This window comes from Collinsella sp. AM24-1, from assembly GCF_003470325.1.
In the GTDB taxonomy this organism is placed as follows: domain Bacteria; phylum Actinomycetota; class Coriobacteriia; order Coriobacteriales; family Coriobacteriaceae; genus Collinsella.
In genome coordinates this window covers 1-57,671 of sequence record NZ_QRHM01000009.1, presented here as the reverse complement: position 1 = coordinate 57,671, position 57,671 = coordinate 1, and the positions used below count along the sequence as shown (strand labels likewise).

The window sequence follows — 57,671 nt, the reverse complement described above, 5'->3', positions numbered from 1 at the left end:
ATAGCACGGGTACCGAGATGAGAACCGGAATAACAGTCGTTGTGTAATCGTTGACCGGCGCGGGAAGCAGACCATACACGAAAGTCATCGCTGCCCCCGTCGTCGATGCGGCATCGACGAGCTTAAGCAGATCGGGCGCAATCAATACGCCGCCCAGCATCATGCCCAGCTGCTCCGAGCAACCGAGCTGGCGGGCGGCCGCCCAACCAAGATAAATGGGCAAAAAGTAGTAGCCGGCGTTATAGAGCCAACTGTAGAACAGGCGATAGATTTCGGAATCGGCAGACCACAGGTCCAGCATGCCTTCGCCCATAATGACGGCGGCGGTGCGGAACAACGCCGCGCAAACAATAAACGGCAGCGCCGACATCATGCTTTTGGACAGATAGTCCACCACGGCCATGGCGTTTGATGAAACCGTCGTTGTAAACGAGGTGTTAGAAACTTGTGACATGGAACGCCTTTCCCAATGTGACATGCGGGCTGTCCCTTTGTCACATCGTGCGGTACTGACCGATTGCGCGGTACTTTTCGTAGCGGAGGTTTGTGAGGGTCGCGTCGTCGAGCTGCCCAAGCGTATCGAAGGCATCAAATGCCGAGGACATGACGACACCGGCGATCTCCTCATGCGACAGGCCCCTATCGTCAACAATGCCGTCGATGATGCCGAGCGCCAACAGATCGGGGGCCGTGAGCTTAAGCGCCTCAGCGGCCTCATTCGCGCGCTCGGTATCCTTCCACAGGATCGACGCACAGGCCTCGGGGCTCACGACCGAATAGGCCGAGCTCGAGAGCATCAGGATGCGGTCGGCCACGGACAGCGCCAGCGCGCCACCAGAGCCGCCCTCGCCTGTCACCACCGAGACAATCGGCGTCTTAAGGCCGCTCATCTCCATGAGATTCTGGGCAATCGCCTCGCCCTGGCCGCGCTCCTCGGCACCGATGCCGCAAAACGCGCCCGAAGTATCAACCAGGCACAGAACCGGCCGACCAAATTTCTCGGCTTGGTGCATCAGGCGACGTGCCTTGCGGTAGCCCTCGGGATGCGCCATGCCAAAGTTGCGACGCATGCGCTCTTTGGTCGTGGTACCGCGCTCGATGGCGATAACCGTCACGGGTCGCCCGTCTTTCCAGCCGATGCCGCCCACCACGGCAGCATCGTCGCCAAAGTAGCGGTCGCCGTGCAGCTCTACGAATCCGTCGAGACCCAACGAGATCATCTCGCCTGCCGTGGCGCGGTTCGCCGAGCGAGTCTGTTTGACGATTTCGAGCGCGCTTTTTGGTGCGGCCGAGCGCTTAAACAAGTGTCCCAGCTTTTTGTCGCGACGACCCGTATGCACGATCTCATGCGGTGCCCCCAGGCCGGGCGCGTGCCCTTCGTGCAGCGCCAGCAGCTCGCCTACCGTGAGCGCAATCTCACCACGCGGAACAACGGCATCGCAAAAGCCGTGCTCCAGCAAAAACTCGGAACGCTGGAATCCCTTGGGCAGACGCTTGTGCATGTTCTGCTCGATCACGCGCGGGCCGGCAAATGCCGTCAGGGCATCGGGCTCGGCCAGGATAATGTCGCCCTCCATGGCAAAGCTCGCGGTTACACCTCCGGTCGTGGGATCGGTGAGCACCGTGATATACAGGCCGCCCGCCTCGCTGTGGCGCCTAACCGCCGCAGAAATCTTGGCCATCTGCATGAGCGAGGTCACGCCCTCCTGCATGCGGGCGCCGCCCGATACGGTAAAGCCAACGACCGGCAGCCCCAACTCGGCCGCGCGCTCAAAGACACGACAGATCTTCTCGCCCACCACGGAACCCATCGAGCCCATCATAAAGTTGGCATCCATAAAGAAGAGCGCCGTATCGCAACCGCAGATTTTGCCCCTGCCGCACACAACGGCATCGCGCTCGCCCGAACGCTCGACCGCGCCCTTGAGCTTGTCGGCATAACCGGGAAACGAGAGGAAGTCCTCCGACGCCAGATTAGCATCCCATTCCTCAAACGTGCCCTCGTCGACCGTCATGCGCATGCGCGCGCGACCGCTCACGCGAAAGTGTTTGCCGCAACGAGGACAGACCTCGAGGTTGTCGTGCAGGCGTGCCTCATCGATCACACGGCGGCACTCCGGGCACTTGATAAACACGTGGCGCGCGGGAAACTCGGCGCACGACTCGGTCATCGGCCCCTCGAGGACGTTGACCGTCTTCGCTTTTCTATTCATCAGCATAGAGATGCCCCATCAGATCGATGTGGTACATGCCCGACAAGAACTCATCGTTTGCCAGCACGTCGAGCTGCAGTTCGCTGTTTTCGCTCACGCCTTCAATCACGAGCTCGCCCAGGGCCGAGCGCATCTTACGAATAGCGCCGTCACGCGTGGGCGCACACACGATGAGCTTGCCGAGCATGGAGTCGTAGTACGGCGGAACTTTCGCTCCGGTAAACATGGCGGAATCCCAGCGCACGCGCGGACCACCCGGCACACGCAACGCGGTGACCGTTCCACATGACGGTAGAAAGTCCGGCGTTTCGGCATTGATGCGGCACTCCATGGCGTGGTTGCGGACCGGTACGTCCTCCTGCTCAAAGGGCAGAGGCTGGCCGGCAGCCACGCGCAGCTGCCACTTAACCAGGTCGGTATCGGTCACAAACTCCGTAACCGGATGCTCCACCTGCAAGCGCGTGTTCATTTCCATAAAGTAGAAATTGCCGTCATCTGAGTACAAAAACTCGATGGTGCCAGCGCCCTCATAGCCAACGGCACGAGCCAGGTCGCGCGCGGCCTTGTGCATGCGCGCGCGAATATCATCGCGTCCGTCGAGGCACGGCGCGGGGCTCTCCTCGATCAGCTTTTGGTTGCGGCGCTGCACCGAGCACTCGCGCTCGCCGAGCGAAAACACATGGCCCTGCTTATCGGCCATAATCTGTACCTCAACGTGATGCGCCGGCGCAACGAGCTTCTCCATGTAGCACTCGCCGTCGCCAAAAACGGCCTCACCCTCGGCACGCGCCTCGATGAACGCCTTTGCCGCATCTTCCACGCGCTCGACCTTGCGAATACCGCGACCGCCGCCGCCCGCGCGCGCCTTAATAAGCACGGGGCAGCCGATGCGCTCGGCCTCGGCCGTTGCTTCCTCGGGGCTTTTGAGCAAATCGCAGCCCGGCACGATGGGCACGCCCGCAGCAGCGGCCGTTCGGCGTGCGGCGTCCTTGTCGCCCATGCTGTCGATCACCTCGGCCGAAGGACCGACAAACGCCAGACCGAACTTGTCGCAGTCGCGCACGAAGCTCGCCTTCTCGGAAAAGAAGCCATAGCCGGGATGAATTGCCTTAGCTCCCGACTTTACGGCACAGGTGAGCACGGCATCGTCGTTGAGGTAGCTCTCGGCAAGACGCGGGCCGCCGATGCAATACGCCTCGTCGGCAAGCTGCACGTGTAGCGCGTCCGCATCGGCCGTGGAATAAACGGCGACGGTCTTGATGCCCATATCGCGGCACGCGCGGATAACACGGACCGCGACTTCGCCGCGGTTGGCGATGAGCACTTTGTCGAACATGAAGCCTTCCTTAACTTTCGTGCACGAGTGCAAAAGACATATCGGCGCGGCAGCAAACCTCACCGTTGACGCTCGCGGTACCCGTCGCAAAGCGGAACGGCCCGCGCGCACGCGTGATGGAGCACACCAGATCCACCGTGTCGCCCGGGCGCACCGGACGCTTAAAGCGCACCTTGTCCAGACTCGTGTAGAACGGCGTCGCGCCGCGCGCCTCCTCATCGCCCATCAGCAGCACGCAGCAGTTCTGGGCGAGCATCTCGCACTGAATCACGCCGGGGACGACCGGGTTTCCCGGAAAATGCCCCTGCAAAAAGTACTCGTCGCCTGTAATCGTGATCTTGCCGTGGGCCTCGTCGCCCACCAGCTCGGCTTCGTCGAGCAAAAGCATCGGCTCGCGATGCGGTAACAGCTTCTTGAGCTCTTCTTTGTTCATGGATATCACCTATCCGATCCTCATGAGGCAGCTGCCAAACTCCACGAGGTCGCCGTCGGCCACGCAGATCTCGAGCACCTCACCGTCTGCCTCGGCCGTCACCTCGTTGAGAACCTTCATGGCCTCGATGATGCAGAGGGTCTCGCCGGCCTTGACCTTGGAGCCCACGCGCACAAATGGCTCGTCGCCCGGCGCAGGGGCAGCATAGAAGACGCCCACCATGGGAGCAGTCACCTCGGTGCCCTTGGGCTCCGGCGCGGCGGCAGGTGTCTGCGTGGCGGGTTCCGGTGCGGCAGGCGCGACTGTGGGAGCTGCAACTTGAGCGGCCATGGCGCTCGGCATAGGCATGGGCACGGCAACCGGCTGCGCCACACTCGCGCGCTCGAGTTCGACCGCGGTGCCATCGGGCTCCTCAACGCGTACGCGCGTGAGGCCGCGGTCCTCCATCACATCGGCTATCTCGGCAAGTCTTTTGGAATCCATGCTCTAGCTCCTCGTATATCTACGCAGCGCGATGGCGGCGTTGTGCCCGCCAAAGCCCAGGTTGGTCGAAAGCGCCCAGGTAAGGTCGGCGCGAACCGCGCGATTGGGCGTGTAATCAAGATCGCAGGCGGGATCGGGCGTGTGGTAGTTAATGGTCGGCGGCACCACGCCCTGCTCGAGTGCCATGGCGCAGGCCATGACCTCAATGGCCCCCGTGGCACCGATCATGTGCCCGGTCATCGACTTGGTCGACGAGACATGTGCGGCGCGCGCTGCGTCCTCGCCGAGCGCTCGCTTAATGCCCGCCGTCTCGGACGAATCATTAAGCTTGGTCGAGGTGCCGTGGGCATTGATGTAGAGGCCCTCGGAAGGCTTGACGTCGCCCTCGGCCACCGCCAGCGATATCGCGCGGGCAATGCCGGCAGCCTCGGGATCGGGACTCGTGATGTGATAAGCATCATCGGTGTTGCCGTAGCCCACGACCTCGGCATAAATGTGCGCACCGCGTGCCTGCGCATGTTCCATGCTCTCGAGTACCAGCACGCAAGCGCCCTCGCCCATCACAAAGCCGTCGCGGTCTGCATCGAACGGGCGGCAAGCCGTCGCAGGATCGGGGTTGGTGGTCAATGCGCGGCAGGACGTAAAGCCTGCAACGGCATCGGGGATAATGGCCGCCTCGGCGCCGCCCGCGAGGATCGCGTCGGCATAGCCGTGCTTGATGGCGCGGAACGCCTCGCCCACCGCATGGGCCGAGGTCGCGCAAGCAGTCACGACTGGCAGGGTCGGTCCCTTTGCCTTGTGGCGGATCGCGATATTGCCCGAAGCCATGTTGGGGATCATCATCGCAATCATATAGGGCGATGCGCGGCGAGGTCCACGATCGGCGATCGTGTGGACGTTGTCGACGAGCGTCGTCATGCCGCCCACGCCCGAGCCCACGTAGACGCCCAGACGCTCACGATCGATGGCGCCTTCGACATCAAAGCCCGCATCGTGCATTGCCTCGTCCGAAGCCGCCATCGCAAACTGAACGCAGGGGTCGAGATGCTTGGCGTCACGCTTGCCAAAGTACTCGTTGCCGTCAAAGCCCTTGACTTCGGCCGCCACCTTGACGGTAAACGCATCGGTATCGAAGTGCGTGATCGGGCCGATGCCACAGGTCCCGGCGCACATGGCCGCCCAGGTGGCAAGCGCGGTGTTGCCGAGCGGCGATACGGCACCGATGCCGGTGATTGCAACTCTCTGTTCCATCATGGTCTCCTCATCCAAGCCGTTCTTCGGCCCTGGTTTCTACATCGCCATTCCGCCGTCGACGCGCACGACCTCGCCCGTAATGTAAGCAGCCGCATCGCTCGCTAAAAAGCGCACCACGCCGGCCACTTCCTCGGGACGTGCCATGCGCTTAAGGGGAATCTGTTCCTCGGTTGCCGTACGCACCTTCTCCGAGAGCTTTGCCGTCATATCGGTCTCGACAAACCCGGGGGCGACCGCGTTCGCTCGTACGCCACGAGGCGCAAGCTCGCGCGCCACCGCCTTGGTAAGCCCTATCACGCCCGCCTTGGAAGCAGCGTAGTTGGCTTGCCCGGCATTGCCCATCAGGCCCACGACCGAGCTCATGTTGACGACGCAACCGCCGCGCTGGCGCATAAAGGTCTTGGTGAGCGCGCGCGTCATATTGAATGTTCCCTTGAGATTGACATCGAGCACGCGATCGAATGCGTCATCGCCCATGCGCATGAGCAGGCCATCGCGGGTGATGCCGGCGTTGTTGACGAGCGCCCAAATGGAACCAAAGTCGTTGAGGACCGCTTCCACGCACGCGTTGACGGCAGCGGGATCGGCCACGTCGCATTGATATGCGCGTGCCGTGGCGCCAACCGCCTCACAGGCTTCGCACGTCTCGCACGCCGCATCGACGCTGCCGGCATAGACGACGGCGATATCAAAGCCGTCCTCCGCCAGACCGACAGCGCAGGCGCGGCCGATACCCCGCGAGCCGCCCGTGACCAGTGCCACACGACGTGAGTCGTTGCGCTCGAGCGCGCCGTTGTTCAAGTTGCCCATGTCATTCCTTTCGGGTTACAGCCCTGTGGACTATGCGAGCTCGTCGGCAATAGCTGCGACCTGCTCGGCCGTTTCGCACGAATACACGCGAACGTCGCTCAGCGTACGCTTGGCCAGGCCCGACAGCGTTTTGCCAGGGCCGACCTCAATAAACGTGTCGATGCCCTGATTCTGCAGAGCATGCAGCGTGTCGACCCAACGAACGGCATGACTCACCTGATTGGCCAAGACATCCGATGCCGCTCGCGGGTCCGCCGGATAGGGCGCCGCCGTCATGTTTGCCATGACCGGAATCAGCAGCGGTGACGGCGCGTGGCCGGCTTGGATATACGTCGCCAGCCCCTCAGTCGCCTCGGCCATATAGGGGCTATGAAATGCGCCCGACACCGCGACTTTCATAGCGCGGCCGCCAGCCTCTTTTACTAGGACGTCGAGCTCCTGCAGCGCATCGGGCGCTCCGGCAACAACCGTCTGCTGCGGACTGTTGTAGTTGACCGGCCAGCAGTCCTCGCCGGCCTGTTTTGCCAGGTTCTCGACTTGCGCCGCATCGAGCTTGATGACGGCGCGCATGCCGCCCGGATGGCGCTCGGCAGCCGCGGCCATCAGCGCCGCGCGCTCGCACACGAGCTCAAAGCCCGCTCGCGTATCGAACGCCCCCGCAAAGGTGAGCGCGGCGACCTCGCCAAGCGAAAAACCCGCACAGGCGGCAGGTACCACGCCGCGCTCACGCAGGGCGGCAGCCGCTGCCAGATCGTGAACGAACACGCACGGCTGCGTGTTCTCGGTCTGCGAGAGTTCCTCCTTGGAGGCGCTTCGGCACTGCTCACTGGTCCCCGGGCGCACCTCGTCGGCAATGGCGAACACCTCGGCGGCCGCCGGCGATGCCTCGATCAGGTCGACGCCCATCGCGGGGTGCTGGGCGCCCTGCCCGGCAAACAGAAACGCTACGCCACCCATGCGCACGCACCCTTCAGGACGCGCTCGGCACCATCGACCAGATCGTCAACGATTTCTCGTGCGCTCTGGCGCTCGCTAACCATGCCGGCAATCTGTCCACACAAAAACGAGCCCTCTTCGTAATTGCCGTCCTTGGCGGCCTTGCGAAGGGCGCCCGTGCCCATGGCCCCGAGCTCCTCGACGCTTACGCCCGCCGCCTCGCTCTTGGCGTAGGCGTTGGTGAAGGGGCTCTTGAGGGCACGCACCGGGTGTCCCGTCGAGCGGCCGGTCGCACGCGTCGAGGTGTCGTTGGCCTTCAGGACCATCTCCTTGTACTGCTCCGATACGGTGCACTCATCTGCGATCAGAAAGCGCGTACCCACCTGCACGCCGGCGGCGCCCAGCATAAAGGCGGCCGCCACGCCGCGGCCATCGGCGATACCGCCAGCCGCAACCACGGGAATATCGACCGCATCGACAACCTGCGGCACCAGTGCCATCGTCGAGGTCTCGCCAATATGGCCGCCTGATTCGGTACCCTCGGCAACCACGGCAGTGGCTCCACGACGCGCCACGAGACGCGCCAGCGCCACCGAAGCAACGACCGGGATGACCTTGATGCCCGCCTCGTTCCACGCCTTCATGTACTTGGTGGGATTGCCGGCACCCGTCACGACGACCGGCACCCGCTCGTCAATCACGACCCGCGCGACCTCGTCGGCAAACGGGCTCATGAGCATGACGTTGACGCCAAAGGGCTTATCCGTCCTGGCGCGCAGCTCATGAATCTGGTCGCGCAGCCAGTTGGCGTCGGCGTTCATGGCCGCGATAATCCCTAAGCCGCCCGCCTCGGACACTGCGGACGCCAGCGAGGCGTCGGCGATCCAGGCCATACCGCCCTGGAACACGGGCTTTTCGATGCCGAGCAGATCGCAGAGAGGAGTCTTGAGCATCTCTACTTCTCCAATGCCGCCTCGACCGTATCGGCGAACTCGCCGACCGTCTTGGGGTTCTCCTCGGTATCGAGCTGGATGCCAAACTCGTCCTCAACGGCGACGAGGATCTCGACGGTGCCCAGACTGTCGAGACCAATCTCCTCGAGCGTGGACTCGGGCTTCATCTCGACGTCGTCAAGACCGGCGGTCTCGCGGATAACATCGCAAACGCGCTCGAAGGTCTTCTGATCTGCCATGGTGGTTCTCCTTTGTTTGTGCCCTAGGGGCGTTTTTATTTCCTATGTGCGACTACTTCCAACGAAGTAGATAGCCACCTATATCCAGACCGGCGCCAAATCCAACGAGGGCGATGGTGTCGCCCGTGTGAAGTGCACCGGCGTTTGCCAGCCGGTCGAGGGCAAGCGGAATGCATGCGCTCGAAATGTTGCCGGTCTCGCGCAGCGTTCGAACCACGCGCTTGTCTGGCACACCGAGGCGCTTGACCGCCTGACTCAGGATTCGTTCGTTAGCCTGATGGAATACAAAATGGTCGATGTCCTCGACCGAAATGCCCGCATCGCTCGCAAGCTTATGGACCGTGTCGCAAATCGCGTTGACGCCGAACTTGAACACGCGGCGGCCATTCATGGACAGCACGCTCTCGCTATCTGCGGAGGCCTTAAACGGCGAGGTGCCGACCAGACCGGGAACGCACAACGTCTCGACGTCGGGCGCCGTCGAAAGCTCAACGGCAAGGGGGCTGTCTCCCCCAGCCTCAATCACCGCGGCGCCTGCCCCATCGCCAAAGAGCACACAGGTGGCGCGGTCGGTCCAGTCGAGCGCGCGCGTCATCTGCTCGGCGGCAACGACAAGCACATGCTTGGCTCGTCCTCGGGCGATATAGCCCTCGGCAACATCGAGCGCAAATACGAAGCCGGCGCAGGCAGCCGAGACATCGAAGGCAGGGCACGTCGCGCCCAGTCGCTCAGCAACGGCACACGCCTCGGCGGGAACAAGGTGGTCACCCGTCGTCGTCGAGCAGACGATCAGATCCAACTGGCTCGCGTCGATTCCGGACACCTGAAGTGCCCGCTCGCTCGCCGCTACGGCAAGGTCGTCAAGTGACTCGGTAGTGCAGACGTGGCGACTCTTAATACCTGTGCGGGTAAAAATCCACTCATCCGAGGTATCGAGGAACTCGGACAGCTCGTCATTGGAAACACTGCGCTTGGGAAGCGCCGAGCCTGTTCCAAGAATCGTGAAACCCATCACTAACCTCCTTTGAGTTGTTGATGCGTTTACATCGACCAAGAGAGGATAGCGCATTTCAGTCGTTGTTAACGTGTTAACATTAAATTGTCCAAATGCGACAAAGGCTTCACATTGTGTCTCTCTCGACACCATTGCGTTATTCACTTATTCATTAAGGAGGTAGCAGCCGTTATGGATGCCAAATTAACGATAGTCGACGTAACCGGATCGACCAACGATGACCTGCTCGAAGCAGGAAAACAGGGAGCGCCGCACGGAACAGGACTTGCCGCCCGGGCTCAGACAGCAGGACGCGGCCGGCGCGGCCACAAGTGGGATTCAACCGCCGGCAACCTATTGCTTTCGATTGTCCTGCGTCCATGCGTTAATCCTGCGAAGTACTCTGGTCTTGCTGCCGTCAGCGGCCTAGCGGTGCTCGAGGCGCTCGAAAAACAGGGTCTTGCAAACGAGATTGGCCTCAAATGGCCCAACGACCTGGTCGCGCGTGGACGCAAACTCGGCGGCATTCTGGTCGAGGCCGCACGCGATAACGAAGGCAAACCTTTCGCCGTCTGTGGCATTGGTGTCAATGTGAACTATGCGCCCCAAGAGGTGCCCGATGGCGGCCTGCCGGCAATCGGTCTCTCGGACCTTAACGAGAACGTTCCAGCTGTCGACATGCTCCTCGATGAGGTCTATCACGCAGTTATAGACGCTATAGATGCCTGGGCAGAACGCCTCAACGCCATGGAAGAAAACACCGGACCGCTCGCGCCCGTCCACGGCGAATATGTCGCTCACCTCAATTGGATTGGAAAGCACGTTATCGCCCGCTCCCCTGCCGGTGACGAGCTGGCGCGAGGCATCTTTAAAACGGTCGATGGCTTTGGTCGTGCGTGCATCGAAACAGAAGACGGCTTGCGATCCTTCCATTTTGAGGAAGCGTCATTGCGCCCCTTGAGTGAGTAGGTTGCCACAGCCAGCCGCTCGGCAGCCTTACCCGGCGATCCAAACCCATCATGCAAAACAAAAGGGCCCCGCTACCGTAACGGCAGCGGGGCCCTTTAAGCTATGAGCGATATCGCTTAGAGCTTGATGTCGATGTCGACGCCAGCGGGGAGGTCGAGACGCATAAGCGAATCAACGGTGCCCGAGGTGGGGTCGAGGATGTCGATGAGGCGCTTGTGGGTGCGCATCTCGAACTGCTCACGGGAGTCCTTGTTCACGTGCGGCGAGCGGATAACCGTGTACAGGTTGCGCTCGGTGGGCAGGGGGACAGGACCGGAAACGCGAGCACCGGTCTTCTGAGCGGTCTCGACGATGAGCTTCGCGGACTGATCGACGACCTCGTGATCATAGCCCTTGAGGCGAATGCGGATCTTCTGGGTAGCCAACTTAAACCTCCAAAGAGTGCGAGAGATGTTCTCGCGGATTACGTAACAGGGAGCTCGAACTTAGGCGTTCTTGCTCATGACCTCGTCCACGATGGACTTGGGCGCGGGCTCATAAGAGTCGAACTGCATCGTGTAGGATGCACGGCCCTGGGTCTGGGAGCGAAGGTCGGTAGCGTAACCGAACATCTCGCCCAGCGGCACCTTGGCACGGATGAGCTTGCTGTTCTTGCGATCCTCCATGCCCTCGATCTTGCCGCGGCGACCGGAGAGGTTGCCCATAACGTCGCCCATGTACTGCTCGGGGGTCTCGACCTCGACAGCCATGATCGGCTCGAGCAGCTGCGGGTCGGACTTCTTGAGGGCGTCCTTGATAGCCATGGAACCGGCGATCTTGAAGGCGGCCTCGGAGGAGTCGACCTCGTGGTAAGAACCGTCGAACAGGGTGACCTTAACGTCGAGGACCGGGAAGCCGGCGATAACACCGGTGTTCAGGGCTTCCTGGATGCCCTTGTCGATGGACGGGATGTACTCCTTGGGCACGACGCCGCCGACGATAGCGTTGACGAACTCGTAGCCGAAGCCCTCCTCCATCTTCTCGAGCTTGATGACGGCGTGGCCGTACTGACCGCGACCACCGGACTGACGGACGAACTTGCCCTCAGCCTTCTCGACGTCGTGACCAGCGGTCTCGCGGTAGGCAACCTGGGGCTTACCGACGTTAGCGTCAACCTTGAACTCGCGGAGCAGACGGTCGACGATGATCTCGAGGTGCAGCTCGCCCATGCCGGCGATGATGGTCTGGCCGGTCTCGTGGTTGGTGGACACCTGGAAGGTCGGGTCCTCCTCGGCGAGCTTGGTCAGAGCCAGGGACATCTTGTCCTGCTCGGCCTTGGTCTTGGGCTCGATGGCAACGTCAATAACGGGCTTAGCGAACTCGATCTTCTCGAGGACGATCTCCTTGCCCTCGGCGCACAGGGTGTCACCGGTGGTGGAGTTCTTGAAGCCGACGCAAGCGACGATGTCGCCGGCGGCAGCGTCGTCACGGTCGATACGCTCGGCGGCGTTCATCTCGAGGATGCGGCCGAGGCGCTCGCGCTGACCATTGGAAGCGTTGACCACGTAGGAGCCAGACTCGGCGCGGCCGGAGTAAACGCGGACGTAGGTGAGCTTACCGACGAACGGGTCGGTCATGATCTTGAAGACCAGGCCGGAGAAGGGCTCGTCGAAGGAAGGATGACGCTGGATCTCCTCGCCGGTGTCCGGATCGGTACCGGTGACGGCCTCAACGTCGAGCGGGCTGGGCAGGTAGTCGACGACAGCGTCGAGCAGCTCCTGGACGCCCTTGTTCTTGTAGGCGGAGCCCACGAAGACGAGGTTGAGCTCGTTGGCCAGAACGCCCTTACGCAGAGCAGCCTTGAGCTCCTCGACGGTGAAGTCCTCCTCCATGAGGATCTTCTCCATGAGCTCGTCGTCAAAGCTGGCAGCAGCGTCGAGGAGCTCCTCGCGCTTGGTGGCAGCGATGTCGGCAAACTCAGCCGGGATCTCGTCCATCGGCTCGGGGTAGGTCATGCCCTTCTCGTCGGCCTTGAAGTCCCATGCAGTCATGGTGACCAGGTCGATGACGCCCCAGAAGTTGTCCTCGGCGCCCATCGGGACCTGAGCGGCCACGGCGTTGGCGTCGAGACGATCCTTCATGGTCTCGATAGCGTTGAAGAAGTCAGCGCCCACGCGGTCATACTTGTTGATGAAGGCGATGCGGGGAACGTTGAAGGTAGAAGCCTGACGCCAAACGGTCTCAGACTGGGGCTGAACGCCGGCAACGGCGTCGAAGACGGCGACAGCGCCATCGAGGACGCGCAGGCAGCGCTCGACCTCGGCGGTGAAGTCAACGTGGCCCGGGGTGTCGATGATCTGGATGCGGTAGTCCTTACCGTCCTTGTTCCAGAAGCACGTGGTAGCAGCGGAGGTAATGGTTACGCCGCGCTCCTGCTCCTGAACCATCCAGTCCATGGTGGCAGCGCCCTCATGGACCTCACCGATCTTGTGGGTCTTACCGGTGTAGTAAAGAATACGCTCGGTCGTGGTGGTCTTACCGGCATCGATGTGAGCCATGATGCCGATGTTACGGGTATCGGAAAGCTTGTACTTAGGCTTAGCCATGTTAGTTCCTTACCTTAACTTACCAACGATAGTGAGAGAACGCGCGGTTGGCCTCGGCCATCTTGAAGACGTCCTCACGCTTCTTGACGGAAGCGCCCAGGCCGTTGGAGGCGTCGAGGATCTCGTTGGCGAGACGCTCGGCCATGGTCTTCTCCTTGCGAGCGCGGGAGAAGTTGACGATCCAGCGGATACCCAGAGCGGTGGAACGACGGGAGTTGACCTCCATCGGGACCTGATAGGTAGCGCCACCGACACGCTTGGGCTTAACCTCGAGCGTGGGCTTGACGTTGTCCATAGCCTTCTTGAAGGTAGCGAGAGCGTCGCCACCCTCGGACTTCTCGGCAACGATCTCGAAAGCGGTGTAAACGATGCGCTCAGCGGTGGCCTTCTTGCCGTCAAGAAGGACCTTGTTGATGAGCTGAGTCACCAGGCGGTTGTTGTAAACGGCGTCAGGCTGAACCTCACGACGATTAGCTGCTGCACGACGCGGCATGTGAAATCTCCTTAAGTGTCTACCGTGCGGCGCTCAAGACGGCACACGGCGAAAGTATCAAAACGTTATCTGGCTTATTTAGCCTTGGGGCGCTTAGCACCGTACTTGGAACGGGCCTGCATACGGTTCTGGACCGGAGCAGCGTCGTAGGCGCCACGGATGACGTGATAACGGACACCAGGGAGGTCACGGACACGACCGCCGCGGACGAGCACGATGGAGTGCTCCTGCAGGTTGTGGCCCTCACCCGGGATGTAAGCAGTAACTTCGATGCCGTTGACAAGGCGAACACGGGCAACCTTACGAAGAGCCGAGTTCGGCTTCTTGGGGCTCGTGGTGAAGACGCGGGTGCACACGCCGCGCTTCTGGGAGTTGTGCTGCAGAGCAGCGTTCTTGGACTTCTTGGGCACGGAACGACGGCCCTGGCGAACCAGCTGGTTAATAGTAGGCAAAGCGTACTCCTTCTCGAATGATTCCAGCTTTCTGTAAAGTGCAACGGCTTGAATCGAGGGGTCAGCATCCCCCTACGAAACACGCAGTTCGATAGGATACGTGCCGTTAGCTGTGTCGTCAACAGACCACGCCGCCGGGCGTATCCCAAAATAGCTATATTTCCGCAAAGCCTCCATAAAAGGAATCCCCGCCTGTGCGCAAGTGCCCATTCCAGCCGTCCATGTAACACAAAAATGGCCGCTTCCTCTAGCAGGAAGCGGCCTCAAGCCTTACGAGTAGACGATGGTAAAGGGTACTTCTGTTTCGGTCTCTCCTGTTGATGTGTACCTCGCGCCCTCGAGGGTTACCGAGACCACTTGATCGACATCAATCAACTTCGTTGGCACCCAAATGTTCTCTCCGCTATTGCGTGCCATCGAAACATAGAAATTGTACGCCCCTGCGTCGTCATCTTCGATAATCTGCTCTGACCCATCCTTGTAGGTGACGGTCAGTTTATGATCAACTGCTTCATAGCCCAGATCATCGATGTGCGTCTGGATGGAAAACGGGCTAATCTCGAGAGGCGAGTCATCGGAGCGGAGTTCTTTTGTATCGACGTGCGCTCCGACGTTAAACTCTGGCGTCGATACCTCGATCACCTTCGCATCCTCACCTTTGCCCTCCGTCCAACTGATATTCCAGGTGACCGCATGTCGTAAATCTCGATCGCGATTCCAAGATGCAAAGTACATCGTGCCGTTAATGACCGTGTCGCTTGATGTGTCTTTATCAATGGTGCAGCGTGTATCAGCCCATTCCTCGCCGAAGTTCATGCTGGGTGTACTGACGCCCCCTTCTTCTTCACCATAGAGAACAAGTTCGCCAAGCTCTGCCGCCGGCTTGTAGTAGTTAACGCCATTCGGATTGGACAATGTAAACGTCACAGCACCGCAACCGTTCTCGTCGATTGCCATCTCATGAATGTCGAGCGTATAGCCGTTGCCCTCGACGGACAGATTGACCTTCTGGACTGCACCCTCCAGGCTTTGGGGCGCGATACCATCACCAAACTCTCTGGTGTAGGTATATTTCGTCCCCGACGAGCCGCCATTTGTCCAGGTAACGGACTCTCCGTTGCCATGGTTTCCCCAGGCAGAGGCAAAATAACTGGAATTGACAACAGCGTAGGCGACCCCTCCGGTCGCCAGCACTCCGGCAAGACATCCGATTACGGCAACATACAGAGGCTTCGCGTGACCCTTTCGGCGAAGCGGCTCACCAGCAGCGGCATAAAGAACACGGTCAGCAAGATCGCTATCGGCTTGGACGGACTCGAAGGCCTGCTTGATTTGGTTGGATTTCACGGTCGCCCTCCTCTAGGATGAACTTGAGTTTCGATCTGCCGCGAGCTAAACGCGTTCGAACGGTCGCGGCTGGTACGTGCAACAACTCGGCAATCTCTGAAGTCGAAAAGCCCAGATAGTAATAGAGCACGATGGGGATACGGAATCGTTCCGGAAGCCGCATGACGTCTAATAGGACGGCCTTGGTCTCATCCTGCGCCGTCGAAAGCGAATCGGCCAGGTTCTCAATATCCTCCACGCGTCTCCACGGCTTTCGAAAGAGAGATTTGCATTCATTGATCGTGACCCGGATAAGCCATCGACGAAGATGTTCCCAGCTTTCAAATTGCGCATCGCTTTTGAGTAACTTCAGAAAGACGTCTTGAGCGACATCGTCGGCGTCGGCGCGATCACGCAGGTACGTCAACGCGATCCGAAACACGACATCCCGGTGGTCTTCGACCGCCTGTCTAAATGCTTGTTCTTCCATAATCACCTCCCGGTGACGTTAATAGTTCTCGATGAGGCCCTCACCATAGATACGCTCTGACCGGACGAAATGTTTCAAATTCAAGCAGGAAAAACCTACCAAAATAAACCTGTCCCTTTTTTGGCAAGGGATCAACGGAACGCAACAGGTTGAGCATACGCAAGCGAGCGGCCCCCAGAGCGTACAAGGTGGCATGAAAAAGGCAGGGCATTGACCTTTTGGTCATGCCCTGCCTTTTGAATGACAGATTGTAGCTCTGGGGGCCGCGCAGCGACGGAGGTCGCCGCCGTTCGTTAGAACGGCGGAACTAATTACTCCTCGTCGTTGTCCTTGGCCTCTTCGGCGTCGTCGGTGTCCACGAGCTGGTTGAGCAGCTCGTCGAGGGAAGCCATGTCCTCGTTGATGGCACCGTTGGCGGGAGCCTTCTTGTCGTCGATCGGGGCGCCCAGGAGCTCCTCCTCGTCGTCGGCGTGATGCGTCGGAGCGGAGGTGCCCAGCAGGATGTCGTCCGGACCGTCGGGGCTAAAGACCATCTGCAGCAGCTGCGAGAGGTCTTCCTCGTCGGCAACGTCGTCGTTGTTCTCGAGGATGTAGAGCAGGTCGTGGGCCTCCAGACCGTCACGGAGCTCCTCGATCGCCTTGGCACCGATGCCATCGATGCGCAGCAGATCCTCCTCGGACTTGCCAACCAGGTCGCCGACCGTCTCGATGCCGACCTCGCTGAACTTGTTGGTCCAGCGCTGCGACACGCCCAGGTCGTCGAACAGGTACAGGCGAGCCTTCTCGGCGGAGATGGTGTGACCGTTACGGGTGAACGAACCGTCAGCACCACCAAACTCGTCGTAGCCGGCCCAGTCGAGCTGCTGCGGGAGCTGCTCGTCCAGGTCCTTGAGCTCCACAGGAGCCCACTCGGGCAGCGACTTGGCGTTGGGCGAAGCCGGACCGTCGATGTCAACATAGCCGTCGGCCGTACGATACGTCAGCTTGGCGTTGGCGTACGGCTTGAGGCCGGTACCAGCCGGGATCTTCTTACCGACGATGACGTTGGACTTAAGGTCGAGCAGGTGGTCGACCTTGCCCTCGATGGCAGCCTCGGTAAGGACGCCAGCGGTGCGGATAAACGAAGCGCTCGACAGCCAGGAGTCGATGTTGGACGCGACCTTGAGCGTACCCAGGATGACGGGCTCGGCCACGGGAGCCTGACCGCCCAGACGGGCAACGCGCTCGACCTCGTCGGCGAACTCGTAGCGGTCGACGTACTGACCAAGCAGGTACTTGGAGTCACCGGGGTTGGTGATCTGAACGCGACGCAGCATCTGACGTGCGAGCACCTCGATGTGCTTGTCGTTCAGGTCGACGCCCTGGCTGGTGTAGACGTCCTTGACGCTCTCGACGAAGGTGTGCATCGTCGACTCGATGTCGGTCAGCTTGCGCAGGTTGCGGAAGTTGACGAAGCCCTTGGTGATCTGGTCGCCGGCGCGAACCTCGCAGCCGTCCTCGATCTCGGGCATGAAGCGCACCGAAGCGGGAACGCGGCGCTCATCGAGGACACGGGTGTGATCCTCGGAGTCGGTGAGCGTCAGCACGTACTCGGACTTCTCGGGCTTAATCGAGAGGTGACCGGAGTACGGAGCCAGCTCGGCCTCGCGACCCAGGATCTTCTCGTTGACGTTGCCGACGATATCGAACATACGGCTGACCGTAGGCAGACCCTGCGTAATATCGTCGACGCCAGCGACGCCGCCGGAGTGAATGGTACGCATCGTAAGCTGCGTACCGGGCTCGCCGATGGACTGGGCGGCAATAATGCCGACCGCGGTACCGATGGCGACCGGACGACGGGTGGAAAGATCCCAGCCGTAGCACTTCTGGCACACGCCGTACTTGGAGCGGCAGGTGAGCAGCGCGCGAAGCTTGACCTTCTTAAGGCCGGCATCGACCATCTTCTGGATGTCGGCGACCTTCTCGATGTAGCCGTCCTGCTCAAAGAGCACGGTGCCATCGGGGGCCACGACGTCCTCGATGAAGCAACGGCCGACGAGGTCGGTGTTGAGGTCGGTGGTGCCGGGGATGATGAGGTTGTAGGTGACGCCCTCGTGCGTACCGCAGTCCTCCTCGCGGACGATGACGTCCTGGGCCACGTCGACCAGACGACGGGTCAGGTAACCAGAGTCCGAGGTGTGGGATGCGGTATCGACCAGGCCCTTACGGGCGCCGTAGGTCGAAATGAAGTACTCGAGCGGCAGCAGGCCCTCGCGGAAGTTCGCCTTAATGGGAAGGTCGATCGTCTCGCCGGACATGTCTGCCATCAGGCCACGCATGCCGCCGAGCTGACGCAGCTGGGTCTTAGAACCACGGGCGCCGGAGTCGGCCATCATGTAGAGCGGGTTCTCCTCGTCGAACAAGTCGAGCATGAGCGCTGCGACCTTATCGGTACAAGCGGTCCACTCGTTAACGACTTCGATGTGGCGCTCCGTCTCGTTGATGAAGCCCTCCTCGAAGTACTCGTTGATCTGGTCGACGTTGGCCTGGGCGCGATCGAGCAGCTCCTGCTTCTCGGCAGGGATGAGAGCGTCCCACACCGAGATGGTGAGGCCGGCGCGGGTAGCGTAGTGGAAGCCGGAGTACTTGATGGCGTCGAGGATCGGACCGACCTTGGCCTCGGGGTAACGATCGCAGCAGTCCGCAACCAGCTTGGCCACGTCGCCCTTGACCATCTTGTAGTTCATGAACTCATAGTCTTCGGGCAGGCACTGGCGGTTGAAGATGATGCGGCCGATAGAGGTCTCGAAGCGCGCGGTCTTGTTGCCGGTGACGTCGTAGTCGACAAACTCGTTCTTGCCGTTCTTGACGCGGAAGATACGGGTGCCGTCCTCGTTGATGACATTGGCGTCGGCAGCGGACACGCGGACCTGAATCTTGGCCTGCATGTCGACCTCGGAGCGGCAGTCATAGGCGTGCAGCGCGTCGTCGAAGCTGGCGAACACGTGGTTCTCGCCCGGCAGACCGTCGCGGACCTGGGTCAGGTAGTACACACCGATGATCATGTCCTGCGAGGGGATGTTAACCGGCTTGCCGGATGCCGGCGAGCGCAGGTTGTTCGCAGAGAGCATAAGCACGCGAGCCTCGGCCTGAGCCTGGCTGGACAGCGGCACATGGACAGACATCTGGTCGCCGTCGAAGTCGGCGTTGAAGGGCGAGCAGACCAGCGGATGCAGGTGGATAGCCTTGCCCTCGACCAGCACCGGCTCAAAGGCCTGGATGGACAGACGGTGCAGGGTCGGTGCACGGTTGAGCAGCACGACGCGGCCGTCGATGACCTCTTCGAGGATATCCCACACAAAGGTGGCACCGCGGTCGATAGCGCGCTTGGCGCCCTTGATGTTCTCGACCTTGCCGAGCTCGACCAGGCGCTTCATGACGAAGGGCTTGAAGAGCTCCAGCGCCATGGTCTTGGGCAGACCGCACTGGTGCAGCAGCAGCTTGGGGTCGGTAACGATAACCGAACGGCCGGAGTAGTCGACACGCTTGCCCAGCAGGTTCTGACGGAAACGACCCTGCTTGCCCTTGAGGGCCTCGGCGAGCGACTTGAGCGGGCGACCGCCACGGCCAGAGACCGGGCGACCACGGCGGCCGTTGTCGAACAGGGCGTCCACAGACTCCTGGAGCATGCGCTTCTCGTTGTTCACGATGATCGCAGGGGCGTCCAGGTCGAGCAGGCGCTTGAGTCGGTTGTTACGGTTGATCACGCGACGATACAGGTCGTTGAGGTCGGACGCGGCAAAGCGACCGCCGTCGAGCTGGACCATCGGGCGCAGATCGGGCGGAATGACCGGGATGACATCCAGGATCATGTTCGCGGGGCTGTTGCCACCCTTCAGGAAGGCGTCAACGACCTCGAGGCGCTTGACGGCCTTCTCGCGCTTCTGCTTCTGGGAATCCTCGTCGGCAATGATGGCCTTGAGCTTCTCGGCCTCGGAAGGAAGGTCGATGGCAGCGAGCAGGTCGCGGACGGCCTCGGCACCCATGCCACCCTTGAAGTACATGGAGTAGTAGCGGGTCATCTCGCGGAACAGCGGCTCATCGGAGATGAGGTCGCGCTCGGTGAGCTTCATGAAGGCGTTGAAGGCGTCCGTGCGGAGCTGCTTCTCGTCCTTGCACTCTTCCTCGATGTCGACGATGCCAGAGGCGATCTCCTCGGGGGTCAGCGGCTCCTCGTCGGAGAACTCGTCAAAGTTCTCGGGGTCGCCCTGCTCCTTGAGGGACTCGATCTGGCGGGCGCACTCGGCATCGATCTCTTCCAGATCGGCGGCGAGCTCCTCGCGCAGGTCGTCAGCGTCGGCCTCGCGAGCCTCGTAGTCAACCTCGGTGATGATGTAGCTGGCAAAGTACAGAACCTTCTCGAGGTCCTTGGACTTGATGTCGAGCATACGGCTCATCGGGAAGCTCGTGGGGCTCTTGAAGTACCAGATGTGGGACACGGGAGCGGCGAGCTCGATGTGGCCCATGCGGTCGCGACGCACCTTGGCCGAGGTGACCTCGACGCCGCAGCGCTCGCAGACGATGCCCTTAAAGCGGATGCCCTTGTACTTGCCGCAGGAGCACTCCCAGTCCTTGGCGGGACCGAAGATCTTCTCGCAGAACAGGCCGTCCTTCTCGGGCTTGAGGGTACGGTAATTGATGGTCTCCGGCTTCTTGACCTCACCGTGCGACCAGGAACGGATCTGGTCGGCGGAGGCAAGGGAGATCTTTACCGAGTCAAAATCAGTAGCTTCGAAATCTGCCACAGTCAACTACTCCTTATCAGTGGTCGTGGCGGCGACAGCCTCGGGTGCCTCGGCGGTCTCGGCATCCTCGGCCTCGACGTCGGTGTCAACGCCGGCGAGCGCAGCCAGGTCGTCGAGAGCAGAGGTCTCCTCGGCGGTCACAGGGGCGGAGGCGTCCTCGTCGGCATCGTGCATGGGCTCGATGTCCAGCGCGAGGGAGCGGATCTCCTTGACGAGAACCTTGAAGGACTCGGGGATACCCGGGACAGGAACGTTCTCGCCCTTGACGATGGACTCGTAGGTCTTGACGCGGCCCACGGTATCGTCGGACTTGACGGTCAGGATCTCCTGCAGGACGTTGGAAGCGCCGTAAGCGTACAGTGCCCAAACTTCCATCTCGCCGAAGCGCTGGCCGCCGAACTGGGCCTTGCCGCCCAGAGGCTGCTGGGTAACCAGGCTGTAAGGGCCAGTCGAACGGGCGTGGATCTTGTCGTCGACCATGTGGCCGAGCTTGAGGATGTAGGACGTACCCACGGTAATGGGCTCGCGGAACTCCTCGCCGGTACGGCCGTCGAACAGACGGGTCTTGCCGCGCTCGTCAAGCTGGGTGACGAACTCGGGGCGCATGTGATCGCCAAAGGCAGCGGTGGCCTTGTTGAGCATGTTCTTGTTGGCACGACGGATGACCTCGGCGATCTCGTCCTCCTTGGCGCCGTCGAAGACGGGCGTCGCGGTGAAGAACGGACCGGGGACGTACTTGTCGGAGTCGGCCTGCTCGGTATCCCAACCGCAGGCAGCAGCCCAGCCAAGGTGGCACTCGAGCAGCTGGCCGACGTTCATACGCGAAGGAACGCCCAGCGGGTTGAGGATAACGTCGATCGGGGTACCGTCAGCCATGTAGGGCATGTCCTCGACCGGCAGAACGTTACAGATAACACCCTTGTTGCCGTGGCGGCCGGCGATCTTATCGCCCTGCTGGATCTTACGACGCTGGGCGACGTAGACGCGCACCTGCTCGTTGACGCCGGGGGCCAGGTCGTCGCCGTTCTCGCGGCTAAAGCGGACGACGTCGATGACGCGGCCGTAAGCGCCGTGAGGCATCTTAAGGGAGGTGTCACGGACATCGTGGGCCTTGGCACCGAAGATGGCGCGCAGCAGGCGCTCCTCGGCGGTCAGAGCGCTCTCGCCCTTAGGCGTGACCTTACCGACCAGGATGTCGCCAGGGCCGACCTCGGCGCCGATGCGGATGATGCCGTCCTCGTCGAGGTTGGCAAGCATGTCCTCGGAGAGGTTCGGGATCTCGCGGGTGATCTCCTCGGGGCCGAGCTTGGTGTCGCGGGCGTCGATCTCGTGACGGGTGATGTTGATGGTCGTCAGCAGGTCCTCGGCCACCAGGCGCTCGGACACGACGATACCGTCCTCGTAGTTAAAGCCTTCCCACGGCATGTAGGCCACGGTGAGGTTCTGGCCCAGTGCGAGCTCGCCGTGATCGGTCGAAGGACCGTCGGCCAGGGGCTCGCCCTGCTCAACGGTGTCACCGACGCGCACGAGCGGACGGTGGTTGATGCAGGTGGACTGGTTGGAGCGCTGGTACTTGGCCAGGTGATACTCGTCCATGCCGCCGGCATGCTTGACGATGATCTTGGCGGCGTCGGCAAAGATGACCTCGCCGGCGTTCTTGGCCAGGGTGACCTCGCCGGAGTCCAGAGCGGCGCGACGCTCCATGCCGGTACCGACATAGGGAGCGGCGGGGTGAACCAGCGGCACGGCCTGACGCTGCATGTTAGCGCCCATCAGCGTACGCTTGGCGTCGTCGTGCTCAAGGAACGGAATCAGCGTGGCTGCGACGGACAGCATCTGACGCGGCGAGACATCCATGTAGTCGACGTCCTCGACAGGCACGTCGGCGGGAGCGCCGAAGGAGCCGTCGAAGTCGCGGGTACGGGCGATCACGGTGTGCGGACGGACGATCTTGCCCTCGGCATCGGTCGTGATGAACTCGTTGGTCTTGGGATCGAGCGGCGTGTTGGCCGGCGCGATGACGTGCTTCTCTTCCTCGTCAGCGGTCATCCAGTCGATCTGGTCGGTGGCAACGCCGTTCTCGACGCGACGGAACGGGGCCTCGATGAAGCCATACTCGTTGACGCGGGCGTAGAGGGCGAGCGAGCCGATCAGGCCGATGTTGGGGCCTTCGGGGGTCTCGATCGGGCACATGCGGCTGTAGTGCGAGTTGTGAACGTCGCGGACGGCCGTCGGCACGTTGGTGCGGCGGCTGGAGCCGGACTTGTGGCCGGCAAGACCACCAGGGCCGAGTGCGGACAGACGGCGCTTGTGGGTCAGACCGGTCAGGGGGTTCGCCTGGTCCATGAACTGCGAGAGCTGCGAGGAACCGAAGAACTCCTTGATGGAGGCCACGATCGGGCGGATGTTGATGAGCGACTGCGGGGTGATCTCGTCGATGTCCTGGGAGCTCATGCGCTCACGGACGACGCGCTCCATACGGCTCATGCCGATACGGAACTGGTTGGCGACGAGCTCGCCAACGGTGCGGATACGGCGGTTGCCAAAGTGGTCGATGTCGTCGACCTTGAAGCCCTGCTCGCCGGCAGCGAGGGACAGCAGGTAGCGCAGCGTCGCGACGATATCCTCGTCGGTGAGCACCGTGACCTCTTCATCGGTGGTGAGGTTGAGCTTCTTGTTGACCTTGTAACGACCGACGCGGGCCAGATCGTAGCGCTGCGGGTTAAAGAGCAGGCCCTCGAGCAGGCTGCGGGAAGCGTCCACGGTGGGAGGCTCGCCCGGGCGCAGGCGACGGTAGATCTCGATGAGGGCGTCCTCGCGGGTAAGGGCGGTGTCGCGCTCCAGGGTGCGCTTGATCACATCGGAGTTGCCGAGCAGCTCGATGATGTCGTCGTTGGTGACGGCGATGCCAAGGGCGCGCAGGAACATCGTGGCGCTCTGCTTGCGCTTACGGTCGATGGAGACCATGAGCTGGTCGCGCTTGTCGACCTCAAACTCAAGCCAGGCACCGCGGGACGGGATGATCTGGGCCTTGTAGATCTGCTTGCCCGAATCCATCTCGGAGCTGTAGTACACGCCCGGGGAGCGGACGAGCTGCGAGACGACGATACGCTCGGTACCGTTGATGATGAAGGTGCCCTGATCGGTCATCATGGGGAAGTCTCCCATGAAAACGAGCTGCTCCTTGATCTCGCCGGTCTCCTTGTTGGTGAGACGGACGTCGGTCAGAAGCGGAGCCTGATAGGTCATATCCTTCTCGCGGCACTCCTCGACGGTGTGCGCGGGGTCGCCGAACTGATGCTCGCCGAAGGTAACCTCGAGAACATGGTTCTGGCTCTGGATGGGGCTGGATTCCTTGAACGCCTCACGAAGGCCCTCGTCCTTAAAACGCTCAAAGGATTCCCTTTGAACAGAGATAAGGTTGGGGAGCTCCATGGCCTCCGGGATTTTCCCGAAGCTGACGCGCTTGCGCTCAGTGGCAGTGTATGCGTAGGTCACCAGGTTTTTCCTCCTTCACGGAAATGCTCGGTGGGTTGGCGAGGCATAGCTTCGCCAGTTATCGCAACCTAATAGTTTATCAGGTACCGACCGTTGGGCAAGAAAAGCCTTGACGCGATTGAGTTTTTGGAGTAGCAAAGTTTTTCGGCAGAAAATATGCAGGTAGATGTATGTGTATCGAACATCTGTTCATATATTTTCTGTGAACAGAGGGCCGGCAATCGCAGCTCTTATAAAAAACGGGCGCGAACCGAGGTCCACGCCCGTAAATGTCGATGCCCGAAGGCTTACTTGCGCATCAATCCGCCGCGCTCGTCGATAGCGTCCCAGAAGGCATCGGCAAAGCGGGGGTCGCTTGCAGCCATGAGGGCGTTGGTGGCCATCCAGCCAGAGGGAGTGCCGGTGTCGTAGCCCGACAGCGGGTCGATGACGACCGCATACATGGCCTCGCGGTCGAGCGAACGGGCCATGGCGTCGGTGAGCTGGATCTCGCCGCCCTTGCCGGCCTGCTGATCTGCCAGCAGGTCCATGACCAGCGGGCTCAGCAGGTAACGACCGACGATGTACAGGTTGGACGGAGCCGCCTCGGGAGCGGGCTTCTCGACCAGACCGCCGATGCGCCAGACAGCGCCCGGCTCGGCATCGGCAACGCTCTCGGCGCCCTCGAGCGAACCGACGCGCTCGCCGGCGATAACGCCGTAGCGGCTGACTTCCTCGGGCGAGCAAGCAGCGACGGCGATAACCGAAGCGCCACCGTGCTCCTTGGAAACGGCGAGCATCTTGTCGCAGATGTCGCGGTTAGGCACAACGTAGTCGCCCAGAAGAACCAGGAAGTTCTCCCCTGCCACGGCGTCGGCAGCAGAGCGGATAGCATGGCCGAGGCCCTTGGGCTCGTACTGATAACGGAAGTCGACCGGCATACCGCCAGCGTGGGCAACGGCATCGGCATAGGCGTTCTTGCCGCGCTCGCGCAGCAGGTTCTCGAGCGAGCGATCGGGCTGGAAGTAGCTCAGCAGCTCGGGCTTACCGGGAGAGGTAACGATGATGGCATCGTCGACCTCCTCGGGCTCGAGCGCCTCCTCAACGACGTACTGGATGACCGGCTTGTCGAGCACCGGCAGCATCTCTTTGGGCGTACACTTGGTGCCAGGCAGAAAACGCGTGCCAAGACCGGCGGCGGGGATGATTGCCTTCATGTTATTCAAGGATCCTTTCGCAGGCGCAGGATGCGCCCTGTGCGTGCGGCACGGCGGCCGCAGACCAAATTGCGATACCGGTTTATCTTACCGCCGTTAATTAACGTTAATGCAGGCAAGCGCCATTCTTCAGCAGGTCAACGCAAATTATTGCTCGAATGGTGCAATTTTATCGCCCAACGGTAGCGACCCCAAAGCACCGCAAGCGACAGCAATTTGCATGCCGAGCCAGCAAAATAGAGGGGTCATAACAAAAAAGACGGGGCTCGCAATGCGAACCCCGTCTGCAAAGAAATCTGGCGAGAAAGCCTGATTACTTGAGGGTGACAGCAGCGCCAGCAGCCTCGAGCTTCTCCTTGGCAGCCTCGGCGTCCTCCTTCTTGGCACCCTCGAGAACAGCCTTGGGGGCGCCCTCGACGACCTCCTTGGCCTCCTTCAGGCCAAGGTTGGTGAGCTCACGGACGGCCTTGATGACCTGGATCTTGTTGTCGCCGAAGCCCTCGAGCACGACGTCAAACTCGGTCTTCTCCTCGGCCTCAGCAGCGCCAGCAGCGGGAGCGGCGACAACGGCGGCAGGAGCAGCGGCGGAAACACCGAAGGTGTCCTCGATAGCCTTAACGAGCTCGGAAGCCTCGAGAAGGGTCATTTCCTTAAGAGCATCGATGATCTCATCGGTGGTAAGCTTAGCCATTTCTAAGTCCTTTCGGTTTCCGTGTCTGTGCACGGAGATCAGTTAAAACACGGCGCGAATGCGCCAGGGGTGCGGCGTTGCCGCCGCAGGTGAAAACAGCGACTAGGCTGCCTTCTGCTCGGAGACCTGCTGGATCGAACGAGCGAGACCAGAGGAAACGCCGTTGACGCAGACAGCGATGTCGCGAGCGAAACCGGAGATGAGACCGGCGATCTGGCCGAGAAGCTGATCCTTGGTGGGCAGCTCGGCGATAGCCTTAACATCATCAGCGGAAACGGCCTTGCCGTCGGAGATACCGCCCTTGATCTCAAGGACGCCCTTGGACTTAGCAGAGAAGTCCTTAAGGGCCTTAGCGGCCTCGACCGGCTCGGACTCGTAGAACACATAAGCGACGGGGCCGGCGAGGATCTCGTCGAGCTCGGGCTGCTCCTGGTTCTTGAGAGCGATCTTGACCAGGTTGTTCTTGTAGACCTTCATCTCGGCGCCGCACTCGCGAAGCTGATGACGCAGCTCCTGAGCCTGCTTAACCGTCAGACCGTTGTAGTTGACGACGAACAGACCGGCGTTCTCGGCGATACGGGACTCGATCTCTGCAACCTTGTCGATTTTGTACTGCTGGGGCATGAATTACACCTCCTCGAATTCTTTCCGGGCACGGTCCGCCACAAGGACGTGACGGGGGCATGTCCAAAAAGAAAGCCCCCGCGCTGCATGAGCGACGGGGGCGAGAAGACATATCTACTCGACCACCTCGGCTGGCGGGATATCCCATTAAGCTCGCGGGCGATGCCCGTTTGCACCGGCTGTCTCTGGCAGCGGATTCGTGCGTGAACCGAAAGTATTATGGCGGGGACCCCGGCGTCGGTCAACGGGAAACCGGGCTGCACACAATTCCACCATCCGGCCGCGCCGCCGAAGGCCAGGCGCAAGGTTTTCGCTCGGTCAGGTCCTGGGCTCGCACGAAGAGCACATTAAGTGCTCTTCGGCTCGTGCGGAATCTACGAAAACCTTGCGCCTGGCCTTCGGCGGCGCGGCCTGCGGTGACTTTGGGGCAGCCCGGTTTCCCGTTGGCCGGCACCCCCACTCATAAGCCTTAAGTCGGTGGGCTGATGATTTTGGGTCCCGTTGGGCTACAGAGTTGAAACGAAGGTGGACAGGCGGCGGAGACCTTCGTCCAAATCCTTGTCGGAGACGCAGTAGCTGAGGCGGATGTGGCCTTCGGTGCCGAAGCAGTCGCCCGGGACTAGGGCTACGTTGGCCTCTTTGATGGCTTTGATGCAGAAGTCTTCGCTGGTTAGGCCGAACTTTTTGATGCTCGGGAAAGTGTAGAAGGCTCCTGCGGGCTCTACTACGTCGAGGCCCATGGCGTTTAAGGCTGCGAGTACGCGTTCGCGGCGGGCTCGGTAGACTTTGAGCATGGGGGTTGGGTCGACGGTCAGGGCTCGGGCTGCGGCGTCCATTTCGAAGGAGACAGCACTCGATACTAAGTATTGGTGAGCCTTTGCGATCTCGGCGATGACGGGGGCTGCCGCTGCGAGCCAGCCCAAGCGCCAGCCGGTCATGGCCCAGGGCTTGGAGAAGCTCTCGATGACGACCGTCTGCTCACGCAGCTCCGGGTGACGCTGGGCAAAGCGCTCGTAGCCATCCACATAAACCAGGCGGTTGTATACGTCGTCGCAGACCACGTAGATGCCCGCCTGCTCCGCCACGTGCGCCACGGCGTCGAGCGAAGCCGCGTTGAGGATGCAGCCCGTGGGGTTGTTGGGCGAGCAGATGACGATGGCTTTGGTCGCCGGCGTCACGCAAGCACGAAGTGCGTCTTCGTCAATCTGAAATTGCGCAGGCTCCGTATCCAAAAAGACCGCCTTGGCATGGTTGGCCACGACGATGCTCTCGTACAGGCCAAAGGCCGGCGTGGGGATAATGACCTCGTCGCCGGGGTTGAGCATAGCCATGAATGTTGCCGACAGGGCCTCGGTCGCGCCGTCGGTTAGGATGACCTCGTCGGCCGAAAACGCCAGGCCCGCGTCATCCATATATTTGGACAGCGCCTCGCGCAGGGCGGGGCGACCGTTGTTGGGCGGATAGTGCGTGTCACCGCGGTCCAGCGCGGCGGTCACCTCGGCGCTAATCACATCGGGCGTGGGAAAATCGGGCTCGCCGAGCGCAAGCGCGATGCACCCCGGGCGCTGGGCGGCGAGCGCGTTGATCCGGCGGATACCGGAGGGCTTGAGCGTGGCAAGCGAGGTATTCATGGGCAGTCGCATGGCGTTCCTTTCGTAAGGGTTGCACTAGGATAGCGCGGCGGGGCGCCGCCAGACGGTGTAACCTAAACGGAAACGAGCCGGAAAGGAGATGGCATGGAGACGACCGCGCGCGGCGACTTACCAAAAACACTGCACACCATTGCGTATATCAGTATTCCCAATAGCGCCGATCTTGATTTTTTGCTCTGGGACCTGCAGGATGCCATCGCCGCCTATGCTCAACTTTCCGGCACCGCACTCCCCCGCCCGGTCGACTTGAAGGCAAATGACGCCGGCAGCGTTGCCGATGGCATCGTGCTGGCCATTGAAGATGTGGCTGACGATGAGACGTTGACTGCTATCGAGCAGGCGCTTGAGCGCTTTGGCGGTACGGGAACGCGCGTCTATGCCGCGATTCGAGCCGCACAAGAGGGCACTGAGCAGGCGCGTGGGACCGCCGTTCGCCTGCACAAGGCATGTGAGCGCCATGACCAATTGTGGTGTGGCGGCGTTGCCATCTGCGCCGGCAGCGGCATCGCAGCGCTTCGCCATTCCCCGCGCATGGGACTCTTGCGGCGACCGTTTTCGGAGGCCATGGACAAGCTCGTGGGCGCCGTGCGCATGGGCTGCTCCGTCGAGCATGCACAGCGACTTGGCGGCGGCAATGCCGCCAACGTCGACGCCGACGGCATGGTTTGCGCCGAGCCAGCCGTGCCCGCGCCGATCTGGCGAGGCGTTCTGAAACGTCTGGGCGCCCACGCTCAAACAAAAATCTAAATTAAATAACAGCCCAGTCAACGGCTTCGTGCCAACGCTCGACAAGACGCTCCAGTCGCCAGGCGGCATTGGCAGGACTTGTCGAGGGCAGGACGACGGCGGGCAACCCCGTCCGATCTTGCAAGTAGCGTTTGTAGAGTCGCCCTGCCGTACCGCCGTTACAGACAACGACCTCGATCGGCGCGGCATCGGTAATGCGCTCGATATGTGCCGGCACAACGTTGCGAATGCTCGCGTCGCTCGAGCCCTTAATGTCGCAGCCCTCGATTGCATCCCACAGGGCCACGCCGCCGTTCAGCAGCATGGCCCGCTTGGCGGCAATGGAGGCATCGAGCGTCGCGGGCTCACCGCTTGCCAAAGGATCGCCCTCGTTGGGCGGCACAGGCACACCGAGGCACGCAGCCATCACACGCCAAAAGCGATTCTGAGGGTTGCCGTAATAAAAGGCATTTGCACGCGAGAGCACCGAGGGAAACGACCCCAGCACCAAAACGCGCGAGCGCTGGTCGAACACAGGCTCAAACCCATGCTCAATATGTTGATAGCCCTCGTCAGACACAGGCATGGCCTAGGCCCTCAACAGATAGCGCACCTCGTAGGGTGCAAGCTCAAGGGCACCCGTCAGCTCGACCGTGGGCGCATCGTCGGCAAGCAGGTCGACAAAGGACCCGTTGAGCTCGCCGGCGCCAAAGGCGTAAGGCTCGCCCACGGCGTTCACCGCCACGAGCACCGTCGCGTCATCACAGGCGCGCTCGAACAGCAGCTGCTTGTTCTGGATCACCACGTTGCGATAGGCACCATAGTTGAGGGCACGGGCCGCCGCGTCGTCTGCCGAGCGCAGGTGCGCGAGCTGCTTGATGAAGGCCGTCAGCTCGTTGGGCGCAGGCTCATCGAGCGCAGGTCGCAGCGCCCAGTCGCCATCGGGGCCACCCTTTTCGCCAGGAATCCCCCACTCGCTGCCATAGTAGACGCACAGAATGCCCGGCATGCCAAAGAGCATGCCATAAGCGGGGCGCAGACAGGACTTGTCGGTAAGGATGCTCGCCAGGCGCGGCACATCGTGGTTGTCGACAAACGACAGCAGATGCTTGCCGCGATAAATGCACCACGGGTCACCGCCAAACTGGCGATGCAGCGAGTGGGCGATCTCGAACATGTTGACCGAGTTAAAGCTGGAGTACAGGCCCTTGTAGCACTCGTAGTTGGTGCAGGAGTCAAGCATCTCGTCATTGACGATCTGGTTGTAGTCGCCGTGGAGCGTCTCACCAATCAGCACAAAATCGGGCTTGAGCTCACGGGTAAAAGTATGCAGGCGGCGCATAAAATCGCGATCGAGCATATAGGCGACGTCCAAGCGCAGGCCGTCGATGCCAAAGCCCTCGGCCCAGCGACGCACGGACTCAAGCAGGTAATCGACCACGGCGGGGTTTTGCAAGTTGAGCTTCACAAGCTCAAAATGGCCTTCCCAGCCCTCGTACCAAAAGCCGTCGCCATAGCAGGAGTCGCCGTCAAAGCTAATGTGAAACCAGTCCTTGTAGGGCGAGTCCCACTTGCGCTCCTGAACATCGCGGAAGGCCCAAAAACCGCGACCGACATGGTTGAAGACGGCATCAAGCACCACACGGATGCCATGGGCATGCAGTGTCTCGCACACGGCGGCAAAGTCGGCATCCCCACCCAGGCGACGGTCGATATGGCGCAGGCTGCGCGTGTCGTAACCGTGACTGTCGGATTCGAGCGGCGGGTTAATGAGCACAGCACCGATGCCGAGCTCTTGCAGGTAGTCGGCCCATTGGGCAATCTTCATTATGGGCGCATCGGGGTTGGGCGCAGCGTTGGCAGCCTGGGCGAGTTCATCCTCGGCAACAGGGGCGGCGTTTTCGCGCGGAGCTCCGCAAAAGCCCAGCGGATAGATCTGATAGAACGTCGTCTCGTATGCCCACATAGCAACCTCCCGGCAATCTTTCACGCAACGCCATCCATTGTATGCCCGCCGCGCATCCCCTCCCCCAAAATAAGTTGCGGTGAAATAGGGACTGTTGAGACCAATAAACCGGGCAAACAGTCTCTATTCCACCGCAACTGATGAGGGAACGTGATTAGGCGACGGGCTTTGCGCGGCGTATGACCGGGAACAGCACCGTAATGGCGAGGATGACGCCCACGACGGTAATCGCCCCGCCCGCAAAGCCAATCCAAGCGATACCGGGACCCGAAACCACGGCGCCGCCGATTGCGGTGCCCGTGCCGATGCCGAGGTTAAACAGGCCCGAGAAGATCGACATGGCGACGGCCGACGAATCCGCCGGTGTGTACTTGATGAGCTCGGCCTGGAACGCCACGTTAAAGGCTGTGGAGCAGCAGCCCCATAGCGCGCAGACGGCAAGCACTGCTACGAGCGACGATGCGACCGGACCCACGAGCAGCAGAGCCACCGGCACGCCGGAGAGCGTGATAGCCAAGAACGGGAAGCGATGCCCATCGAACAGGCGGCCAAACAGCCAGCTTCCGAGCAGACCAGAGCAGCCAAACGCCGTCAGCGTCATGGTAATAGCGCTTGCGTCGACGTGCGCGACCTGCGCCAGGAACGGCTCGATATAGCTGTAACCCGCATAATAGCCGGTCGCCATAAAGACCGTGACCGCGTAGAGCGCAATCAGGAACGGGTTCTTGAGCAGCTCGGGCAGCTGTTTGACGGTAAAGCGCTCGCCCGCCGGCATGGCCGGGAACACCGCGGCCTGGTAGACAACCGCGACAGCCGAGAGGGCCCCGACCGCGGCGAATGTCATGCGCCAGCCCACGGCCAGTCCGATGGCGCGGCCGATCGGCAGGCCAAAGATCTGCGCGATGGACGAGCCCGTGGCGATCATGCTGATGGCGAGCGCCCCGTGGCGCGTGTCAACCAGACGCGACGCCATGATCGAGGCGACCGACCAGAACACGGCATGCGCGCAGGCGACCACCAGACGCGCGCAAACCAAAATAGGATAGGTGGGCGCCACAGCGGACAGGAACTGGCCGAGCGAAAACACGGCCAAAACGCCCAACAGCATCCGCTTGAACTCAAAGCGCGAGGCAAACACCATAAGCGGCAGCGACAGCAGCATGACGCCCCAGGCATAGACCGAAATCATGATGCCTGCCTGGGCCTCGGTGAGCGAGAACGACGCGGCGATATCAGTCAGAAGGCCGATGGGCATGAACTCTGATGTGTTGAACACGAACGAACAGCAGGCGAGCCCGATAAGCGGGAGCCACTGCTTGAGCGAGATGCCATCTTGTCTTGCCTGGGTCATGTAGGAAACCTCTCCGATTGTCTTGGGCGGTGGGCGATTATATAGCAACGGCCCCGCATCCGTCAGTACAGATGCGGGACCGCAATCAACTCAATACACAGGGGTTGCGCCGTCAATAAATAGCTAAGCCAACCCCAACAATATGCCCGCCGAATGCACGACAAACGCCACGATCCAGGCGACCGTCACCTGAAACGCGAACACGGCAACGGCATAGCGTCCGCCCAGCTCGCTCTTGACGGCACCGATGGCCGCCACGCAGGGCGGGTACAGCAGCGTAAAGACCAGGAACACGTAAGCGGTAAACGGCGAAAACATGGTCGACAGTGCCGCGGGCGAGGTCGCGCCCAAAAGCACCGTGAGGGTCGAGATGACACTCTCCTTGGCGATAAGGCCGGTGACGAGCGCCGTGGATGCTCGCCAATCGCCAAACCCAAGCGGCGCCAGCGCCGGCGCGATGATGCTGCCGAGACCCGCAAGCAGGCTTTGCGACTGATCGGCGACCACATTAAAGCGAATGTCGAACGTCTGAAGGAACCAGATGACCACGGTAGCGGCAAAGATAATGGTAAAGGCCTTGGTAATAAAGTCCTTGGCCTTATCCCATGCCAGCATCACCGTCGTCTTGACGCTCGGCAGACGGTAATTGGGAAGCTCCATGATAAACGGCACCGGGTCGCCCTTAAATGCCGTGCGGTTGAGCACCAAAGCCGCGATGCAACCGATCGCAATGCCAATCAGATAGAGCGAGACCATGGCGGGAACCGTCGCCTGTGGGAAAAACGCCCCGCACAGCAGACCGTAGACCGGCAACTTGGCCGAGCAGCTCATGAACGGCGTGAGCATGACCGTCATCTTGCGGTCGTGCTCGGATGGGAGCGTACGGGTCGACATGATAGCCGGCACGGTGCAGCCAAAACCGACGAGCATGGGGACGAAGCTGCGGCCCGAAAGGCCAAAGCGACGCAGTACCTTATCCATGACAAAGGCCACGCGTGCCATGTATCCGGAGTCTTCCAGAATGGAAAGGAACAAAAAGAGCACGACGATAATCGGCAGGAAGGTCAGCACGCTGCCCACGCCCGTAAGCACGCCGTCGACAGCCAGCGAGCGCACTACGTCGTTGGTGCCGAACGCCTTGAGGCCCGCATCGGCCGAGGCGATGATGGCAGCGATGCCGTCCTCCATGAGTCCCTGCAACGCCGCGCCGATCACGCCAAACGTCAGCCAAAAGACGAGGCCCATGATCACCAGGAACGCCGGAATGGCCGTGTAGCGACCCGTCAGGATGCGGTCGATCTTGACGGAGCGCACGTGCTCGCGGCTCTCGTGCGGCTTGACGACGCAGTGCCCGCACACGTCGCCGATAAAGCCGAAGCGCATGTCAGCCAGCGCAGATAGACGGTCGGTGCCGGCCTCGCCCTCCATTTGGCTAATGATGTGCTCGATGGCGTCGAGCTCGTTGCGGTCCAGGTGAAGCGCCTCGGTTACCAGCTCGTCGCCCTCAACCAGCTTGGTCGCCGCAAAACGCACGGGAATGTGCGCCGTCGCGGCATGGTCCTCGATAAGGTTGGCGATGCCGTGAATGCAGCGATGCAGCGCGCCGCCGTCCGGACCATCGGGCGCGCAGAAGTCCAGGCGACCGGGGCGCTCGCGGAACCGCGCCACGTGCAAGGCATGATCCACCAACTCGCCAATGCCCTCGTTGCGGGCAGCACTAATGGGAACAACAGGCACGCCCAACAGGCTCTCGAGCAGGTTGACGTCCACGGCGCCGCCGTTGGCCGTCACCTCGTCCATCATGTTGAGCGCGATGACCATGGGTCGATCGAGCTCCACAAGCTGCAGCGTCAGGTACAGGTTACGCTCGATGTTGGTGGCGTCGATGATATCGATGATGGCGTCGGGGTGCTCGTCCAGGATAAACTGGCGGCTTACGATCTCCTCGCCCGTGTACGGCGACAGAGAATAAATGCCGGGCAGGTCGGTAACGCTTGCCTCGGGGTGGTTGCGGATGGTGCCATCTTTGCGGTCGACCGTCACGCCAGGAAAGTTACCGACATGCTGGTTGGAGCCCGTCAGCTGGTTGAACAGCGTGGTCTTGCCGCAGTTTTGGTTGCCGGCGAGGGCAAAATGCAGCGGTGCGCCCTCGGGCACGGCCGTCTTTGCCGCGCGGGGCGAATACGTCCCCTCGCCCAGGGCCGGATGCTCCGTCGTGCCGATTGCGGCGTTAGCGCGCGGACCCGTATCGGTGTCGTGAATGCCCACGAGCTCTATGCGAGCAGCATCGTCCTTGCGCAGCGTCAACTCGTAGCCACGCAGGCGAATCTCGAGCGGGTCGCCCATGGGGGCGTACTTCATCATGGTGACTTCGGTGCCCGGCGTTAGGCCCATGTCCAAAATATGCTGTCGGAGTGCCTGATCGTCCGATGCCACCGATGCGACAACGGCGTCCTTTCCAATCTCGAGTGTATCGAGCTTCACGCGCTCATCCTTTCGTTAGACGCGGTCAACCGTTTACCGGGGCTAACCAACTCGTAACGACAAATGATAGCGCTCTGGACTTTTTTATAAAGTCAAATACCGATGTTTACCTGCGCAAACTTTATGCGGTGCGCCCCGAAAGCTCTTTGCGCATACCGCTCAGCGAGATCGAAACGGAACCCGACCGCGCGGTAGCAGTGAGTCGATCACCCTCGACCGACCCCGTGCATGTAAAGGGCGCCTTGCCCATCAAGACGTGGGAGATAGTACCCGAGAGTTCAAAGAAATCGCCCTCAGCGCGGGCACTCGAGAGAGCGATATTGAGACCCCTGACGTTTAGTACTGCCCTGAGCGCGCCGTTCGCCCCATGTGAAAACGTCACCTCGCCGCGTTTACTCCCCACCGGCGTCTGGGCTGAAACCACATACGTACCCTCAAGCATGGCTCCTCCTCTGAGCAGGCTTTTTGAAATGGGTAAATAGTCTACTTTTACATATGGCGCTCCAGGAAGCGGAAGGCTAGTCGAATCCAAGGACGGACAGCCACCTGCTTGTCCTCGTTGTCGACCGCGGTGTTGGCGTTGCCGAGCGAAAGGCCGTGACCGCCCTGGTCAAAGACGTGCATCTCGCATGCAACACCCTCCTCGGCCATGCGCTGCGCAAACGGGTAAACCTGCGCGATCGGCGCCGTCTTGTCGTCGGACACGCCCCACACAAAGGTCGGGGGCATCTGACGCGAAACATGCGTGGTGGGGCAGATGTCGGCCAGGTGCTCGTCGGTCGCCTCACCGCCCGTCACCATCGACAGATAGTCGTTGAGCAAATCGCGCCCCGTCTTGCCACCCGTCTTGGGAACGCGCAGGTCGATGCGCGGGTCGCGCGTCTGCATGTCGCGCACATAGGCAAAGTCGAGCAGCGGATAGCCCAGCACCACGGCATCGGGACGAATGTCGTCCGGACGCGACCCGGCAAGCGCCGCGAAGGGACCAGTCTTCCATTGCGTTGCCAGCGAAGCGCAGATCATGCCGCCTGCCGAGAAGCCCACGACGCACACGCGCTTGGGATCGACATGCCACTCGTCGGCGTTGGCGCGAACCGTGGCGACCATCTTGGCAAGGTCTGCCTGCGGGTGAGGAAAGCTCACGTCGCCCGTGCCACTTGTCACATAGTTGAGCACAAAGGCCTGGTAGCCGCGGTCCAAAAACGCAAACGCCACGGGATCCTGCTCATGCGGAGCGATATGCGTAAACGCACCTCCGCCGCAGATAATCACGGCAGGGCGGCGGCCATTCGGCTTATCGGGCAGCGGCTCGGCACCCAAATACGTAAACGTCGCCGGATACTCCTCGGTCGGCTCCTCGCCCCACAGCGCATGGTTCTCGACAATCATATGTGCTCCCTTCGCGCAGATTATGCGCCCTTGTTTTTCGCGTCTAAGCGTACCCCACTTGAGCCCGTGGCGAAGAAACACTCCAGCAATAAGTTTCCCTTCAACTGATATATCACATAATCCCAGTTCAGAGGTATCGTTGAGCAGCGTAAAATAGGGGCGTTGACCAAGCCGCGAAACACATATGAAACGTTTCCGGCAAACCAAGCGCGCGATATGCGCCTATTTAAGTTGGAGGCAACTATGGGTCTGCTCGATTCGCTTAAGTCCACCTTCACCTCGACGGGCGAGGCATCCGTTCCGCCCGCAGCAAGCTTCGCCACCCGCGAAGGCGTCATCTACGCCCCCGTCAACGGCGTGCTCGTCAATCTGAGTGAGGTTCCCGACGAGACCATCGCCTCGGGCATGCTCGGCCAGGGCTACGGCATCGAGCCCATTACCGGCACCATCTATGCGCCCGCCAACGGCCGCATCGGCGCCACCACCGTCACCAACCACTCCATCGGCATGATCACCGAGGACGGTCTTCGCGTGTTCATCCATGTTGGCCTGGGCACCGTGGAAATGAACGGCAAAGGTTTTGCCCGCTTTGTCGAGATGGGTGACACGGTCAAGGCAGGCCAGCCGCTCATCAGTTTCGACCGCGAGGCCATCAAGGCCGCCGGTCACGAGGACATCGTGACCGTCATCATCTCTGAGCTCGACCGCCTCAAGAGCATCGACCACGTCGGCGAGTCTGGCACGCTTATCGGCGGCAACCCGCTCGTCAAGCTTGGCGACCCGCTGCTGGTAGCCAAGACCAAGTAGCCAGGTCCCGCGCACACAGCCAAAAGGCACCTCGTCAAGCGCCCGCGACCATTTGGCCGCGGGCGCTTTTCGTTTGAAAAACCATCCCGCCAATGCCTTATCTGTATAGCCCAAATGAGCCGAGCTGCTAGAATATCGAACTGTATGGATAACTATCATTCAACCGTTATGGGAGGATACGTGAACCGCACCAAAATCGCGCAGCTCTATGCCGATGCCGAGTCGCTCGGTGGCCAGACCGTCACCGTTGCCGGCTGGGTCAAGTCCGTCCGCGACATGAAGAACTTTGGCTTCGTTACACTCAACGACGGCAGCTGCTTCCGCGACCTGCAGGTCGTCATGAACCGCGAGGCGCTCGACAACTACGACGAGATCGCCCATCAAAACGTCTCGGCCGCCCTCATCTGCACCGGCACCGTCAAGCTGACCCCCGATGCGCCCCAGCCCTTCGAGCTTTCTGCCACCTCCATCGAGGTCGAGGGCGTCAGCGCCCCGGATTACCCGCTGCAGAAAAAGCGTGCCACCGTCGAGTTCCTGCGCACCCAGCAGCACCTGCGCCCGCGCACCAACCTGTTCCGCGCCGTGTTCCGTATCCGCTCTGTCGCGGCCGCCGCTATCCACCGCTTCTTCCAGGAGCAGGGCTTTGTCTACGTCAACACCCCCATCATCACCACGAGTGACTGCGAGGGCGCCGGCGAGATGTTCCGCGTGACCACGCTCGACCCCAAAAATCCGCCCCTCACCGAGTCCGGCGAGGTCGACTGGAGCCAGGACTTCTTTGGCAAGCATGCGAGCCTCACCGTGTCCGGCCAGCTCAATGCCGAGAACTTTGCCATGGCCTTTGGCGACGTGTACACCTTTGGCCCCACCTTCCGCGCCGAAAACTCCAACACCACGCGCCACGCCGCCGAGTTTTGGATGATTGAGCCCGAGATGGCATTTGCCGACCTCAACGACTACATGGATAACGCCGAGGCCATGCTCAAGTACGTCCTTAAAGACGTTATGGCCACCTGCCCCGACGAGCTCAACATGCTCAACAAGTTTGTGGACAAGGGTCTGCTCGAGCGCCTGGACCATGTCGCCAACTCCGACTTTGCCCGCGTCACCTATACCGAGGCCGTCGAGATCCTGGAGCAGGCCGTCGCTGCGGGTCACAAGTTTGACTATCCCGTGAGCTGGGGCATCGACCTGCAAACCGAGCACGAGCGTTTCCTGACCGAAGAGCACTTTAAGCGCCCGACCTTCGTAACCGACTACCCGGCCGAGATCAAGGCGTTCTACATGCGCATGAACGAGGACGGCAAGACCGTCGCCGCCGCCGACTGCCTGGTTCCCGGTATCGGCGAGATTATCGGCGGCTCCCAGCGCGAGGAGCGCCTGGATCTGCTCGAGACCCGCATCAAGGACCTGGGTATGAATCCCGAGCAGTACAAGTACTACCTTGACCTGCGCCGCTACGGTTCCTGCAAGCACGCCGGCTACGGTCTGGGCTTCGAGCGCTTGGTGATGTACCTCACCGGCGTGGGCAATATCCGCGACGTCCTGCCGCACCCTCGTACCGTGGGTAACGCCGACTTCTAATCGCCATAGCGCCACCAAACGCGTTCCAGTGCATCACGCCAGCGCCTCTCGGCAAGCCGAGGGGCGCTTTTTTCAACAGCATCCGTCAAGCTTTTGGCAAGGTTTTGGTCAGTTAGGCAGGGTTGTTGAAAACTCGACCCGCCGTTTGCCGGCAACCATCGACCGTCCAAGGCGTCACGCGTCCTTGGCCAGGCTTCGCGCCCTAGGCTCTGATCTGCCATCACCAAAAACGGAAAGGACGTGGGCGCTATGACCGAAGCCGTTGTTGAAAACTACGAGACCACGACCAGGGGCTCCGCCTCGATGGCAGCCTATCGCGCCGTACGCATCCTGCAGCTCTTGAGCGAGAACACCGGCGAGGACAAGGCACTGCTTTCCGACGAGCTGGTCGAGCTCCTCGCCCATCCCGACGACCCCGCCCGCATGCCCATCTCGGCGGCACGCCGCAGCATCTATACCTCAATATCTGCACTTCGTCACGCCGGATACGAAATCGACTATAAACGCGGCGTGGGCTATCGGCTCCTCACCCGCCCGCTTGCTGACGAAGAGATCATACGGCTCCACGGCATGGTCATGCGCAACCGATCGACGCCCATAGCCATTCGAAAGAGCATGGCGCAGCACCTGGTCGCCATGGCGAGCGCCGATGTTCGCGACTATCTCGATATGCCCGAACCTGCTCCAAGCGCAGGCGACAAATCCACCAAGGCCACACGCACGCCCGTCAAGCGCATCGATGCCTGCGAGCTCATCGAGCAGGCCATCGACCACGGAACCACGGTGAGTTTTGATATTTCGAGTGTCACGGCACGCGGAGAGGTCGAAGTGGCGCGGATGACACTCCGGCCCTTTGCCATCAAGCAACGAGACGGCATCTCGTATTTGCTGGGAACGGTCTATGACGCGCGAGGCGCCGACGACACGCTGCGTACCGTTGAGATCGGCCGCATGAGAAACGTCACCACACGTCTCCTCGACGGCAAGAAGCTCTTCGCCGCCCTGGACGAGGACGACGCCGCCTCCGCCGCATAAGACCCTCCGCCGCCCATTCGACTACCCGTACCGCCCATCCGATTCTGTATTAAAAAACCCGCCAGGCTGTTGTAAAAATGGACATCAGCGCTACTATAGTTCCACTTGCACTTTGTCCCAGTGCAGTGTTTCCAGCCATTTTTATACTGGGGGTAATGATATGAAGGACATCACCATCAGCCGCAGGAGCCTTCTGGTCTCCGCCGGTCTGCTCGCGCTCGCCCCGCTCGCCGGATGCGGCGGCAACTCTGGTTCCGGCTCTGCTGCCGCCGGTTCCGACTACACCATCGGCGTTCTGCAACTCACCGAGCACTCCGCACTCGATGCCGCCAACGACGGCTTTGTCAAGGCCATCAAGGAGAGCGGCCTTAAGGTCAAGATCGACCAGAAGAACGCCCAGAACGACCAGTCCACGTGTAAGTCCATTGCCGACAAGTTTGTGGGCGACAACGTCAACCTGATTTATGCCATCGCCACGCCCGCCGCGCAGGCTGCCGCCGGCGCCACGGCCGATATCCCCATCGTGGGCTGTGCCATCACCGACTACGCCGCCTCCGGCCTGGTCCAGGACAACGACAAGCCCGGCACCAACGTCACGGGCGCTTCCGACCTCACCCCAGTCGCCGAGCAGCTCGAGATGATGCAGAAGGTCCTGCCCGACGTTAAAAAGGTCGGCCTGCTCTACTGCACCGCCGAGTCCAACTCCGACGTCCAGATCAAAGCCGCCAAGAAGGAGCTCAACAAGCTGGGCCTCGAGTACACCGATTTCACCGTCTCGAGCTCCAACGAGATCCAGTCCGTCGTCGAGTCCGCCGTGGGCAAGGTCGACGCGCTCTACTCCCCCACCGACAACACCATCGCCGCGGGCGCTTCGCAGGTCGGTCAGATCTGCAAGGAGAACAAGCTCCCCTTCGTGACTGGCGAGGAGGGTATGTGCATGGCCGGCGGCCTGTTCACCCTCTCCATCAACTATGAGGACCTGGGCTACGCCGCGGGCGAGATGGCCGTTAAGATCCTGAAGGGCGAGGCCAAGCCCGAAGACATGCCGATCAAGCACCTCTCGAGCAAGAACCTGGTCGTCGTCAAGAACGACGAGATGGCCGAGGCGTTGGGCATCGACCTTTCCGCCCTGGACGAGTAGCACCATGCGCCGTAACGCATCTAGGGTTCGTTCTCGCCCATAGCTGCGTTATTCAATATCTGAGCCATTGGGGCGAACGTCATAGACCGGCGTTCGCCCTGCTTGTTTCAGATATAACAAAACGTTTGCCTGCCGTTCTTATATTCATTGTTACCGCTATTATGGAACATCACGTGTCCACCCTATCCTAGGAGGTATGAAGCATGCTCATTGCATTGCAGGGCGCCGTTTCGCAGGGCGTCCTCTGGGGCATTATGGTGCTTGGCGTGTTTATCACGTTCCGCCTGCTCGACATCCCCGATATGACCTGCGACGGCAGCTTTGCCCTCGGCGGCTGCGTCTGCGCCGTACTCATCGTCAATAACAACGTCGACCCGCTGCTCGCCGTGCTGGCCGGTATGTGCGCCGGCGCCATCGCGGGCGCCGTCACGGGCATTCTGACCACCGTCTTTGAGATTCCCGCGATCCTCGCCGGAATCCTCACCCAGATCAGCCTGTGGTCCATCAACCTACGCATCATGGGCAAGTCCAATACGCCCATTCTTGCCAAGGGCACCGTGTTCTCGGCCGTCAGCAATATGACCGGTCTGCCGCAGTCCACCGTTGCCATCATCTTGGGCATCCTGCTCGCCGTGGCTATCGTTGCCATCCTGTATTGGTTCTTTGGCACCGAGATCGGCTCGGCGCTGCGCGCCACCGGCAACAACGAGTACATGATCCGCGCCCTGGGCGTCAACACCAACTCCACCAAGATGATCGCCCTCGTGCTCTCCAACGCCCTCATCGGCCTTTCGGGCGCGCTCATCTGCCAGAGCCAGAAGTATGCCGACATTGGTATGGGCACCGGTGCCATCGTTATCGGTCTTGCCGCCATTGTTATCGGTGAGGTGCTCGGCCGTCTGCTGCCCGGCGGCCTCACGCAGTTTAGCGTCCGTCTTGCCTCCGCCGTCTTTGGCTCCGTGGTGTACTTCCTTATCCGCGCCATCGTGCTGCAGTTGGGCATGGACGCCAACGACATGAAGCTGCTCTCCGCTGTGATTGTCGCTGTGGCTCTGTGCGTGCCCGTGGTTTGGGAGCGTTATAAGCTCCGCAGCTCCTACACGAAGGGGGATGAGGCAGATGCTTAAGCTCTCGCACGTCAAGAAGACCTTTAACAAGGGCACCGTCACCGAAAAGCGCGCGCTCACCGGCGTCGACCTCACCCTGAATGACGGCGACTTTGTAACCGTGATCGGCGGCAACGGCGCCGGCAAGTCCACGCTGCTCAACATGATCGCCGGCGTGTACCCGCTCGATTCGGGCGTTATTGAGCTCGACGGCACCGATATCTCGCGCCTGAGCGAGTCGCAGCGCGCCAAGTACCTGGGCCGCGTGTTTCAGGACCCCATGCGCGGTACCGCTGCCGACATGCAAATCGCCGAGAACCTGGCCCTCGCCAAGCGTCGCGGCCAGCGTCGCGGCCTTTCGTGGGGCGTCACCAAGGCCGAGAAAGATGAGTACGTTGAGCTACTCAAGCGCCTGGACCTTGGTCTGGACACGCGTCTCAACGCCAAGGTCGGCCTGCTCTCGGGCGGCCAACGCCAGGCGCTCACCCTGCTGATGGCCACGCTCACCAGGCCGCGCCTGCTGCTGCTCGACGAGCACACCGCGGCCCTCGACCCCAAGACGGCCTCTAAGGTGCTCAACCTGACCGAGGAGATCGTCGACGAGAACCACCTGACCACGCTCATGGTCACGCACAACATGAACGACGCTATCCGTCTGGGCAACCGTCTGATCATGATGCACGAAGGCCACGTGATCTACGACGTGGCCGGTGACGAGAAGAAGTCGCTCACCGTGGCCGACCTGCTGCAGAAGTTCGAGGAGGTCTCGGGCGGCGAGCTCGCCAACGACCGCATGCTGCTAAGCTAAACCTACCAAAAAGGGACAGGTTTATTTTGGCAGGTTTTATCTGCGCAAACGTCAAAACCGCCGCAAAGGGACAGACGCCCTTGCGGCGGTTTTCGCTAACCCCCATATCGAGCACAGAAGCCCGTCCGAATTTGATCGGACGGGCTTCTTGATGGGTATCATGGTTGGACGATCATTAGGAGGTTTCTCTACATGGAATTGTTTGAGCCGATTCTTCATTTCTTTGCACAACGATGGGTCCACAACATTATCTGGGCAGGTATCTTGGCCATCGGCACCGCCGTTGCCGCCAAGGTCGCGTCCAAGACCCTGTACCACCTGCTCAACCGCGACGATAACCCACTCCCTTCATCAAGCATCTTCATCAACATCGCGCGCGCCGTCATTTGGATGATCGGCGGCAGCTTTATCCTCGACAACTGCTTTGGCATTAATGCAAACGCCCTCGTCGCCGCTCTTGGCGTCGGCGGCATCGCCATCTCGCTCGGCTTTCAGGACACGCTGTCAAACCTTATCGGTGGCATGCAGGTGACCTTTATGGGCATCATCAAACCCGGCGACAATATCGAGGTCGGCGGCGTGACGGGCGTGGTCCAAGATATCACCTGGCGCCATACGACCATCGAGGACGCCTGCGGGCAGACCATCATCGTCCCCAACTCAAATATCTCCAAGAACACGCTCGTGCACCTCATGCCCTTTGGGCGCGTTGCCGTGCCCGTTGCCGTAAAGGACACGTCCAAGTGGGCCTCGTTGGACGCGCTGGCAGATGAGCTTACCGACGCCACCAAGGCCGCGGTGCTTCCCATCTCTGGCTTTGACAAGGAGCCCTACGTGCTCTTTAGCGAGATCGGCGACTTTGGCGTCAAGGGCAAAATCATCTTTATCGTCAGCGACGACAGCACCACTTTCACGGCAGCCGACGCTTGCATCCGCGCCATCGCCCCCATCATCGCCTAAAACCACCGCAAAGGGGACAGGCACCATTGTGGTGGTTTCGCATCGTGGTACCATGGTTCATATCGTTGTTTAAACGACTAAGGGAGTAGACACCATGGAAGAGGCCTATCGTCAAGCGCGCAAGCGCGGCGAACAGGGACGCCGTCGCGCCATCAGCCAAAGCGAGCATCCATATCTTACGGACCTCGACAGCTTGGTCGCCCAGCTTCCCTGCGGGCAGCGCGAGAACATCGGCCTGCGGGACATTCCGCTCGAAATGGTCGTCGGCACGGTTACCAAAGGTCGCCAGTCCGCCTTTTCGTGTAACTTTATGCCGCTGCTCCCCTGGAATACCGAATTCGCCCGCAAATGGTCCAACCTCTACGATATCCAAATCTCCGAGGGCTACCGCGACCCCATCATCGTCACCGAGTTCATGCACCGCTTTTACGTCCAAGAGGGCAACAAGCGTGTCAGCGTCCTCAAATTCCTTGACGCTCCGACGGTTTCGGCCAAGGTGACGCGTCTGTACCCCGGTAAGTGGGATTCCGTCGAGAGCCGCCTGTACGGTGAGTTTTGCGCCTTTTGGTACGTATGCCCCCTGTACGAGATTGAGTTTTCGCGCGAGGGCGGCTACGAGATGCTTGCCAAAATGCTCGGCCAAGATCTTGTCGAAAAATGGCCTCAAAAGAAGGTCGACTACCTACGTCACACCTTCCTGCTCTTTAAGCGCGCCTATCTTCGCGCGGGCGGCGACCACTTGGACATTACGCCTGCCGATGCCATGCTCGTCTACCTCAACGTCTACAACCAGGACCGTCTGCTGGATACGCCGACGGATATCGTCGTCAACCGTCTGTGCAAGATTTGGCGCGAGCTTGTCATTGCCGGCAAAAGCGACGAGGACAAAGTCGATCTTGTCGAAGCGCCGCAGCCCAACGAGAAAGAGGGCGCACCGACAAAAGCTACCTCGGGCGTGCTCAACTTCTTTATGAGCAAGACCGTCTACTCCACTGCCAATCCCATGCGAATCGCCTTTATCCACGAGTTTCCCTGTGCCACGTCGAGCTGGGACAGCCTACACGACCAGGGCCGCCGGTATCTTGATGAGCACTTTGGCGGCATCGTGCGCACCGAGGCGTTCGAGGACTGCCACGATTCGGACGTGTTCTACGCCGCCGTCGAGACAGCCGTAAAGCACGGGGCGAACGTCATCTTCTCGACCTCACACCGGCTCATGGAATACACGCTCAGGGCGTCAGTCGAGTATCCCCAGGTGCGGTTCCTTAACTGCTCAATCGGCCTTCCCCACCAAAGCGTCCGCTCGTACTTTGGAAAGATGTACGAGGCCAAGTTCCTACTGGGCGCCCTTGCCGCCAGCATGGCGGACAACCACCGCATTGGCTACCACGCGTCGGTCTTCGCCTCGGGCGCGCTCAGCGAGATCAACGCCTTTGCGATTGGCGCCTCGCTGCTCGACCCCCGCGCGCAAATTATCCTGACCTGGGGCGATGTGCCCGCCGGAGGCCTTGCCGAGGCCATGTGCCGCGAGGGCGTGAGCGTCATGACCGGCGCTGACATGTCAAAGTCGCTCGAAGACCCTACGGCCTACGGACTTCACCGCCTGGTCGATGGCAAGGTCGCCGGCATCGCCATGCCGGTATGGAACTGGGGCCGATACTACGAGCTTATCGTGCGAAGTCTGCTGCACGGCACCTGGGATGAGACCAGTGACAACAGCCAGGTTCGCGCCGTCAACTACTGGTATGGTATGAGCTCGGGCGTCATCGACATTCGCTACGCTCCGGGCCTGCCCTATCAGACGCGTAAGCTTGTTCAGCTGCTCCGCAATGGCATCGTCGAGGGCTCCATCAATCCATTTGGCGGCGAGCTCCATAGCCAAGACGGCGTGGTGCAGATCGAGGGCTTTCCCCCGCTGCCGAGCACGCAAATCGTCGAGATGGACTGGCTGGCTGACAACGTTATAGGCTCGATTCCGCAGCTCGATAACGAGCCGGAGGTCCGTGCCCTATGAATATCCTAGCCATTGCCGATGTAGAGGAGCGCTGCCTGTGGGAATGTTTTCGCAAGGAGCGCTTTGAGGACGTTGACCTGATTCTATCCGCAGGCGACCTGGATCCGGACTATCTTGAGTTTTTGGTCACTGTCATCAACAAACCGCTTGTGTACGTTCGTGGCAACCACGACGACCGCTACGCGCGCCATGCACCGGGCGGGTGCATTTGTGTTGAGGACAGCGTATATGTGTACCGAGGTATTCGCATTGCGGGTCTGGGCGGTTCCATGCGCTACCGCGACGGCGCGAACATGTATACCGAGCGCGAGATGGCAAAACGCATGCGCAAGCTATCGCGAAAAATCGCACTGGTAGACGGATGCGATATTCTACTTACCCATGCACCCGTCGCAGGCATGGGCGACCTGGACGACCTGCCGCATCGAGGGTTTGAGTGCTTTAACACAGCGCTTGAGTCCTGGGGGGCCGACTACATGGTGCACGGGCATGTGCACCAATGCTATGGTCGCGACTTTCAGCGTGAGCGCCAGCATGCATGCGGGACAACAATCATCAACGCGTGCGGCTATACGCAGTTTGAGCTGGATGAAGCGCGCTACCCCATCCGTGGCTGGCAGGCAGCCTGGCTCAACTCGCAAACCATGCGCCGCGAGCTCAAACGCCACGAAGCAATCGAGTCTTCAACCGCCAGAACCCCCTGGTAACTGCCAACAACCACCACGAAGGGGATAGGCACCTTTATGGTGGTTTTGCTGACTCGTCCGACCTGTCCATCACGGTGCTTGTGTAATTAACGAGAACACTCATTGTTTTGTAAGGACGGCGCTCACGTGCCGTCTTTTTTTGTCAACTTATGCAGTCTCGACCGTGTTGTATGTAGAGGGACCTCGCGAGACGCCTTCCCTATATCCACCACGACCAATTGGAGGTGACACTATGCCTGCACGCCGTAACCGCAATAGCACGCTCCGATGCGATGCCGATCAGATCGAGCGGGAAGCAAAGCGCTTGGTCGACACGTATTCCGACCTCATCCTTCGATTGTGCTATTCGGCCCTTGGATCCGCTGACGACGCTCAAGACATCTGCCAGGACACGCTGATCAAGATTCTCCAACGCACTCAACCGTTCGACTCGCTCGAACACGAACGTGCTTGGGTGATCCGAGTCGCACTGAACGCATGTCGCGATATCGGCCGTACGCACGCGAATCACCCGGTTGTCGACCTCGATTCGCTCCCCGATTTCTGCGCACCCGTAACACATACCGAGCAAGAATTCGCGCAACGCGACTGCGCCATTCTTTCCGCTGTCACGGCCCTGCCTCAAGCACAGCGCATCGCCATCTTTTTGCACTACTACGCAGGCATGAGCATCAGGGAAATCGCAGACGCCGTTCACGCGACGCCAGCTGCAACCGCCCAGCACCTTAGCCGCGGACGTGCGTCACTTCGGCTTTCCTTGAAAGGAGACCACAATGACTACGAATTCGAATGACTATCGCCACGCCCTGGAGCACATTTCGTTTACCGATAATGCGAAGCAGCACATGGCAAACTCGATTGCTCAGTCCGTCGCCTCGAGCGATGCGGCGACCGCTCAAAGCAACTTTAATGGCACGCGACGCAAGCCGCGCATCGCCCGCCATCCCGTAAGAACAGTCGCTCGCATTGCCGCTGTAACGGCAGTCCTCGCTATCGTCATTGGAGGCGCTGGCACGGCTATGGCAACAGGCGTCCTGCCGCTTCCTTCTGACATGCTTTCCGACATCTTTGACGGACCTGCTTCTCAAACCGAGATCATCGACCGTATTGGCCGGCCCGTCGGTGCTAGCTGCTCCAACAACGGAGTCACCGTGACCGCCGACGCCATCATGGGCGACAAGGATATGGTTACCATCGCCTATACGCTTACGTTCGACGATCCCGCTGCCCTGAAAAAGCTTTCCGAGCCGGGCGAGAACGGAACTATCGCCGGAAGTGTCGATGGAAACGTATACGTTGATGGCGAGCATGGCGGCCAAGGCCAATCATGGCTCATTGACAAGAACCCCAATGACTCCAGCATTCAATACTTTGCACAGTTCAGCGTTGAATCACCCGGCCTTATGGGCAGGACCGTCCGCACGCATATCAACTCTCTCGTTGTGCCACGTGCTGGCAAAGAGCTTCCCGAGTATAAGAAAATACTTACGGGCCCATGGGATCTTAAGTTCCAGCTGAATTACGAAGATACATCCGTTACGATTCCCGCGCCCAAATCGGTCAACTTTAACGGCACCAAGGCGACGATTCAAGAGGCCACCGTATCCTGCGTTGGCGTTTCAGTCCGCTACAACATAGATCGTTCCATCGAACACGACAACAACAGCGGCAAGATGTCTCAAAACATGGAGGAGTCTATGGATGCCGTTGGCAACATACCCCTCATCGTGACGTTCAAAGACGGTCATGTTGAGGACGCAACCAGCTACAGCGGCTATTTCGCAAATAAACTGGATAACGGCACCACTGATGTCCACAAGACCTGGCCGTTCTCGCAAGTTTGTGACACAGACAAGATTGCAAGCGTACAAATTGGCGATACGGTCATTCCCATGAATTCGTAACGCTACGCGGCTCGTATATGCACCCGGTTCCGCACTTCGCGTCTAAAGATGCGCTGTCATCGAGCAGCGTGAGCGCAAGGCCGCCCGTATGGTCGGCTGGGAACACCTCGTTGCGCTAAAAACCACCACGAAGGGGACCGGCACCTTTGTGGTGGTTTTGCTGACTCGTCCGACCTGTCCCAACGGTTTGTCTCAATCTGTAACAGGTAGGGCCCAAATAATCGGTTAGCTGTTACAGATCGAGACAGACCACGGATGCTCGGCCGAAAATCTCAATCTGTAACAGGTAGGAACGATTTTGCCCCTTAGATGTTACAGATTGAGATATTTGACAGCTTGAATCGGCATCGCCTACAGCGCGGCGACGACCTTGTCGCCCATCGTCGTGGTGCCGAGGATCTTATCTGCCGGGGTGTTGACATCGGCGATGTCACGGGTGCGCCAGCCCTCGTCGAGCACGCGCGCCACGGCGCTCTCGATCCACGCGGCTTGCTCGCCCATGTCGAGCGCGTAGGTCAGCAGCATCGCCACCGACAAGATTTGAGCCAGCGGATTGGCCACGCCGAGCCCCGCGATGTCAGGAGCGCTGCCAGCGCTCGGCCCAAACAGCGATACGCCATCATCCAGCGAGGCAGAGGCAAGCATACCGAGCGATCCGGTAATCTGAGCCGCCTCATCGGACAGGATGTCGCCGAACATGTTCTCCGTCACCACGACGTCAAAGTCTGCCGGTCGACTGATGAGCTGCATGGCGGCGTTGTCGACGAGCAGGTCCTCAAGCTCCACGTCGGAGTACTCCTCGTCTTGCACGCGATGCACGATCTCGCGCCACATGCGGCTCGTCTCCAGCACGTTGCGCTTATCAACGCTCGTCACCTTGCCGCGACGTTTGCGCGCCGCCTCAAATGCCTGGCGCGCAATGCGCTCAATCTCGTACTCGCGATACTCCATCACGTCGACCGCACGCTGACCGGCCGCACCCGCAGCGCCCGCGCAGGTCACGGATGCGGGCGCCAAAGTCCCACGGCATGTTGTAGCCCATCGTATCGGGGATGTTCACGACCGTGGCACCGGCCTTTACGGCCGCCTCGATAATGCGCACCAGAAACTCCTGATCGGAGCGGCCGGCATCCTCGGCATAAAACTCAACATCGTCAACGAACTTGCGAGCATGTTTGACGGCATGGATCGCTCACTCAATTGCCCTTTCCTCAGTCATATGGAGCTTGTCGCGCAGGTGACTGGTGCTCACACCCAGCCCTGTATGGATACGGGGCCTCTGGGCCGTTTTGAGCGCCTCTGCAGCCACTTCGATATCCCTGTCGACAGCGCGCGTCAGGCCGCATACCGTGCATCGGTCGCCCGCAATCTTGCCAATCTCCTGTACGGAGCGAAAGTCACCAGGACTCGAGATGGGAAAGCCCGCCTCGATAACGTCCACGTTCATGCGCACCAGCTGGCGGGCGATGAAGAGCTTTTCCTCGGTATTCATGCTGGCGCCCGGCGACTGCTCACCGTCGCACAGGGTGGCGTCAAAGATTGTGATTTTGCGGCTTATATGTTCCTCCTGATTGACCGTTTTATGACAGATGGCTTTCAGGAGAGAGAGAAGGCCTAGAGATAGAAAAATACCCATGTCGCTCATCACGCCTGAAAGCGGCAGACGATAGCGCACCCGGGTACAACAAATCGTTATAGCGAGATTACAACCCTAGCGCGCTATCCAATCTAGTAGCGCTAGGCCTAGGAGCTGTTGCGTGTTCTTAAACATGTTGGGCTCCCTTCGGCCTCGGGTAGAACTACATCGCGCTAAAGTACAACACAAGTAAAACCACCACAAGGGTGTCTGTCCCCTTCGTGGTGGTTTCGTTGACTCAAAAGCAAGAAACCCCGTCCCGCGCGAGGCAGAACCGGGTTTCTTTAGCAATGCTTGCTTTGTTCAGGCAGTAACTAGCAGTTACTCAGCCAGGAAGTCACGCTGGACAGCGGGATCGACCTTGACGCCAGGGCCCATGGTGGAAGACACGGAGATGGACTTGACGTACTTGCCCTTAGCAGAAGAGGGCTTGACACGCAGGATCTCGGTGTACAGGGCGGCGTAGTTCTCGACGAGCTGCTGCTCAGAGAAGGACTTCTTGCCCAGGGGCACGTGGCAGATGCCGTAACGGTCGGCACGATACTCAACGCGGCCGGCCTTGAGCTCGGAGACCATCTTGGCGACGTCCATGGTCACGGTGCCGAGCTTGGGGTTCGGCATGAGGCCACGGGGACCAAGAATCTTACCGATGCGGCCAACCTTGGCCATCATGTTCGGCGTGGCGATAGCGGCGTCGAAATTGATCTCGCCCTTCTGGATCTGGGCGACGAGCTCGTCGGAACCGATGATGTCGGCGCCGGCAGCCTCGGCCTCGCGGGCCTTCTCGCCCTCGGCGAAGACGGCAACACGAACGGTCTTGCCGGTGCCGTGGGGCAGGGAGATGGAACCACGGATGTTCTGGTCAGCCTTACGAGTATCGATGCCCAGACGGAAGTGGGCCTCGACGGTCTCGTCGAACTTGGCGGTATCAAGCTCCTTGATGAGCTTGGCAGCCTGAAGGGGGGTGTAGAGCGTGGCGCGGTCGATCTTCTCGGCAGCGGCGTTATAGCTCTTACCATGCTTAGCCATGTGCATTACCTCCTGTGGTTAAACGGGCGTGAGCCCTCCCACATCGTATCGTGTGCCCTATTGCACACATATAACGGGCGCCCCGGTCGGAGCACCCGTCATTACCTAAAGAAATCGCTACTCAGCGATGGTGACGCCCATGGAGCGGGCGGTACCGGCGATGATCTTCTTGGCGGCATCAATGTCGTTGGCATTGAGGTCCGGCATCTTGATCTCGGCGATCTTGGTGAGCTGCTCCTGGGAGAGCTGACCAACCTTGTCGGCCTGGGGCTTAGCGGAACCAGACTTAAGGTTCAGCTCCTTCTTGATGAGGTGAGCCGCCGGCGGGGTCTTGGTGATGAAGGAGAAGGACTTATCCTCGTAGACAGAGATCTCAACGGGGATGATGTCGCCCTTCTTGTCCTGCGTCTCGGCGTTAAAGGCCTGGCAGAACTGCATGATGTTCACGCCAGCAGCGCCCAGGGCGGGACCGACGGGAGGAGCGGGGTTAGCTGCTCCAGCAGGAATCTGGAGCTTAATGACGTTGGCAACCTTCTTCTCAGCCATGGTCATTCCTTTCGAATCACGAGTGTGAAGTACTTGCTATATCGTAAGCACGCACGTGTTAGAAGCACTCCTGAGATGAGCAGTCACAGAAGAAGCACGCTCGCGCGAACGGACGAAAACTTAAGCGATGACAGCGACCTGGTTAAAGTCGAGCTCGACCGGCGTCTCGCGGCCAAAGATCATCAGCGTGACCTTGAGCTTGCCAGCCTCGGTGTTAACCTCGGAGACCTTGCCATCAAAGTCGGTAAGCGGGCCATCGGTGACGCGGACGGACGTGCCGACCTCAATATCAACCGAGGTGCGCTTGGGCGAATCGCCCTTACCGGGACGACGAGTCATCTTGTTGTACTCGTCGCGAGAAAGCGGAGCGGGCTTGCCGTTGCCGCCCAGGAAACCGGTGACGCCAGGCGTGTTACGAACGCACGTCCAAGCATCGTCATCCATCTCCATGCGGACCAGGACATAACCCGGGAAAATCTTGGAATCCTTGGTCTCACGCTTGCCACCCTCTTTAATCTCGGTGACGCGCTCCATAGGAATCTCGATATCAAAGATACGGTCCTGCATGCCCATAGTCTCGATGCGATGCTCGAGATCGGACTTAACACGGTTCTCGTATCCAGAGTAAGTGTGAACGACGTACCAACGCTTAGACATGGTTTAGCCCCTCAATCCAGAGAACAGAGCAAGAGCCTCGCCAAAGCCAGCATCGAGCAGAGCGATGACGACGCCGACGACGATCAGAGAAGCGCAAACGACGACCGAGTAGTTCACGAGCTCCTTCTTATCGGGCCACGTGACACGCTTCATCTCGGACTTGACCGAAGCGAAATACTTCTTGGTGCGGGCGAAGAAACCAGGCTTCTCGTTCTTCTTGGACTTCGCAGCCTTCTCGTTCTTCTTGGCAACGGCCTTCTTGGCCTCAACCTTGGAGTTGGCGGCAGCGTTGTTGGCAGGTGCCGGCTGCTGAGCCTTCTTCTTGTTCTTCTTGTTGGCCATTTGGGTTACCTCCGCGCAATGCGCTTATACATGAGTAAACCGTAAGCCCCCAATTGGGAGCTTACGGAATAATGACTGGCACGCCAGGAAGGACTCGAACCCTCAACACTCGGTTTTGGAGACCGATGCTCTACCAATTGAACTACTGGCGTATGTGACTAGAGACTAGCGAGTCTCTTTGTGCAGCGTGTGGTGACGGCACCAGGGGCAATACTTCTTGATCTCCATACGATCAGGCATGGTCGACTTGTTCTTGGTGGTCGTATAGTTGCGGCGCTTGCACTCAGTGCACGCAAGAGTAACTAGAGTACGCATGTATCCTGAACCTTTCATTTCCGCCCCGTACGGGCACGAGTTGTTACTTTATCAGCTCCACGTAAGTGCTGTCAATGAAAACCTCGAGTCAATTGGTTCTCGGTGGATCCATTCATATTTGGAACACATCAATGAAGCCATCGAGAGCTAATCGACGGTGCATCCAGGACCATTATCAATCCTCTCGACACCAGCAACGGCTCAATATCCATCGCAGAAAAGAACCCGGCACCCATATAAGTGCCGGGTTCTCTAAGTCAGCTATATCAAAGAGCTAATTTACTCAATGATCGTGGAGACGATGCCCGAACCGACGGTGTGGCCACCCTCGCGGATAGCGAAGCGCAGGCCCTCCTCCATGGCGATCGGGTGGATGAGGTCGCCCTCGATGGTGATGTGGTCACCAGGCATAGCCATCTCGGTGCCCTCGGGGAGCTTGACCGTACCGGTAACGTCGGTGGTACGGAAGTAGAACTGAGGACGATAACCATCGAAGAACGGGGTGTGACGGCCGCCCTCCTCCTTGGTCAGAACGTAGATCTCGCCGGTGAACTTGGTGTGCGGGGTAACCGAACCGGGCTTGCAGAGAACCTGGCCGCGCTCGATGTCCTCGCGCTTGATGCCGCGGAGCAGCAGACCGACGTTGTCGCCAGCCTCGCAGAAGTCCATGGACTTACGGAACATCTCGATACCGGTAACAACGGTGTTCTGGGTATCCTTGATGCCGACGATCTCGACGGGCTCGTTGAGCTTGAGCTCACCGCGCTCGACACGGCCGGTAGCAACGGTACCACGGCCGGAGATGGTCATAACGTCCTCAACGGCCATCAGGAACGGGAGGTCGTTGTTACGAGCAGGCGTCGGGATGTACTCGTCGACAGCGTTCATGAGCTCGCGAATGGCGTCCATCCACTTGGCGTCGCCCTCGAGAGCGCCCAGAGCGGAACCACGGATGACGGGGATGTCGTCGCCGGGGAAATCGTACTCGGAGAGAAGCTCACGGGTCTCCATCTCGACGAGGTCGATGAGCTCGTCATCGTCAACCATGTCGCACTTGTTCAGGAAGACGACGATGTAGGGAACGCCGACCTGACGGGCGAGCAGGATGTGCTCGCGAGTCTGAGCCATGGGGCCGTCGGTAGCGGCGATGACCAGGATAGCGCCGTCCATCTGAGCAGCACCGGAAATCATGTTCTTGACGTAGTCAGCGTGGCCCGGGCAGTCAACGTGAGCGTAGTGACGGGCAGCAGTCTCGTACTCGACGTGGGAGACGGAGATCGTAATGCCGCGCTCGCGCTCCTCGGGAGCCTTGTCGATGTTCTCGAACGCAGTGAAGTCAGCCTTGCAGCCCTCGGTCTCGGAGAGAACCTTGGTGATGGCAGCGGTCAGCGTGGTCTTGCCGTGGTCGACGTGACCAATGGTGCCGATGTTAACATGCGGCTTAGTGCGCTCAAACTTCTCTTTGGCCATAAAGCCCTCCTCTTAACAGGTCGTCCCCGGACGGGACTTTGCCTTTATACCATAGTGGCCTCTCAACATACTATTGAGAAGCCACCGTGTTACCTATGGTAGCGGTGACTGGATTCGAACCAGTGACGCCACGGGTATGAACCGTGTGCTCTAACCAACTGAGCTACACCGCCGGATGGAGCCTGCAACCAGACTTGAACTGGTGACCTCTTCGTTACCAACGAAGTGCTCTACCGACTGAGCTATACAGGCACTTGACGGGTGGGAGCTATAGGATTCGAACCTATGTAGGCAGAGCCAACGGGTTTACAGCCCGTCCCCATTAACCACTCGGGCAAACTCCCAATCGTTCAAGTATCCGCAGGTTCTTTGGTCTTTTGGACCGCCGCCCCCGCGAACGAAAAAGATAATACGATGCAACCTTGGGGGCTGTCAACGAAAACCTCTAGATACACGGTTCCGGGCGTATCTATATACCTTTGACCTGCGGTTTTGTTGAGTTTAGATATGAAGGACGGTGGATTTACATGTAGCGGTGACATTTCCCGAGGGAACACTTTGTCACGGTGGAGTGAGCCTACAGGATATTACTTCGGTAACGACTCATTTGCACCTATATATAGGTCGAGATCGGGCTTCCGCGGCAGATTCGGGTGTGGATGGTTAAGGCCGGTCCGGCCTTTGTCTCGATCTGTAACATCTAGAGAACATTTTCTCCCCTATCTGTTACAGATTGAGATATTACGCAGAGACCCCAGCTCGCGTCTCATCCTGTAACAGTAAGAACGGTTTTCCGCCCCTTCGTGTTACAGATGGAGACATTTCTCAGCTAACCCGACTCTATATCTCAATCTGTAACATCTACGCCAGTATTCTGCTTCTACCTGTTACAGATTGAGACAAATGGGCAGGGCCCATTCTTTCATCTCGATCCGTAACAGGTGGGAGCGAATTGGTCGCCTTGGTGTTACAGATGTAGATGAACCAAAGACGGGATGGACGACTAGTCCGAAGGCGCATCGACCTAAAAGAAACAGGCCCGAGCCTTGAACATACCGAACTTGAGTCTCGAATCGACGACTGGCAGACCGCTGCGCAGGCAAACAAATTCCCGAGCGATAAGATTCACCAGCGACGCCATTTTGATTTGACCGGCAGCAGATCTTCAACGAACCGACCGGTCCATTCATTTGGCTCCAATCCGCGAATCTCGAAGATAGCCTCGAAATCCTCCTTGCTGAGACGATGGCCAAAACGTGTATTCAACCACATCTCGGATTCTGCCCGCCAGTTTTTTTCGCGAGCCGGAGTCATCGAGCGAACAATCTGGGAAGACACGTCGGCCCACTCTCCATCGTCATCCTCATATCGCTCTCTACCGAGAATGCTTTCGACCTGGGGGTCGAGCATGCCGAAGAGACTCGAAATGTCACGTCGCCCGCTCGGCCGCTTGACGGGAACAGGGATAACATCCTCGGCAAAAAGCTCATCAAGCGGAATATCGACCCCATCCCAGCCGAGACCGATAAAAGGGCGCTTCGAGATATCATCTGGGTCCGAGAAGCGGATATGCAGGCACTCAGTCTCGAGGACCCAATTGCCCACCAAGACAAGCTTCCCGTAATGTGGCATCGGAGAATCCAGCCACGCCACCGCGTAACGTCGTTCTTCGGTCGACGGAAACTGATCGATATCGATAATTGTCGGCATCTCAACGCCCCAATCAGAAAGCAACTGGAATCTGGGGCTACTCCGTTCCCTGGATCACGGTCAGCAAATCCTCATAGCTGTGCACCACGTCATAACGCACGTCCTCGTCCGAGAACTCATTGAAGAGCTTGCGGGCGCAGGCGATCTTTCCGCGCTCGATATCGCGCAGCGTGAGGCTGTCCATGCTGCCCTTGGTCTCCGCGACGAAGAACACGTGGCGCACGCTCCCCTTCTCGAACGCGATGGCCCAGTCGGGCGCGTAGTTGCCCACCGGCGTCGGAATCTTGAAAGACCGTGGGAGCTTGGCGTAGACCGCGACCTTGCCCTCTGCAGAGTCGAGATCTCGTGCGAAATCGCGCTCACCCTCGGAATCCCAGAACACGTAGTCCTGGATGCAGCGGCTCGTCTCCAGCGCACGGCCGACGTTCTCGGGCATGCGCTCGGCAAAGATGGTGGAATCGTACCGCTCGTCAAGCTTGTGGTACGCAATGTGGTCGACCACCATCGTCGCCTTCTCGGCAAGGATGCAACGGGAGACCTTGGCGATAAACTCCTCGGGGTTATCGCGGAACATGCGGAACTTGACGGGGGCGATGCCCTTCAGGATCGCCGCTGCGCTTCTGCGCGTAATGCGCGCAGCGGTCGCGACTTCGCCCAGCAGGTCGTACGTCACGCCAGAGGCGTCCTCGCCCACCTCGTAGTCGCGCCTCGTGGTATCGCCGAACGATTCGCCGCGCTCAAGATTCTCCCGCGTCTGGGTCGAGCGCTGCGCGGCGGTCGTCATGACGTAGGACGCCTTGGCCACAAACAGTTCGCGGTTAATGCGGTCGATCGCCTTGGCGCGCAACTCCTCATCATCGAAATCGACGGTGTAGGAATGTTTGGAGTTGATCTTGTTCCACAGCTCCTGGAACTCCGCCCGCGCGAAGTTGGCGTTGAGCGGGTTTTCGCGAACCTTGGGCTCGTTGCCGTTACGGATGTAGTCGTCGAGCGCATGCTCGTCGTAGACGCTCATCACCAGCGCTTCGATATCCTTGCGATAGGCATAGAGATGCTCGGGCAAGTCGTCATCGGTAACGGACGTGAGCCCCGATTCCTTGAACTTTTGCGTGGGCACGCCCTCGCGATCGATGAGGCCGTGCTGTACGAGCGCGAAGTAGACATCGTGCGCGTCTTCCTGCGTGAGCGCATAAGTCTTCTCCTCGTCCGCCTGAACGGCAAAGCCCTTGAGGAACTCCTCCGTGACCGCCTTGGGACGCTCACGCAGGGCATCGTTGATGTCCTTCTGCAGGGACTTCGTGAAGTCGCTGTAGCTCTCGCTGGCGATGACGGTGAGCGTGTTGACGCGCTGCACCTCCTGCTCGCCCAGCGCCTCCAGGTCCTGTCGCTCGCCCTCCCGGTTCACGCACAGGCGCAGGCCGCGGCCCACCTCCTGGCGCTTACCGGTCTCGGAGTCGGAATGCTTGAGCGTGCAAATCTGGAACACGTTGGGGTTGTCCCAGCCCTCGCGCAGGGCGGAGTGGCTAAAGATAAGGCTCTGTTAGACCAGGATTGACATTCCGCCCCGTCA

The 57,671-nt window shown here is 60.2% G+C and carries 51 protein-coding genes, 4 tRNA genes and 1 pseudogene (1 of these 56 running past the window's edge); 13 read left to right on the top strand and 43 right to left on the bottom strand.

Annotation, left to right across the window (positions count from 1 at the left end):
- The 11 genes in view from DW661_RS05065 to DW661_RS05015 are tightly spaced (at most 52 nt apart) and all read right to left on the bottom strand, a layout consistent with a single transcriptional unit that may run on beyond the window.
- Positions 1 to 454 carry the start of a PTS fructose transporter subunit IIB gene (locus tag DW661_RS05065; RefSeq protein WP_147356421.1) on the bottom strand. The gene continues 761 nt to the left of window position 1, outside the view, so the window shows 454 of its 1,215 coding nt (coding positions 1-454); its start codon is at positions 452 to 454; the stop codon falls past the left edge of the window.
- Between the two features lie 40 nt (positions 455 to 494).
- On the bottom strand, positions 495 to 2,213 hold the full coding sequence (accD, locus tag DW661_RS05060; protein WP_233547456.1) for an acetyl-CoA carboxylase, carboxyltransferase subunit beta: 1,719 nt from the start codon (positions 2,211 to 2,213) through the stop codon (positions 495 to 497).
- Positions 2,206 to 3,549 (bottom strand): acetyl/propionyl/methylcrotonyl-CoA carboxylase subunit alpha, encoded by a 1,344-nt coding sequence (locus tag DW661_RS05055; RefSeq protein ID WP_118934860.1) that lies wholly within the window; start codon positions 3,547 to 3,549, stop codon positions 2,206 to 2,208. The genes accD and DW661_RS05055 overlap by 8 nt, the downstream gene beginning before the upstream one ends.
- Before the next feature lie 10 nt (positions 3,550 to 3,559).
- Positions 3,560 to 3,982, bottom strand: coding sequence for a 3-hydroxyacyl-ACP dehydratase FabZ (gene fabZ / locus DW661_RS05050; RefSeq protein WP_055250231.1), 423 nt, complete (start codon positions 3,980 to 3,982; stop codon positions 3,560 to 3,562).
- A gap of 9 nt (positions 3,983 to 3,991) precedes the next feature.
- Positions 3,992 to 4,465 carry an acetyl-CoA carboxylase biotin carboxyl carrier protein gene (gene accB, locus DW661_RS05045; RefSeq protein WP_117629227.1) on the bottom strand — a complete coding sequence of 158 codons (474 nt, stop codon included), beginning with the start codon at positions 4,463 to 4,465 and terminating at the stop codon, positions 3,992 to 3,994.
- Between the two features lie 3 nt (positions 4,466 to 4,468).
- Positions 4,469 to 5,716, bottom strand: coding sequence for a beta-ketoacyl-ACP synthase II (gene fabF, locus DW661_RS05040; RefSeq protein ID WP_089572489.1), 1,248 nt, complete (start codon positions 5,714 to 5,716; stop codon positions 4,469 to 4,471).
- Positions 5,717 to 5,755: 39 nt separating this feature from the next.
- Positions 5,756 to 6,529: a 3-oxoacyl-[acyl-carrier-protein] reductase gene (gene fabG / locus DW661_RS05035; RefSeq protein WP_118934858.1), complete on the bottom strand. Its 774-nt coding sequence runs from the start codon at positions 6,527 to 6,529 to the stop codon at positions 5,756 to 5,758.
- A 30-nt stretch (positions 6,530 to 6,559) separates the two neighbouring features.
- Positions 6,560 to 7,486: an ACP S-malonyltransferase gene (locus DW661_RS05030; protein WP_118934856.1), complete on the bottom strand. Its 927-nt coding sequence runs from the start codon at positions 7,484 to 7,486 to the stop codon at positions 6,560 to 6,562.
- Entirely contained in the window at positions 7,474 to 8,418 is a 945-nt protein-coding gene (fabK, locus tag DW661_RS05025) for an enoyl-[acyl-carrier-protein] reductase FabK (protein ID WP_118934854.1), read from the bottom strand. Before fabK ends, DW661_RS05030 begins: the two co-directional genes overlap by 13 nt.
- 2 nt (positions 8,419 to 8,420) lie before the next feature.
- Positions 8,421 to 8,657 carry an acyl carrier protein gene (locus tag DW661_RS05020; RefSeq protein WP_006235019.1) on the bottom strand — a complete coding sequence of 79 codons (237 nt, stop codon included), beginning with the start codon at positions 8,655 to 8,657 and terminating at the stop codon, positions 8,421 to 8,423.
- 52 nt (positions 8,658 to 8,709) lie between these two features.
- On the bottom strand, positions 8,710 to 9,669 hold the full coding sequence (locus DW661_RS05015; protein WP_117646091.1) for a 3-oxoacyl-ACP synthase III family protein: 960 nt from the start codon (positions 9,667 to 9,669) through the stop codon (positions 8,710 to 8,712).
- Between the two features lie 174 nt (positions 9,670 to 9,843).
- Here DW661_RS05015 and DW661_RS05010 point away from each other — a divergent pair, with 174 nt between their 5' ends.
- Positions 9,844 to 10,620: a biotin--[acetyl-CoA-carboxylase] ligase gene (locus DW661_RS05010; protein WP_117635351.1), complete on the top strand. Its 777-nt coding sequence runs from the start codon at positions 9,844 to 9,846 to the stop codon at positions 10,618 to 10,620.
- Between the two features lie 116 nt (positions 10,621 to 10,736).
- Here DW661_RS05010 and rpsJ read toward each other — a convergent pair whose 3' ends face one another.
- The 12 genes from rpsJ to DW661_RS04950 form a co-directional block, all read right to left on the bottom strand.
- Positions 10,737 to 11,045 carry a 30S ribosomal protein S10 gene (gene rpsJ, locus DW661_RS05005; RefSeq protein ID WP_022094184.1) on the bottom strand — a complete coding sequence of 103 codons (309 nt, stop codon included), beginning with the start codon at positions 11,043 to 11,045 and terminating at the stop codon, positions 10,737 to 10,739.
- Between the two features lie 60 nt (positions 11,046 to 11,105).
- Positions 11,106 to 13,205 carry an elongation factor G gene (gene fusA / locus DW661_RS05000; RefSeq protein WP_022094183.1) on the bottom strand — a complete coding sequence of 700 codons (2,100 nt, stop codon included), beginning with the start codon at positions 13,203 to 13,205 and terminating at the stop codon, positions 11,106 to 11,108.
- A 19-nt stretch (positions 13,206 to 13,224) separates the two neighbouring features.
- Complete coding sequence (rpsG, locus tag DW661_RS04995) at positions 13,225 to 13,698, bottom strand: 30S ribosomal protein S7 (protein ID WP_006235013.1); 474 nt, start codon at positions 13,696 to 13,698, stop codon at positions 13,225 to 13,227.
- A gap of 74 nt (positions 13,699 to 13,772) precedes the next feature.
- Entirely contained in the window at positions 13,773 to 14,150 is a 378-nt protein-coding gene (gene rpsL, locus DW661_RS04990; protein WP_006235012.1) for a 30S ribosomal protein S12, read from the bottom strand.
- A 270-nt stretch (positions 14,151 to 14,420) separates the two neighbouring features.
- Positions 14,421 to 15,497, bottom strand: a complete 1,077-nt coding sequence (locus DW661_RS04985) for a DUF4179 domain-containing protein (RefSeq protein ID WP_118934852.1) — start codon at positions 15,495 to 15,497, stop codon at positions 14,421 to 14,423.
- A complete protein-coding gene (locus DW661_RS04980) occupies positions 15,448 to 15,966 on the bottom strand; it encodes an RNA polymerase sigma factor (RefSeq protein ID WP_118934851.1) in 519 nt (172 codons plus the stop codon). Before DW661_RS04980 ends, DW661_RS04985 begins: the two co-directional genes overlap by 50 nt.
- 311 nt (positions 15,967 to 16,277) lie before the next feature.
- Positions 16,278 to 20,753, bottom strand: a complete 4,476-nt coding sequence (locus DW661_RS04975; protein ID WP_199584853.1) for a DNA-directed RNA polymerase subunit beta' — start codon at positions 20,751 to 20,753, stop codon at positions 16,278 to 16,280.
- A 6-nt stretch (positions 20,754 to 20,759) separates the two neighbouring features.
- On the bottom strand, positions 20,760 to 24,188 hold the full coding sequence (locus tag DW661_RS04970) for a DNA-directed RNA polymerase subunit beta (RefSeq protein WP_233547458.1): 3,429 nt from the start codon (positions 24,186 to 24,188) through the stop codon (positions 20,760 to 20,762).
- A gap of 350 nt (positions 24,189 to 24,538) precedes the next feature.
- Complete coding sequence (locus DW661_RS04965; RefSeq protein ID WP_118934845.1) at positions 24,539 to 25,447, bottom strand: UTP--glucose-1-phosphate uridylyltransferase; 909 nt, start codon at positions 25,445 to 25,447, stop codon at positions 24,539 to 24,541.
- 313 nt (positions 25,448 to 25,760) lie between these two features.
- Positions 25,761 to 26,138 (bottom strand): 50S ribosomal protein L7/L12, encoded by a 378-nt coding sequence (gene rplL, locus DW661_RS04960; protein ID WP_006235005.1) that lies wholly within the window; start codon positions 26,136 to 26,138, stop codon positions 25,761 to 25,763.
- A gap of 102 nt (positions 26,139 to 26,240) precedes the next feature.
- Entirely contained in the window at positions 26,241 to 26,762 is a 522-nt protein-coding gene (rplJ, locus tag DW661_RS04955) for a 50S ribosomal protein L10 (RefSeq protein ID WP_006235004.1), read from the bottom strand.
- Between the two features lie 506 nt (positions 26,763 to 27,268).
- A complete protein-coding gene (locus DW661_RS04950; RefSeq protein WP_118934843.1) occupies positions 27,269 to 28,405 on the bottom strand; it encodes a pyridoxal phosphate-dependent aminotransferase in 1,137 nt (378 codons plus the stop codon).
- A gap of 93 nt (positions 28,406 to 28,498) precedes the next feature.
- Between DW661_RS04950 and DW661_RS04945 the strand changes: the two genes are divergently transcribed.
- Positions 28,499 to 29,161 (top strand): hypothetical protein, encoded by a 663-nt coding sequence (locus tag DW661_RS04945; protein WP_117563775.1) that lies wholly within the window; start codon positions 28,499 to 28,501, stop codon positions 29,159 to 29,161.
- 1 nt (position 29,162) lies between these two features.
- Here the strand turns inward: DW661_RS04945 and DW661_RS04940 are convergent, their stop codons facing one another.
- The 6 genes from DW661_RS04940 to DW661_RS04915 all read right to left on the bottom strand — a co-directional run bounded on the left by DW661_RS04940 (position 29,163) and on the right by DW661_RS04915 (position 36,330).
- On the bottom strand, positions 29,163 to 29,726 hold the full coding sequence (locus DW661_RS04940) for a uracil-DNA glycosylase family protein (protein WP_118934841.1): 564 nt from the start codon (positions 29,724 to 29,726) through the stop codon (positions 29,163 to 29,165).
- A 3-nt stretch (positions 29,727 to 29,729) separates the two neighbouring features.
- On the bottom strand, positions 29,730 to 31,106 hold the full coding sequence (locus tag DW661_RS04935; RefSeq protein WP_118934839.1) for an alpha-amylase family glycosyl hydrolase: 1,377 nt from the start codon (positions 31,104 to 31,106) through the stop codon (positions 29,730 to 29,732).
- Between the two features lie 154 nt (positions 31,107 to 31,260).
- Positions 31,261 to 32,457 carry an MFS transporter gene (locus DW661_RS04930; RefSeq protein WP_118934837.1) on the bottom strand — a complete coding sequence of 399 codons (1,197 nt, stop codon included), beginning with the start codon at positions 32,455 to 32,457 and terminating at the stop codon, positions 31,261 to 31,263.
- A gap of 123 nt (positions 32,458 to 32,580) precedes the next feature.
- A complete protein-coding gene (feoB, locus tag DW661_RS04925) occupies positions 32,581 to 34,941 on the bottom strand; it encodes a ferrous iron transport protein B (protein ID WP_118934835.1) in 2,361 nt (786 codons plus the stop codon).
- A gap of 121 nt (positions 34,942 to 35,062) precedes the next feature.
- On the bottom strand, positions 35,063 to 35,383 hold the full coding sequence (locus DW661_RS04920; protein WP_118934833.1) for a hypothetical protein: 321 nt from the start codon (positions 35,381 to 35,383) through the stop codon (positions 35,063 to 35,065).
- Positions 35,384 to 35,430: 47 nt separating this feature from the next.
- Positions 35,431 to 36,330 (bottom strand): alpha/beta hydrolase, encoded by a 900-nt coding sequence (locus DW661_RS04915; RefSeq protein ID WP_118934831.1) that lies wholly within the window; start codon positions 36,328 to 36,330, stop codon positions 35,431 to 35,433.
- Between the two features lie 243 nt (positions 36,331 to 36,573).
- On the opposite strand from DW661_RS04915, the gene DW661_RS04910 reads away from it, so the two are divergent.
- The 11 genes from DW661_RS04910 (at position 36,574) to DW661_RS04860 (ending at position 48,396) form a co-directional block, all read left to right on the top strand.
- On the top strand, positions 36,574 to 37,137 hold the full coding sequence (locus tag DW661_RS04910) for a PTS glucose transporter subunit IIA (RefSeq protein ID WP_233547455.1): 564 nt from the start codon (positions 36,574 to 36,576) through the stop codon (positions 37,135 to 37,137).
- A gap of 180 nt (positions 37,138 to 37,317) precedes the next feature.
- On the top strand, positions 37,318 to 38,721 hold the full coding sequence (gene asnS, locus DW661_RS04905) for an asparagine--tRNA ligase (protein WP_117629278.1): 1,404 nt from the start codon (positions 37,318 to 37,320) through the stop codon (positions 38,719 to 38,721).
- Between the two features lie 249 nt (positions 38,722 to 38,970).
- On the top strand, positions 38,971 to 39,756 hold the full coding sequence (locus tag DW661_RS04900) for a hypothetical protein (RefSeq protein WP_117629247.1): 786 nt from the start codon (positions 38,971 to 38,973) through the stop codon (positions 39,754 to 39,756).
- Between the two features lie 160 nt (positions 39,757 to 39,916).
- Positions 39,917 to 40,897, top strand: a complete 981-nt coding sequence (locus DW661_RS04895; protein WP_117629248.1) for an ABC transporter substrate-binding protein — start codon at positions 39,917 to 39,919, stop codon at positions 40,895 to 40,897.
- Between the two features lie 203 nt (positions 40,898 to 41,100).
- Positions 41,101 to 42,024, top strand: a complete 924-nt coding sequence (locus tag DW661_RS04890; protein ID WP_006234992.1) for an ABC transporter permease — start codon at positions 41,101 to 41,103, stop codon at positions 42,022 to 42,024.
- Entirely contained in the window at positions 42,017 to 42,811 is a 795-nt protein-coding gene (locus DW661_RS04885) for an ABC transporter ATP-binding protein (protein ID WP_055250279.1), read from the top strand. Before DW661_RS04890 ends, DW661_RS04885 begins: the two co-directional genes overlap by 8 nt.
- A 192-nt stretch (positions 42,812 to 43,003) precedes the next feature.
- The gene (locus DW661_RS04880) at positions 43,004 to 43,771 is read left to right on the top strand and encodes a mechanosensitive ion channel family protein (protein WP_089572515.1); all 768 of its coding nucleotides are present in this window, start codon (positions 43,004 to 43,006) and stop codon (positions 43,769 to 43,771) included.
- A gap of 94 nt (positions 43,772 to 43,865) precedes the next feature.
- Positions 43,866 to 45,785 (top strand): BMP family ABC transporter substrate-binding protein, encoded by a 1,920-nt coding sequence (locus DW661_RS04875; RefSeq protein ID WP_117583097.1) that lies wholly within the window; start codon positions 43,866 to 43,868, stop codon positions 45,783 to 45,785.
- A complete protein-coding gene (locus DW661_RS04870; protein ID WP_117583098.1) occupies positions 45,782 to 46,492 on the top strand; it encodes a metallophosphoesterase in 711 nt (236 codons plus the stop codon). The genes DW661_RS04875 and DW661_RS04870 overlap by 4 nt, the downstream gene beginning before the upstream one ends.
- Before the next feature lie 232 nt (positions 46,493 to 46,724).
- Entirely contained in the window at positions 46,725 to 47,285 is a 561-nt protein-coding gene (locus DW661_RS04865) for an RNA polymerase sigma factor (protein ID WP_117583099.1), read from the top strand.
- Positions 47,266 to 48,396 (top strand): DUF4179 domain-containing protein, encoded by a 1,131-nt coding sequence (locus DW661_RS04860; protein ID WP_117583100.1) that lies wholly within the window; start codon positions 47,266 to 47,268, stop codon positions 48,394 to 48,396. Before DW661_RS04865 ends, DW661_RS04860 begins: the two co-directional genes overlap by 20 nt.
- A gap of 351 nt (positions 48,397 to 48,747) precedes the next feature.
- On the opposite strand, the gene DW661_RS04855 is transcribed toward DW661_RS04860, so the two are convergent.
- From DW661_RS04855 to DW661_RS04790, 14 genes and pseudogenes are all read right to left on the bottom strand, one after another.
- Complete coding sequence (locus DW661_RS04855; RefSeq protein ID WP_226790685.1) at positions 48,748 to 49,413, bottom strand: isocitrate/isopropylmalate family dehydrogenase; 666 nt, start codon at positions 49,411 to 49,413, stop codon at positions 48,748 to 48,750.
- Positions 49,322 to 49,888: pseudogene (locus DW661_RS04850) on the bottom strand (hypothetical protein). Before DW661_RS04850 ends, DW661_RS04855 begins: the two are co-directional and overlap by 92 nt.
- Before the next feature lie 465 nt (positions 49,889 to 50,353).
- Positions 50,354 to 51,061 carry a 50S ribosomal protein L1 gene (rplA, locus tag DW661_RS04845; RefSeq protein WP_022093892.1) on the bottom strand — a complete coding sequence of 236 codons (708 nt, stop codon included), beginning with the start codon at positions 51,059 to 51,061 and terminating at the stop codon, positions 50,354 to 50,356.
- A 117-nt stretch (positions 51,062 to 51,178) separates the two neighbouring features.
- Positions 51,179 to 51,607 carry a 50S ribosomal protein L11 gene (gene rplK, locus DW661_RS04840; protein ID WP_022093893.1) on the bottom strand — a complete coding sequence of 143 codons (429 nt, stop codon included), beginning with the start codon at positions 51,605 to 51,607 and terminating at the stop codon, positions 51,179 to 51,181.
- 120 nt (positions 51,608 to 51,727) lie between these two features.
- Entirely contained in the window at positions 51,728 to 52,264 is a 537-nt protein-coding gene (nusG, locus tag DW661_RS04835) for a transcription termination/antitermination protein NusG (RefSeq protein ID WP_099432095.1), read from the bottom strand.
- A 3-nt stretch (positions 52,265 to 52,267) separates the two neighbouring features.
- Positions 52,268 to 52,606, bottom strand: a complete 339-nt coding sequence (secE, locus tag DW661_RS04830; RefSeq protein WP_117583102.1) for a preprotein translocase subunit SecE — start codon at positions 52,604 to 52,606, stop codon at positions 52,268 to 52,270.
- A gap of 76 nt (positions 52,607 to 52,682) precedes the next feature.
- Positions 52,683 to 52,758 (bottom strand) — tRNA-Trp (locus tag DW661_RS04825).
- A 13-nt stretch (positions 52,759 to 52,771) separates the two neighbouring features.
- Positions 52,772 to 52,921, bottom strand: a complete 150-nt coding sequence (rpmG, locus tag DW661_RS04820; RefSeq protein ID WP_022093895.1) for a 50S ribosomal protein L33 — start codon at positions 52,919 to 52,921, stop codon at positions 52,772 to 52,774.
- Positions 52,922 to 53,200: 279 nt separating this feature from the next.
- On the bottom strand, positions 53,201 to 54,391 hold the full coding sequence (gene tuf / locus DW661_RS04815; RefSeq protein WP_117563790.1) for an elongation factor Tu: 1,191 nt from the start codon (positions 54,389 to 54,391) through the stop codon (positions 53,201 to 53,203).
- Positions 54,392 to 54,487: 96 nt separating this feature from the next.
- Positions 54,488 to 54,564: transfer RNA gene (locus DW661_RS04810), tRNA-Met, on the bottom strand.
- Between the two features lie 3 nt (positions 54,565 to 54,567).
- Positions 54,568 to 54,643: transfer RNA gene (locus tag DW661_RS04805), tRNA-Thr, on the bottom strand.
- Between the two features lie 10 nt (positions 54,644 to 54,653).
- Positions 54,654 to 54,735: transfer RNA gene (locus DW661_RS04800), tRNA-Tyr, on the bottom strand.
- Between the two features lie 781 nt (positions 54,736 to 55,516).
- The gene (locus tag DW661_RS04795; protein ID WP_117583103.1) at positions 55,517 to 56,101 is read right to left on the bottom strand and encodes a hypothetical protein; all 585 of its coding nucleotides are present in this window, start codon (positions 56,099 to 56,101) and stop codon (positions 55,517 to 55,519) included.
- 37 nt (positions 56,102 to 56,138) lie between these two features.
- On the bottom strand, positions 56,139 to 57,587 hold the full coding sequence (locus tag DW661_RS04790; RefSeq protein ID WP_118934830.1) for a hypothetical protein: 1,449 nt from the start codon (positions 57,585 to 57,587) through the stop codon (positions 56,139 to 56,141).
- Between the last annotated feature and the right edge of the window lie 84 nt (positions 57,588 to 57,671).

Excerpts from the sequence above, each read along its gene's own strand:
- DW661_RS04950 (WP_118934843.1), bottom strand. The coding sequence starts at position 28,405 with ATGCGACTGCCCATGAATACCTCGCTTGCCACGCTCAAGCCCTCCGGT.
- rplA (WP_022093892.1), bottom strand. The coding sequence starts at position 51,061 with ATGGCTAAGCATGGTAAGAGCTATAACGCCGCTGCCGAGAAGATCGAC.
- DW661_RS04940 (WP_118934841.1), bottom strand. The coding sequence starts at position 29,726 with ATGCCTGTGTCTGACGAGGGCTATCAACATATTGAGCATGGGTTTGAG.
- DW661_RS04885 (WP_055250279.1), top strand. The coding sequence starts at position 42,017 with ATGCTTAAGCTCTCGCACGTCAAGAAGACCTTTAACAAGGGCACCGTC.
- accD (WP_233547456.1), bottom strand. The coding sequence starts at position 2,213 with ATGAATAGAAAAGCGAAGACGGTCAACGTCCTCGAGGGGCCGATGACC.
- fabG (WP_118934858.1), bottom strand. The coding sequence starts at position 6,529 with ATGGGCAACTTGAACAACGGCGCGCTCGAGCGCAACGACTCACGTCGT.
- DW661_RS04875 (WP_117583097.1), top strand. The coding sequence starts at position 43,866 with ATGGAAGAGGCCTATCGTCAAGCGCGCAAGCGCGGCGAACAGGGACGC.
- nusG (WP_099432095.1), bottom strand. The coding sequence starts at position 52,264 with ATGTCTAAGCGTTGGTACGTCGTTCACACTTACTCTGGATACGAGAAC.
- fabF (WP_089572489.1), bottom strand. The coding sequence starts at position 5,716 with ATGGAACAGAGAGTTGCAATCACCGGCATCGGTGCCGTATCGCCGCTC.
- DW661_RS04865 (WP_117583099.1), top strand. The coding sequence starts at position 46,725 with ATGCCTGCACGCCGTAACCGCAATAGCACGCTCCGATGCGATGCCGAT.
- DW661_RS04945 (WP_117563775.1), top strand. The coding sequence starts at position 28,499 with ATGGAGACGACCGCGCGCGGCGACTTACCAAAAACACTGCACACCATT.
- DW661_RS04915 (WP_118934831.1), bottom strand. The coding sequence starts at position 36,330 with ATGATTGTCGAGAACCATGCGCTGTGGGGCGAGGAGCCGACCGAGGAG.
- DW661_RS04965 (WP_118934845.1), bottom strand. The coding sequence starts at position 25,447 with ATGAAGGCAATCATCCCCGCCGCCGGTCTTGGCACGCGTTTTCTGCCT.
- DW661_RS04870 (WP_117583098.1), top strand. The coding sequence starts at position 45,782 with ATGAATATCCTAGCCATTGCCGATGTAGAGGAGCGCTGCCTGTGGGAA.
- rplJ (WP_006235004.1), bottom strand. The coding sequence starts at position 26,762 with ATGCCCCAGCAGTACAAAATCGACAAGGTTGCAGAGATCGAGTCCCGT.
- DW661_RS04935 (WP_118934839.1), bottom strand. The coding sequence starts at position 31,106 with ATGTGGGCATACGAGACGACGTTCTATCAGATCTATCCGCTGGGCTTT.
- DW661_RS04900 (WP_117629247.1), top strand. The coding sequence starts at position 38,971 with ATGACCGAAGCCGTTGTTGAAAACTACGAGACCACGACCAGGGGCTCC.
- fusA (WP_022094183.1), bottom strand. The coding sequence starts at position 13,205 with ATGGCTAAGCCTAAGTACAAGCTTTCCGATACCCGTAACATCGGCATC.
- rpsG (WP_006235013.1), bottom strand. The coding sequence starts at position 13,698 with ATGCCGCGTCGTGCAGCAGCTAATCGTCGTGAGGTTCAGCCTGACGCC.
- DW661_RS04980 (WP_118934851.1), bottom strand. The coding sequence starts at position 15,966 with ATGGAAGAACAAGCATTTAGACAGGCGGTCGAAGACCACCGGGATGTC.
- tuf (WP_117563790.1), bottom strand. The coding sequence starts at position 54,391 with ATGGCCAAAGAGAAGTTTGAGCGCACTAAGCCGCATGTTAACATCGGC.
- DW661_RS05010 (WP_117635351.1), top strand. The coding sequence starts at position 9,844 with ATGGATGCCAAATTAACGATAGTCGACGTAACCGGATCGACCAACGAT.
- rpmG (WP_022093895.1), bottom strand. The coding sequence starts at position 52,921 with ATGCGTACTCTAGTTACTCTTGCGTGCACTGAGTGCAAGCGCCGCAAC.
- secE (WP_117583102.1), bottom strand. The coding sequence starts at position 52,606 with ATGGCCAACAAGAAGAACAAGAAGAAGGCTCAGCAGCCGGCACCTGCC.
- DW661_RS04920 (WP_118934833.1), bottom strand. The coding sequence starts at position 35,383 with ATGCTTGAGGGTACGTATGTGGTTTCAGCCCAGACGCCGGTGGGGAGT.
- DW661_RS04795 (WP_117583103.1), bottom strand. The coding sequence starts at position 56,101 with ATGCCGACAATTATCGATATCGATCAGTTTCCGTCGACCGAAGAACGA.
- DW661_RS04860 (WP_117583100.1), top strand. The coding sequence starts at position 47,266 with ATGACTACGAATTCGAATGACTATCGCCACGCCCTGGAGCACATTTCG.
- DW661_RS05030 (WP_118934856.1), bottom strand. The coding sequence starts at position 7,486 with ATGGGTGGCGTAGCGTTTCTGTTTGCCGGGCAGGGCGCCCAGCACCCC.
- DW661_RS05055 (WP_118934860.1), bottom strand. The coding sequence starts at position 3,549 with ATGTTCGACAAAGTGCTCATCGCCAACCGCGGCGAAGTCGCGGTCCGT.
- DW661_RS05020 (WP_006235019.1), bottom strand. The coding sequence starts at position 8,657 with ATGGCAGATCAGAAGACCTTCGAGCGCGTTTGCGATGTTATCCGCGAG.
- accB (WP_117629227.1), bottom strand. The coding sequence starts at position 4,465 with ATGGATTCCAAAAGACTTGCCGAGATAGCCGATGTGATGGAGGACCGC.
- DW661_RS05015 (WP_117646091.1), bottom strand. The coding sequence starts at position 9,669 with ATGGGTTTCACGATTCTTGGAACAGGCTCGGCGCTTCCCAAGCGCAGT.
- fabZ (WP_055250231.1), bottom strand. The coding sequence starts at position 3,982 with ATGAACAAAGAAGAGCTCAAGAAGCTGTTACCGCATCGCGAGCCGATG.
- rplL (WP_006235005.1), bottom strand. The coding sequence starts at position 26,138 with ATGGCTAAGCTTACCACCGATGAGATCATCGATGCTCTTAAGGAAATG.
- DW661_RS04970 (WP_233547458.1), bottom strand. The coding sequence starts at position 24,188 with ATGGAGCTCCCCAACCTTATCTCTGTTCAAAGGGAATCCTTTGAGCGT.
- fabK (WP_118934854.1), bottom strand. The coding sequence starts at position 8,418 with ATGCTCAAGACTCCTCTCTGCGATCTGCTCGGCATCGAAAAGCCCGTG.
- DW661_RS04880 (WP_089572515.1), top strand. The coding sequence starts at position 43,004 with ATGGAATTGTTTGAGCCGATTCTTCATTTCTTTGCACAACGATGGGTC.
- DW661_RS04910 (WP_233547455.1), top strand. The coding sequence starts at position 36,574 with ATGGGTCTGCTCGATTCGCTTAAGTCCACCTTCACCTCGACGGGCGAG.
- DW661_RS04895 (WP_117629248.1), top strand. The coding sequence starts at position 39,917 with ATGAAGGACATCACCATCAGCCGCAGGAGCCTTCTGGTCTCCGCCGGT.
- rplK (WP_022093893.1), bottom strand. The coding sequence starts at position 51,607 with ATGGCTGAGAAGAAGGTTGCCAACGTCATTAAGCTCCAGATTCCTGCT.
- DW661_RS04930 (WP_118934837.1), bottom strand. The coding sequence starts at position 32,457 with ATGACCCAGGCAAGACAAGATGGCATCTCGCTCAAGCAGTGGCTCCCG.
- DW661_RS04890 (WP_006234992.1), top strand. The coding sequence starts at position 41,101 with ATGCTCATTGCATTGCAGGGCGCCGTTTCGCAGGGCGTCCTCTGGGGC.